Source organism: Chitinophaga ginsengisegetis (genome assembly GCF_900168065.1).
Classification (GTDB): Bacteria; Bacteroidota; Bacteroidia; order Chitinophagales; family Chitinophagaceae; genus Chitinophaga; species Chitinophaga ginsengisegetis.
The window spans coordinates 1,557,127-1,614,797 of the sequence record NZ_FUZZ01000001.1 but is presented as its reverse complement, the minus strand read 5'-3'; the positions used below and the strand labels follow the sequence as shown (position 1 = coordinate 1,614,797).

Genomic DNA, 57,671 nt, shown 5'->3' with positions numbered 1-57,671 from the left:
GGGTAGTCTTTCCCGCAGGAAGCTGTCCAGGTGTGCTTCTACGAGTGGAATAATCTTTTTGATCTTTTCCGGATCCGTCATTTTGGTTTTGATATCCTCAAAAGAAAACTGTTGTGCTACCAGTGCCCCGATGCTGTTGGCCAGGTGTGTTTGTCTTTTTGGGAACAATCCCTGCAGGGTGATAAAGCCTATGTTAACGGGTTTATACGGGCGGAAAAGCAGGGTAACAGCAAGGCTATTGAGTAACCAACCGATGACAGCAGCGATGAGGGGAAGGAAAAAGATCATTGAATGAATTGATTTTCAGATGTTACAAATGTAAAAAATAGGAAGGCAATAAGTAAATGAATTTTTTGGTTAGAGGAGAGAGCTTTGTTGAAAGATGAATTATATAGTAAACTTCGAACAAAGTTTATACAAACAAAAAAGGCTTCCTTTTACAGAAGCCTTTTTTGTTTTTGGGTGATTGAAGGGTTTCGAACCCTCGACCCTCAGAACCACAATCTGATGCTCTAACCAACTGAGCTACAACCACCATGTTCAACGGTTACCCCGTTTTTGGGAGTGCAAATATAAGTGAAACTTTTATCTGGCCAAGAATTTTTTTAGTACTTTCAGAAAATAAAAAAGGCCTCTTTTTACAGAAGCCTTTTTTGTTTTTTGGGTGATTGAAGGGTTTCGAACCCTCGACCCTCAGAACCACAATCTGATGCTCTAACCAACTGAGCTACAACCACCGTTTTATCGTCAATTTCGTGTATTATTTCGTTGTTGGGAGTGCAAAGATAAGCGAAACTATTTTTAAATTCCAAATACTTTGAATAAAAAAAATTCAAGGGATTACGTATAGATCATATTCTGCAAATGAAACCCAATATTAAAATCGTTTTCATTTGTTAAAAAGAACCGCTCCTAACATTAACAAGCGCCTCTATTGGAACTTCCGGAAAAGGTGTATCTTTGCGCACTTTCCCATTCCATTCCCATTTTTATAAGTGATTAATAATCAGTAGGATGTTATTTTATGGCATCAAAGAAATCCCTGATTTCAGGCGATTTAATGCCCTTTAGTCCGGATAAGTTAACCAAGACAGGAAATATTTAACAAAATCCCTTTTTCTACTAACTGAAATAAAAGCAAGTATTTAATATTTAATTGTATATACATTATGGATCAGCTTAAACTGAAGTTGCAGGAGTACTATCAGCGTTACCAGCAAATGGACCAACGGGTGAAGCCTGGAAAGGAGGAGCCTGGTTTTGAGGACGTGCTGGACATGGAAAACGATATTCTTTCACAATTTGGATTGCCTACATCCCGGCGCTTTGTGCAGATACTGCATGATTTCGTGCATCATGGCCATGTGAGTGACCAGTTGCTGGACTATGTAAGTAAAAAATTACGCACGGCCGCACGTAAGTATCTATTGGCGCCTGTTATGTCCGACATTGACCTGCTTGAAAGCGCCCGCGAACAAAAACGCAGTGCTTACGATGTGTTGCCCGAGCTGGGATACCCCGCACAGGAATATGCCCTATTCCTCATTGGAGAGCTTTTTTACCGCCGCAATATGGCCGCCGGGGATATCCTCGACGAATTGAAGAAAATGCAGCATTTCGACAGCTGGAACGACCTGATGCTGCTCAGTAAAATACATAACCATACCACCCACGAACTGTACACCAAACTGAAGAAACATGAACTGCGCTTTATCGACGAGTTCATTCAGTTTACCCGCCGCCAGGAACCGTCCAGGCTGGTGAATAAACGTGCTACACCACTGGAAGATGGTTATACACCCAACTATAAAACCATTACCAAAGTACAGGTGGAAGATATCATCTTTGATGAACAAACCACTCCCAGCCTGTTTGGTAAAATAAAAAGCGGCAGGGGATACGCCCGCATCACTATCAGCCTGGAATTTTCAGAGCTAAACCAGATCCTGATGAGCAGCGATGAACTGGGTGTTGAAATCAGCAATCATATTAAAAAACGCCTGGCTAATCCAGCTGCGGAGAAACCAACGGTAATTGATATACGCGCTGAATTCGGCGATGTGTTGAAACTGGACAACTGCTATCTGGAAGTATATAAACCCCAGCACAGGGAAGGAAATAAATGGGTGGAAGATAAAGATCACTTCTACTTTGTAGATAAAATTCTTACAAAAAAAGAATTTGAAAAAAGAACCAAAGAAGCAGAAGTAAAACGTAAAATACAGGAATGCCTGGAACTGATCGGCGGCTCTTATGTATATTACCAACGCCTTCGCCGTTTAGGTATTACCGACGAGGAAGCCAAACTGCGCGCAGGTTTACAGGATGAGTTGTTGTTTAAGTTATCGTACTTTCTTAACAAGGTAAAGGAATAGCATTTAAATAATTCAGGAGAAGGGGAGATGGAAGCTGCTGATGCTTTCATCTCCCCTTTCCCATTTTCAGAAACTCCCCGGAATTATTTATGTTTACGTAAAAAGAAATGGAAGAACTAACTCTCGGCGTTGGCTCCCGGGTGCAGCACGCACATTTTGGTCAGGGCGTTATTGTGGCTGTTAAATATGCCCAATACCGTGTTACATTTATGGATCATGGTATTAAGATGATTGATAAAACAGACCCGTTGTTTGAAGTACTGGTGGCAGAAAATGTAACCCCGGAAGTGGAAACCGCTTCAGATGTGGAAACGTCGTTGCTGAAGATCCTGCGCCTCTGGGGAGGTATTACGGAAGTAGTGCCGCTGGGCGACCGCTGGAAAGGTGGTACCCTTATTCTTCAACCCGGCGATACCACGCTGAAAGCGAAAGAGCTGCCCATCGATACCTTCTTCCATAAAATAGTGATGCTGCGCGACCGCCTCCGCGTATTGGAGCAAAACATCAACAGCCACAAAGTACTCACCGATGAAGAAAAGGTGAACATGCAGCAGTACATTACCCGCATCTATGGGTCGCTCACTACTTTCAATGTATTATTCAGGGATAAGGAACACTGGTTTACCGGCGAAAAAAGCGGTAATGATTAATGGGCTTCTATATGATAGATCTGTTCCAGTTCCCACCGGTAAGTTTCCGGTAAATGATGAATGAAGATATTTTTTCCGTCGAACGGAAACTTTTCATCGTAACCGTTCACGGGATGTAAGATCACTGGTGTGCCTGCCGGCGTATAATTGTGACTGGCCACGAAATCCGGTTGCTGATACTCCGGCAGTATTTTTTTTACCCGCTTGTAGGCGAAGTTGCCCAATACCCGCTGCATACGCCTGGAAGCCCTTTTGGAAGGACGGTCCAGCCGGCCGTACATATAATTCAACGCACCCCGCACCGGCCATTTCTGCTTTTTTAATGCGCCTTTGATATCAGTAAACGGATTCACGGTATTGAAGTCGCGCGTTGTTTGCAAAGAGAAGGGTGTTTCCGGTACCCAGTCGCGTGCATTCACTACACGCAGTCCCCAGCCATCGCGGCAAATAAAATCGAAGTCGTATGCATAATAGAGGTTACCCGGCTTAGGCGCTGCACTGGCATATGTTTTAAAAACAATGTCCTTCGGCAAACCGGGCGCATATTGAAAATAGGAACGCATTAAAAAAGAAATGGCGCCTCCCTGGCTATGTCCGAAAATGATAAATTCGTGTATGCCTTGATGATAGTACTCATTGATCTTTTGTATCATTTCCGGTCCCATAGCTGCCACCGCCAGCATCCACCCGGCATGTACATACGCCCTGGAATCTTCTGCCACTTTATAGGGTACGGTGGTGCTGTCGTTTAATTTTACGACGCCCTGTGCCGGGACCATACCGGCATAGAAATTCTCCAGCCAGGAAGCAGCTGTGCCATTGGTACCACGGATGGAGATGATGCCTACATTGTCTTTTCTTTTCCAGAGATCCCAGCGGTTTACCAATCCTGTTTCCGGGGAACGGTATACCAGCTCACAATCAACGGGCGGACTGCTTTTTACTTTGGTCCACGGGGTGTCCCTGGAGCGTTCCGCCAACTTCAGCAACTCACCGTATTCGGCGGCATTGAAATTGGGTGACAGGTGCTGCGCAAAACAATTACTTCTTACGGAAAATAAAATTAGAAAAGAGAGCAGAGAAATACGAAACCCCATAGAAAATAACAAATTATGAATGACCAATTACAAATGAATAGTAACAAAAGCGCTGCACTTTAAGATAAAATAAAACAATTGAAATGCTTTCATTGTTCTAAATCCGTTTAACTTTCAGGCCTAAATTACTTTAAATATGGCAAAGAGAATTGAGCACGATTTCCTGGGAGAAAAAGAAATACCGCAGGATGTATACTATGGTATTCAAACCCTTCGTGCAATAGAAAACTTTCATATTACCGGTATTCCACTCAAAGTGGAACCCATGTTTGTGCAGGCCCTGGGCTATGTGAAGAAAGGCGCTGCTATGGCCAACCGCGACCTCGGCGTGCTCGATAAAAATATTGCAGAATACATCATCAAAGCATCCGACCGCGTGATTGCCGGCGAATTTGATGACCAGTTCCTCAGCGATCTGATACAGGGCGGTGCAGGTACTTCTGTAAACATGAATGCCAACGAAGTAATTGCCAATGTAGCGCTTGAAATGATGGGCAAAGAAAAAGGGCAGTATGAATTCTGTCACCCCAATAATCATGTGAACTGCTCACAATCCACCAACGACGCATATCCTACGGCCTTCCGCATTGCACTGATCAATAAACTTACCGGCTACAAATTAACCCTGGGTGAACTGGGAGAGGCTTTCCAGGCAAAAGGAGAGGAGTTTAAAAACGTACTGAAAATGGGCCGTACCCAGTTGCAGGATGCAGTACCCATGAGCATGGGCGATGAGTTCAAGGCTTTCGCTACCAACATCAATGAAGAATTATCCAGGGTGGAAGACAGCAAACGTCTCATCTCTGAAATCAATATGGGGGCTACCGCTATAGGCACCGGCGTAAATGCGCCCAAAGGATATTCAGACCTGGTAACCAAGCACCTGGCGGCTATTACCGGCCTGGATCTCGTGCTGGCGGCAGATCTTATTGAAGCCACCGTGGATACCGGCGCGTATGTACAATTATCCGGTGTGCTGAAACGTACGGCGGTAAAGATCTCTAAAATATGTAACGACCTGAGGCTGCTTTCTTCCGGACCACGGACAGGGCTGAACGAAATTAACCTCCCGCCCATGCAGCCTGGATCGTCTATCATGCCGGGAAAAGTAAACCCGGTAATCCCGGAAGTGGTGAACCAAACTGCTTTCTATGTAATTGGCGCCGACCTTATGGTAACAATGGCGGCGGAAGCAGGTCAGCTGCAACTGAATGTAATGGAGCCTACCATTGCTTTCGCGCTGTTCACCGCTATCACCTATATGAATAACGCATGCAGAGCACTGAAAGATAAATGTGTGGCAGGCATCACTGCCAATGCCGACCGTACCAGGGACATGGTGATGCAAAGTATCGGTATTGTAACACAGCTCAACCCGATCATCGGTTATGAGAAATGTTCCGCTATTGCAAGAGAAGCATTGGAAACGGGTAAGTCGGTGCACGACCTCGCCGTAAAAGAAAAGAAATGGGTGACGCAGGAAAAGTGGGATGAAATTTTCACTTTTGATAACCTTATCAGACCCCAGTTTATACAATAAAACCAACGCGGCTGTTATCTTTTCCCGGTTCGTTTAACCCGGGAAAAGATAACAGCCGCACGGCTAAAACTCCTGTTCCAGTCGGCCTACACTGCCATCTTCACCTATACCTTCCACGACTAAACGAAAACGCTTAGTGAAATCATTGTTGTAGAATTCCACCCTGGCGGTGTGCGTCAGCGTGTCTATGGCTACGTTCGGATTCCAGTAAAGCGTGAGGCGTTTATCAGGTAATGCGTGTACTTCTTTTTTCACGGAGTAGTCCGGTGAATAGAATTGCTTCACGATCTGGTAGCCTGCTTTTTTATACAGTTTAAAGCCCCTGATACTTGGATCATTTTTAGGTGAATTATCGCCGCCTTTTTTGGTGTATACCGCAATAGCGCCATTGGCGCCGCCGAAGCCACCCATAAACGGAGGACGGAATACTTTGATGAGCGCAATATCCTGGATGGAGAGGGTGCTCAGCATACTCACATCCGACTGCATTTCATTGAGATATAATCCCGGTGCACCACCGCGCCAGGAAAGTGTTGGATTGTTATAATCGCCTGTAATCTGCAGCCCTGCTACTTTGGATTGCAGGTACTGGAATACGTTGAGTGCAATGGGTGTTTCTTTTGTTAAATCGAAAGAGTAGCCATCACCACCGGAGAACATACCGGAAGCGTAACGTTTTTCCGTGGTTTCTTCCGGCTTCACTTTTTTCGCATTTACGTTTACTTCCTGCAGGTACACCGTTTTATTATTGATGGAGCGGTTTACCTTGTTGCCTTCCGCCGCATTGGCGAGGAATTGTTTCAGTGCATTATTATCAACCGCAGGCGGTATGCGCAGCGGGTAAGGAATCTTAATTTGTGTAGGACGTTCAAAGAAGTGATTATCGAATTTCACGTTTACATCCACGCCTTTTTTCACCAGGTCGTTGCCCTGGTAGTAGATGTAAGCGGTATCCGGGAATACCATGTTGGCCATCTCAAACTGTCCTTTATCGTTGATGGGAGTAGAGGCAAACATGGAGGAGCTGTCTATCGGGAGACGGATGATCATATCCAGTTTACCGGTAGGCATCGGGCGGCCATTGAGCATGGTGGCTACTCCTTTCATGAGTAATCCCTGTTCGTATGGGAACCTCACTTCGGGGAATTCGTTATTGATGATTTTTTCCCAGCTGAAACGTCTCCAACCGTTGGTCATCATCACCAGGTCCAGGCCTTTCAGGGTAGAGTCGGCATCATTACGGAAATACCACGATGGATTGTAGATATAACCTTTGATATCGGAGGTGAGCAGGAAAGTAGAGATGATATTATTGGAATTTTTATCTACCGGTACCGCGTCTGCATCTGTAATAGCTACAGAGATATTTGTTTGCATGGTATCGGGTAATCTCAGTTCAAAGGCATTCTTTGTTCTGGGCTCCTTATGGGTATCTGCGTCCAGTACATCTATCTGCATCAGGTCATTTTTGCGGACGAAAGCAAGGCGTTCTGCCAGCGGCATGCCTGATTTAGCAAAAAGCGTGATCTGGATAATACCTGATGGAAGATGATCGGCGGGGATAAATCCGCTGATGCGGCCTTCCCCGATATCCAGGTTGGCTTTGTACACCAGCTGGCTACCCATCTGGGCAATGATCACAAGATCGTTGATGGAGGTATCGGTTACGTTGCCGGGTACAGCCTGGTAAAAGATACGGCTGCCCTTATTGAATACTTTCAGGGAGGCGCCGGCAGCTACTGCTGCGGGGAGGGGCACCGTTTTGGTTTGTCCTTTATTGTTTTTTACCGTTGCCTGGAAGATATCCTGTGCATTGGCGGGGGTGATCTCGAAAGATCCCATACCATCGTGCAGGGTTTTGATCACTGCGCTGTTAGCGCCTTTCGCGTCTTTTACGGCGCCGGATACTTCTACCGGGTAACCATTGTTATCGATGGCTTTAAAGGCTACCACGTTAGGCTGACCCACAATCAGGTTACCGCCTTCAGGGAAAAACTGTACAGCAAAATCCGGTGTGGTGGCGCTATCGGCTTCCGGTTGTGTTTTTTTGGAAGGATCAAAGATTTCTATGGTCCGGGTATAACTGAATGCGGGATCAAAGTTGAGCATCCAGGCGGTATAAGCCCTTAGCTGGTATACGCCTGCTTTCTGCGTTTCCGGCAGATCGAAGTTACCGGGTGCGCCGGCGTTGCCAACGGCAAATAGTTTCTTTTGTACAATGTTATTGTTTTTATCCAGCAGCTCCACATACAGGTTGGTGGCGGTGGTGGCAGGCATGCCCTGCAGGGTGAGATAGGCTTTGAACCAGATGGTTTCACCGGCTGCGTAGTAGTCCTTATCAAGATGCAGATATACTTTTTCGGCCGGGTAACGGTTGCCGAAGGTTTGTAATGCCTTTATAATGCGGTCGGACCAGTCAGTAGGGCGCGTTTGTACAGCCAATGCACTCATTACGCCGCCTAACATAACGGCTGGTATTATCCATTTCAGATGTTGTCGCTTTTTCTTCAGGTTCGATTGCATGCAATATAGTTTGAGCGGGTATAATATATGTCAAAAATATAAACTTTGGAAGATTTAATCAGTAAGATTACGGCAGGTTTGTTATTATTGCGTGTTCAACCTACGGTTTTAACAAGATTTTAATGAGTTCAGGAAAGAAACGTTTAGTGATAGCTGGTGGCGGTGCTGCCGGTTTTTTTTGTGCGGTAAATGCGGCCCGCCTATGCCCGCAACTGGAAGTAGTATTGCTGGAAAAAACAGGCAAGCTGTTATCGAAGGTAAAGGTGAGTGGCGGCGGGAGGTGCAATGTAACCCACAATGCGCCTGACATTACGTATATGGCTAAACGCTATCCCCGCGGCCAGAACTTTGTAAAGAAATCGTTTTCCCGGTTCTTTGTGCCCGATACCATCTCCTGGTTTGGGGAAAGAGGGGTAGCGCTGAAGGCGGAAGACGATGGCCGGATGTTCCCGGTAACAGATAACTCCCAAACGATCATCGACTGCCTCCTGCGGGAAGCTGATAAATATCATCTTAACATCCGCACCAATACAGAAGTAACTTCCTTTAAAAAGGGCAGCGACGGGCGCTGGGAGCTGCAATTGCAGCAAGGCCCTGCGCTTACCGCCGACTATTTATGTATTGCTGCCGGAGGCTACGCGCAGGCGGGTAAATTTGCCTGGCTGGAACAAACGGGTCATAGTATTGTGCCACCGGCGCCATCCCTGTTTACCTTTAATATGCCGGGCAACCCCGTTACGGGCCTGATGGGAGTAGCCACCAATGCGCAGGTGAAAGTGGCCGGTACCAAACTGCAGGAACAAGGCCCTTTGCTGATCACCCACTGGGGCATGAGCGGTCCGGCTGTATTGCGGTTGTCGGCCTGGGGCGCCCGGGAACTGCAGCAACTGCAATATACTTTTACCGCTATCGTTAACTGGATTCCTTCCTACAATGAAAATACCCTGCGGGAACACTGGCAGGACCTGCGTTTTGAATTAGGAAAGCAGAAGATATATAATAAAAACCCTTTCAGCTTACCACAGCGTTTATGGCAATTCCTGCTGCAACAGGTAGGTATTTCTGAAGAGATGAGATGGGCGGATGTTCCGGCGAAAGACCAGAACCGTTTAATGAAGCTGCTGGTAAGCATGGAATTCCCGGTGAAAGGTAAAACTACCTTTAAAGAGGAATTTGTTACCTGCGGCGGTATTACGCTCAGTGAAATAGACCCGGCCACCATGGAAAGCCGGCTGGTACCCAACCTGTTCTTCGCCGGTGAGGTAATGGATGTAGATGGCATTACCGGCGGCTTCAACTTCCAGCACGCATGGACAAGCGGCTTTGTGGCCGCCAGCGCCATTGCGCAGCGGATGACAACATCCGCATCATAGTTTAAGATAATGCACTCCCGGCTCGTATTCTTTTTCCAGCGCCAGCAGCAGGTGGTCGAAATCTTCCGGCTGCCGGAGGAAATCCACTTTGGTAGTATCTATCATCAGTGTGCGCACGGGATGTTGCTTGATATACTGCATGTACATATCATGCACATTCAGGAGGTATTCGTCGGGTATTTGCTGCTCGTAGGAGCGGTTGCGGTGACGGATATTTTCCTGCAGCTTTGTAACCGGCGCATTCAGGAAGATGAGCAGCTCCGGCTGCACCAGCTGCGGATTGATGATATCGAAAAGTTTCTGGTAAAGGGAATATTCTTCTTCCGGTAAATTAATCTTTGCAAACAACAGGCTTTTAATGAAGAGGTAATCGGAAATGATCACATCGCTGAAAAGGTCCTGCGACTGCAGCATTTCCTTGAGTTGTTTATACCGTTCTGCCATAAAAAACAGTTCCAGCGGAAAAGCGTATTGCTGCGGGCGTTCATAAAAAAGAGGGAGAAATGGATTGTCTGCAAATTCTTCCAATATCAGTTTTGCAGAGAAATGGGTAGCGAGCATGTTGGCCAGCGTAGTTTTGCCGGCGCCAATATTTCCTTCTACCGTAATAAATCTATAGTGCATGAAAATGGGTTTAAAATTAATCCAGGTAACGGTTTGCAGGTAATGTATCCGGACAGCTGGCTGCCAGCTCCCTCACGGTTTTATGCAGCACGGGGTGCATATAGTCCGGGATAATTTCCATTAAAGGCACCAGCACAAATTGCCGGAGATGCATCCGCGGATGCGGTACTTTCAGATCCGGCAGGGAATGAATGCTGTCGTTGAAAAAGATCAGGTCGATATCAATTACCCTCGATCCCCATTTCTCCTGGCGGATACGGCCGATCTTTCTTTCTATCTCCAAAAGTGTATGCAATAACGTTAGTGCATCCAATGATGTGCGGATCTCCACTCCCTGGTTCAGGTAGTCCGGTTGATCCACGGCTCCCCAGGGAGCGGTCTGGTATAAGGCTGAGGTTTGTACCACCTCTCCGGCTGTTTCAGCAATCAATTGTACCGCCTTTTGCAGGTTCCCGGTACGATCACCTAAATTGCCACCTATAAGTAATATTGCTGTATTCATGTATATTTCAGGACTCAAAAGTAGCCATATTCCTTATTTTTGAAAAAATGTATCTTTCTATCTCAGTTTCATCTTAACAAAAAAGTATGCGTTTCTTTAAAGTTTTCCTGGCCTCATTCCTTGCATTCATAGCATTTACGGCAATATGCTTCTTTATATTGCTGATAATGATAGGTAGGGCTATTACCCCTGAAAAGGTAACAATTTCCCCCAATAGCGTACTGGTGCTCGAAACGGGGCAGTCGTACAACGAGCAGAATGTAGTTAACCCACTCGCCAAACTGATAAACAACGAATCAGCAGAACCCCCTGGGTTGTATCAGCTGGTAAGATTGATAGAGAATGCCGCCAGTGATGACAACATCAAAGGCATTTATCTGAAAGTAAACGGTAACCCCAACGGCTTTGCCAGTACAGAGGAGTTGCGCAATGCGCTCCTCCGTTTCCGGAAGTCCAAAAAATTTGTATACGCATATGGAGAAGTGATGGACCAGAACGCCTATTACCTGGCCAGCGCGGCAGACAAAGTTTACCTGAACCCAAAAGGTGGAGTCGATTTTACCGGTTTTGCCAGCCAGGTGATGTTCCTGAAGGGAACCCTGGATAAACTGGAAATCAAACCGGAAATTTTTTACTGCGGAAAATTCAAAAGCGCTACAGAGCCACTGCGTGAAACACAGATGACAGAGGCCAACCGTATACAAACCACCCAGTTCCTGGGAGAGCTGTATGGCACCTTCCTGAAAGGAATAGGCACTGCGCGTAATATTGATACAGCTACTTTACATGGCTATGCCAATGAGAATCTTATCCAGGAACCGGCCGATGCACTGAAATATAAGCTGGTAGATGGTTTGAAGTATGATGATGAAGTAGTGGCAGAACTGAAAAGCAAAACGGGCATTAAACAGGATGAGGAAGTAAGCCTGGTGACCCTCGGAAAATATAACAGCGGTACTGACCTTTCTTCCGGCAGTGGCGAAGGACGGATAGCGCTGATCTATGCGGAGGGCGATATCATAGGCGGAGAATCAGACCGGGATAAAACCATTGCGAGCGAGGATTATATCCGTGAAATCCGCAAAGCCCGTGAAGATAAAAATATAAAGGCAATCGTGTTCCGGGTGAATTCCGGTGGCGGTAGCGCACTGGCATCTGAAGTGATCTGGCGCGAATTGTCGCTGGCAAAGAAAGTGAAACCGATAGTGGTGTCTATGGGCGACTACGCAGCATCCGGCGGTTACTACATTTCCTGTATGGCTGATAGCATTTTTGCAGAACCTAATACCTTAACCGGTTCTATCGGCGTATTTGGTGTGATGTTTAATATGCAGGACTTCTTCAAAAATAAAGTGGGTGTTACCTTCGACGGCGTTAAAACTGCTCCTTATGCAGATCTTGGTTCTATGGGCCGTCCGCTTACCGAAGCAGAGAAGCGCTTTATCCAGAATGGTGTTGACAGTACCTATGCTTCTTTCAAATCACGGGTGGTAGCCGGCAGGAAGCTGAACCCCGCTATCGTGGACAGTATTGCCCAGGGGCACGTATGGAGTGGCCTGCAGGCAAAGGAACTGGGATTGGTAGACCGTATCGGTGGTATCAACGAAGCGCTGGCCTGTGCCGCAAAACTGGCTAAACTGTCGGAGTACCGCTTACGCGAATATCCGGAGTCAAAAATCTCGATCAGCAGGCTGGTACAAACCTTTAGCGGCAACATGCGCGCGCAGATGGTAAAGCAGGAACTGGGCGCCAACTACGAAATTTACCAGCAGGTAAAGGACGTACAGCAGTTGCATGGCGATATCCAGGCAAGAATGCCGTTTAAATATAATTTCTAAGCGTATTTTGTCTTTCTCAGGATTATGCTGATTACTTTGATTTTACTTTTTGGATTTTATAAATTTTAAAAGATTAGGGGAGATATAAGCGAATCCGCTTATATCTCCCCTAATCTTTTAAAATCAAAAGTGATCAAATCCCTAAATCAGCATAATCACAGTTAATCGGGAGAAAGACAACCTCCGCTGCATTTTTTACTAAAAGCTGGAAAAACGTTGTAGTTTTACCGCCGGTTTTTAAAATAGCAGAATCAGATGAATGGAGCTAAGTACAGTCAGTTGAGGGCCATGCTGGCCATTACGAAAGGAAGTTTAAGAGGTATTTTCCGTAGTCCTTCCGCAGTAGTGTTCAGTTTGGGTTTTCCGCTGGTATTTATCCTGGTGTTTGGGTTTATTGGTAAAAGTACTGTTTCCGTTAAAGTGGGAGTGGACCGGCGGACTGATATTACCAGCAGGTATTACCAGGAATTGTCGCATGCCGGTACGCTGAAACTGGTCGCCGATCAGCCCGAAGCGGAAATGGAAGATGATCTGAAGAAAGGCCGCCTGGTGGCCATTCTGAACATTGTGCCAAAAGAGGGGGCTGATCATGTAACTGCTTATGATATTAATATCCGGACCTCTACCGCCTCCGATGCCGCAAAAAAAGTAACCCTGTTATCGGTGCTGAAAAGCATCGCCGGCAAACTGGATGATGAAACGTATAAACGCCCTACGGTAGCCACTTTTACACAAACAGAGGTACCGGGGCGTGAATTTAAGACCATCGACTTTATTTTACCTGGTCAGCTGGGCTTTGCCCTGATGAGTGCCGCTGTTTTTGGTACGGCCTTCCTGTTTTATAATATGCGCCAAACGCTGGTACTCAAGCGTTTCTTTGCCACGCCCATCAAACGCACTTATATTGTACTGGCAGAAGCGCTGAGCCGGATGATCTTCCAGCTCATCAGCTCCGTGGTGATTATTGCGCTGGGGCATTTTGCCTTTGGTTTTACGCTGGTACATGGCTTTGCCACCTTCCTGGAAATGCTGGTATTATCCGTATTCGGGCTGCTGGTATTTATGGGTTTTGGTTTTGTGGTGAGCAGCCTGGCAAAAAACGAAAGTACTATTCCGCCGCTGGCCAATATTGTTACCCTGCCGCAATTCCTGCTGGCGGGCACCTTTTTCCCGATAGATTCCTTCCCGGGCTGGCTGCAGCCGATCTGTAAGATCATGCCGCTCACTTACCTGATAGACGCCCTTAGAAAAGTGGCTTTTGAAGGGCTGCATCTCTGGCATGTTGGCTGGGATATTGCCATCCTTACTTTATGGGGTGTTGTCGTATATGCGGTAGCCGTGAAAGTATTCAAGTGGGAATAAGGCGATTTCGTTAGCTTTGTGATACCTAAATCCAGTCACATGCAAGCCTTTTTCATTATCCTGGGTGCGTTCATTGTCCTTGTGCTGGGGCTTTTCATTTTCAGTTTATTCCTGTCTTCTGCCATCAAGGTAGAGCGTTCGCTGGTAATAACGGCTGCGCCGGGAGATATTTTCCCGCTGGTGAACGTAGCCCGTAACTGGGAGCTATGGTCGCCCTGGAAAGAACAGGACCCCAACGTTAAAATTACTTACGGGGAAAAGGAAAGTGGCGTGGGCGCCGGTTATAGCTGGGAAAGCCGCAACCGGAACGTAGGGAAGGGGCATATGACCATCACGGAATCCAAACCCGATCAGCAGGTGGCCACCCACATCGATTTTATGGGTATGGGCGTTACCAAAGGCTATTTCAGGCTGGATCCTGTAAATGGCGGCACCCTGGTTACCTGGGGAATGGTGTGCGATATGGGGCAACACCCCATCCGGAAAGTGATGGGGCTGATGATGGACAAATGGGTAGGAAAGGACTTTGAAAAAGGACTGGCAAACATAAAGCGGCTCCTTAAAGGATAATATATTTTTTCTATGCGGTTTATTAAGTTGTTACTGATCAGTGTGATCATTTTAGGCGTGGTGATTTTCGGGCTGTCGCTGGCATTTCCTTCTACAGCAGTGGTAGAGCGTACAGGTGTTATCCGGGCGCCTGTTGATACGGTATATGCACATATCAGTAACCTGAAAGCCTGGGATGCCTGGAACCCCTGGACCCGCCCCGATACTACCGCCACCCTGGTATACTCCGATCCGCCGTCCGGACCCGGCGCCTGGTACAGCTGGGATGGAAAACTCAACAGCGGTAAGGTAACGGTACTGGACAGCGATCCGGCCAAAGGAATTCATTACCTGCTCGATATTAAAAGCGTGCGTCCTGTAAACGGAGGCATAGAATTGAAGCCAACGCCGGATGGCAAAGCCACCGCCATTTTCTGGCATATGGAAATTAAACTGGGCATGCTGCCGTGGTGGAAATTAAGGGGATTTGTAGCCGACAGAGTATACGGCCCGGCCATGAACGACGGATTGACGAAGCTGAGCCGGATCTGTGAAGGAAAATAATATGGAGTTATTTTACCATTGATCCAATAGTTTTGTTTACGATGGTTTTTATGATTTAAATTGTTGTCGTATCTCAACAACTTCTTACAGAAAAAACTAAAAAAATGAAACATTTCTTTTTGGCAACCTTATTTCTGGCCTTTACCAGCCTCGTTTTTGCTCAGGAGAAGGCACGTAAAAGCCCCCACGTTACAGTAGAAGCCAACGGTATTAAAGTAGTATACGGCCAGCCCTCCAAGAAAGGCCGCGAAATTTTTGGCAAACTGGAACCTTTTGGTAAAGTATGGCGCACCGGTGCTGATGAAGCCACCCTGATCACTTTCAGCAAAGACGTGGTATTTGGCGGCAAACCTGTAAAAGCAGGTACTTACACTTTCTTCTCTATTCCTGATCCTAAAACCTGGACCGTTATCCTGAATGGTAAACTGGGTCAATGGGGCGCTTATGATTACGACAAGAACAAAGGCGAAGACGTAGTATCCGTGAAAGTACCACGCGAAAAACTGTCTACACCAGCAGAAAAACTCACCTTCACTTTACCCGGTAATGCCGTGGTATTTGAATGGGATGACACTAAAGTATCTGTACCGGTTAAATAATATTACCGGGAAAAATATCAGGGCACAGACACCGCGTCTGTGCCCTTTTTTATGATAAGGTAGCCACCAGTTCCCGGATACTGTTGTACACTTCCTCCAATTGTTCGTTGGTGATGCAGTAGGGCGGCAGTATATAAAGGGTATTGCCCAGCGGGCGCAGCATCACTCTTTTGGCCCGGAAGAAGCGGTGCAGTTCATCCGCCAACGCATTCGTGTAACCGTCGGCGTTAGCCGTTACTATTTCAAACGCCAGGATGGTACCCAGCAATCTTGGGTTTTTTATAACGGTATAAGTAAACAACTCTTTCAGAAAGGCTGCATGCTTTTCGTGTATGCGTTCCCGGTTGGCGGCGCAGGCGGGATCCGTAAAGAGGTCCAGGCTGGCCAATGCGGCCGTGCAGGCCAGCGGGTTGGCGGTGAAAGAATGCCCGTGGAATAATGTTTTCAACTTATCTGTGGAAAGAAAGGCTTCATATATCGCTGCAGTGCTGGTAGTTACGCCCAGCGCCATTGTGCCGCCGGTAAGCCCTTTGGAAAGACAAACAATATCCGGTGGCGTTTGCAGGTATTCCATCGCAAAATTTTTACCGGTTCTGCCAAAGCCGGTCATCACTTCATCTGCAATCAGCAGTATATTTTTAGCGGCGCAAAACTGCAGCAGCTGTTCAAAGGCGGCCGCATCATACATCACCATGCCACCGGAGCCCTGGAGCAGCGGTTCAAAAACAAAGGCGGCAATATCTTCCGGTTGCAGTGCAATGATGTTGTTTATTATTTGGGAGATGTTTTCCGCAGTGGGCACTTCAATGAACTGAACATCAAACAGGCGGTCATCAAAAACGCGGGTGAACACACTTCTGCCACTCACGCTCATGGCGCCGAAAGTATCACCGTGATAGGCGTTGTGAAAAGCCAGGATCTTATGTTTGGGTGTGCCTTTGTTATCCCAGTACTGGATCGCCATTTTCAGGGCTACTTCTATGGCAGTAGAGCCATTGTCTGAATAAAAAACGCGGCGTTGATTGGCGGGAAGCAGCGGTAGTAATCGCTCCGCAAGATGAACCGCCGGCGGATGGGTGTACCCGGCAAAAATGCAGTGTTCCAGTTGCAGCGCCTGGGCGGCCAGCTGCTGCGCAATATGCGGATGCGCGTGACCATGAATATTCACCCACCAGCTGGAGGTGGCATCTATATAGCTGTTATTGTTTTCGTCGAAAAGCAAAGCCCCCTCACCGCGTACAATGCCTATTGGTGCAGGCGCGGTTTGCATTTGGGTGTAAGGGTGCCAGATCACGTCCAGATCACGGGCCGACAAAGAAGATGTTTGCATAATTGCTGGCTGTTGGTGCAGGCGCGAAGGTACTATAAAAGGAGGTTATGTTTTCCGGTGCCGCTCCAGTATCTCCAGCAGATCCTCTGCTGCGTAAGGTTTGGGCAGCATGTCTTTTACATGCAAACGGGCCAGTCGTTCGGTTACTTCCGGCATAATGTCGGCCGTTAATACAATGATAAAAGCATCCGGCTGTAGCTGTTGAATGTGCGGAATCGTTTCGTAGCCATTCATCTCCGGCATATGCAGATCGAGTATAATACCGTCAAAAGATTGCTGCTGTATTTTTTGTAGCGCCAGTTTGCCATTACTGGCTGTTTCAATCTGTGCGCCTGAATTTTTCAGCTGCAATTCAAGGATACGGATATTGATGGAATTATCTTCTACTACGAGTAGCTTCATATTTTTCAGATAACCTTCCCGGTGTTTATTTTTCTTGTGCATAGGACCGCGCGCTGTTTCAGGTATTGTAAAGCTGATATCAAAACGGAAGGTGGTACCTTCATTTTTTTTACTTTCCAGGATGATGTTGCTGTTGTGGAGCGCCACCAGTTTTTTGGTGATGGCGAGTCCAAGCCCTGTGCCGCCATGATGGCGGGTAGTGGCTGAATCTTCCTGTACAAACGTATCAAATATTTTAGCCTGCATTTCAGGGACAATGCCCACGCCGGTATCTTTTACGGCAAAGCAAAGGGTACAGGCGCCGGCGGAGGCATTTCTCCGGCGTACATCCAGTGTAACTGATCCCGCGCTGGTAAATTTGATGGCGTTGTTCAACAGGTTATTGAGTACCTGCGATAATCTTACCGGATCGCCCTTCAGGGTGGCCGGCAAATGATCAAGCCGGGAAATCAGTTCAATGCCCTTGCCGGCCGCCATTGGCTGGTAGTTACGCATAAGGCCCGTGAGCAGGGCTTCCGGATCAAACGGAATATTTTCCAGTTCAATTTTCCCTGCCTCCATTTTGCTGAAGTCGAGGATATCATTGATCAGTCCAAGCAGGTGGTGGGCAGAGAATTCCAGGCTGCGCACCACTTCCGCCTGTTCTGCTGCCGGGTTTTCCCCCAGGATACCGGCGATGCCGATAATGGCATTGAGGGGCGTACGGATTTCGTGGCTCATTACGGATAAGAAATCACTTCTCGACTGCGCAGCTTTCTGTGCGTTGTCCCGGGCAGTGGTGAGCGCCAGTTCTGTATCTTTCTTATCAGTAATATCCATGATAATGCCCCTGAAGTGCGTAAGTTGCCCCTGGTTGTCAAATACCGCCCTGCCAATGGTACGCATCCAGGTGAGTTTGCCTTTGGCAGAAAGGTGCCGCAGTTCCAGGTCGAACGGCTTCTTATGTTGGATCAGCGCTTCCCTGGCGGCAATGAAAACGGACCGGTCGTCCGGATGATAAAACTCAACGGACGAATGAAAGGTGAGGGGGTAGTCGTGCGGTACCTCTCTCAGTTCATACACTTCGCGGGTCCAGTAGGTTTCGCCGGTGGCTACATTGAATTCCCATCCCCCCATTTTACCCATCTGCTGGCAAATACCAAGCAGCTGGTTACTCCGGTGGAGTTCAGATTGTGCCTGCAGGTAGCTGTTGTTCTTTTTTTCAATTTCCGAGATATTCCGGATCATCAGCAGGATGCGCCGTGGGGCGGGCGACTTATCTTTGATGAGCCGCAACTTCAGCTGGTACCAGTTTTGCAGCCCCTGCCTGATATCCGGGTACACAAATTCCTGGTTTTCTCCTGTTTCCAGCAATTTATCTGTCAGCCGGTCGAAAGTGCCGGCATGTTCGCCCAGTGCTTCCTTAATGGTTTTGCCGATCACTTCTTCCCTGGGCCGGAACAACAGGCTGTCGTTGCTGCACCATATCCCGGTGAAGATCTTCTGGTCATTCATCTCAAATAAAATATCATCCAGGGTAAGCATCAGCAAATCCCACTCTGATTTTAACCGGATAAAATCGGTTTGCAGCTGTCTGGTTTCCCTTTCCCGGAGGGCGTGAAAATGAAGATGCCCTAAAATTTGCAACAGTGGTTGCAGGAAAGTAACGGTATCTGCAGAGTAGCCGCTGGTGTTGCCTGCCAGTCCTATTATGGCCAGCACCTGCTGCTGGCAGGCAACCGGTAACCCGATAAATGCGGGCGTGCTATCTCCTGCCGGCACTATCAGCGGTTGCCCGTTGGAGGCCACCTCCTGCAGGGCAGGCGTGAAGTTCCAGCTGTGTTCCGGCGCATGATTAATGATCGTAATGGTATGCAGTTGTGAAGGCGTATCGCTTTTCTTCAATTCTCCCACAAAACCGTAAGTGCTGCCTGTGAGTTCCATCAGTTGTCCTAACAGTTGCTGAACGGCATTAACGGGATGTTCCTGCGCTGTATAATCTGCAGGAATACTACCAATGATGTCCAGTAACTTTTGTTGACGCAGCGCTGCAGTAGCCAGCATGAGCGATGTTGGTTTTAATATTCAGGATTAAAAAAAAAGGCCAGATTATGAATACCGGTGTGGTTACATCGTTAAGATAATACCGTGGAAATAAATTTAGGGAATTAACCGGAGAAACGAACAAGGAATTATTATCACCAGCGGAGGGAACGTTTTTTAGTCGTTCTCTCCGCTGATGGATGTGTTATTTTGCCATACCGCCGTTCTTAAACAGGGAATAGGCAGTTTGATAGGTGGCAATACTGTTTTTCAGGAGCGTGCTGTCCATCGCCGTAGCGCGTTGTTCATTGCGTTCTTTGTTCCAGCTGAAGCATTGCGCTTTTTGCTGCGGACTCAGGATGAGCAGTTTACCCGGCTCCAGGTAGCCCAGCTTTTGATAGGTGCTTACCATTGCGCGGGGCTGGTACCCGGGCTCCAGCACGTTTTTGCCATAAAACTTACTGTTGTAAGTCCAGTGCAGCATACCCAGCAGGGTTGGGTAAATATCTATCTGGGAGCACATGGTGCTGATTTCCTGCGGCGCTGCACCCGGAACATTGTACAGGATACAGGGGATATGATATTTACTGATTTCTATTTCATTTTTACCGGCGCTGCTGGCGCAGTGGTCGGCTACAAAAATGATCACGGTGTTTTTAAACCAGGGTTTGGTGCGGATCTTTTTCAGGAACTGCCCGATGGCGTAGTCGGTATACTTTACAGCGCCTTCGCGGCTGCTGCCGGAAGGGATGTCTATTTTGCCGGAAGGATAGGTGAATGGCCGGTGGTTGGAGGTGGTCATCACAAAATCGTAGAACGGTTTCCCGGCAGCATATTTCTGATCGGCGCTTTTAATAGCGGCGGCATAAATATCCTCATCGCATACGCCCCACGCATTTTCGAACTGTACGGCGCTGTCCGGGATGTTGGTGCGGGTGGTGGTGATATGATCATCCACCAGTTTATGACGGAGCCGGTCGGTGATATCATAGCCATTATTCCCAAAGTATTTGTTCATGTTATCGAAGTAGCCATCGCCGCCATAAAAGAACGTACTCTCATAGCCTTGCTGCTCAAACAACTGCCCCACAGAAAAGAGATTTTCATTCTTTTTCCGGCGAACAATGCTTTGTCCGGGTGTGGGCGGTACCGCCAGTGTCAGCGCTTCCATACCTCTTACGGTGCGGGTGCCGGTAGCGTACATGTTGGTGAACAGGATGCCTTCTTTGGCGATACTGTCCAGTACCGGGGTGATATGCCCGGTGTTGCCAAAGCGGTCCATGAAATCAGCGCTGAAGCTTTCAATGGTGACCATAATCACGTTGGGCGTAACACGTGTAGCCGTATCCGTTATACTCCTGTAAATAGTGTTACCGGCGGCCAGGTAATGGCTGTCGGGCGATTGTAACAGGGTACGCAGGCGGCTGAAGGCGCTGTTATCATCTTCCAGCAAATAATATTTATCATACGCCAGCTCATTGTTCAGGTAGGCAGATATAAACGAATACACACCCGCTTTGGATAACTCCTGCGCATACCGGTTTTTGCTTTTTTCTGCCCAGGTATTATTGATCAGGAAAATATGAAGGAACATCAGGCCGGCCAGGACTGCAAAGATGAGCAGCCGTTTCCCGAACGGCGTGTTCGACTGGAAACTGTTCCGGAAAACTCCCCTGCGCGCCAAAGCCCAGGTAATAAGGGCGGTGAATAATAATACGCCGCCAATCAGTAATGGCAATGGGTACGACTGGTTTATATTACTGATTACTTCATACGTGTAAATGAGGTAGTCTACCGCAATAAAATCAAACCGGCCGGAATATTCTCCCCAGAAGGTAAACTCCGCAAAAAAGGAAAATACGAGGATCACCATGGCCAGGAAGAAACCGGTGTAGGTGAATACCCGGTTAAACAGGGTGTTGTTGAGCCGTTGTGGCAGCAGCAACAGGTAAAGCGCGTAAGCGATGGTAAAGAATAAGGCTACCCCGGCATCGTAAATAAGACCTTTGCCATAAATAGCCGGTAAATGGGACAGGCGCAGCCCGGATTGTGGGAAAGCCCATACCAGTAAGACAGTTCTAACGAGGAACGACAGGATCAGGAGTACGGCGCCAAAGCCCAGGAGCACCGAATACCTGTTTTTTACAAATTTCATGGTGTATAGAATAGAAAATTAAGACCGCGAAGGTACATCGTTCCTAATAAATTTAACTATAAATTAACTTTCAATGACATATTGATGATTCTTCCATCAACAGGCCCCCATAATTGTGCAAATTCCGGGTGTGTAATAGTACCGGTATAAAGGGGTGTATGCTTGCCCTGTCTTGCATCAAAAAGGTTCTCCCCGTTGAGTACCAGGGTAACATGCTCTCCAAATTGCCGGGATATCATGGCTGCCCAGAACCAGTAGTTGGGCGTTTGTTGATTGTTATCGTCGTACTGATGGCCTACGCGGCTGTTTTCAATGCCAAAGCGCCACTTGCCTTCAATACTGTACGCCAGCGTGCCGGCAAACTTATCCTGTGGTGCAAATGCTATGTTGGTACGGGCGGGATCATTGTACCGGGACACGGTATGATTATATCCCAGGTACAGTTCCAGGTGATCCAGTTCAAAACGGAGGTAGGTATCTGTACCGAGACTGTTTACGGCATAAGGCATATTCTGCAGCAGGTACATCCCCTGGTTACCGGGTTGCCGCACCGGCAGGATGGGATCTTTGATATGGGTGTAGTAGAACGCCTGGTTCAGGGTCATGTCTATCTTACCAAAAATGGTGTGGTAGTTCCCGTCAAAGTTAATCCCCTGGCTTCTTTCGGATTTTATACCTGCGCTGAGCGGCAGCAGGTACCGGTAGCCGATGGTTTGGGTTTGGGTGGTGAAAACAGCGGGCGATTTATAACCGGTACCCGCGCTCAGGCGGATGGACAGGTCACTCACCGGTTTGTACACAAATGCCAGTCGTGGTAAAATGTACCAGCCGAACTTATTGTGATGATCTGCACGCAGTCCGGCTTCTGCCATCAGCTGATCCGTGATCCGGAGGCCATCCTGTACAAAAGCGCCCACCGTGTTGTACTGGTAGTTGCCCAGCAACGTGCTGTCGCCTTTGGCGCGGTGATATATTTCGCCGGTGTTGTTGATGCCGGCTACCCAGTCGTGGCGGCCGGCAGTTTTATGATAGGCAGCCTCCGCGTAGGTACTGGTTTGATTTCCCAGCAGTGCAAATGTTTCCACGTTATTTTCCAGGTGAAAGAAGCTCCCGGCTCCTTTCACAGACAATGTGCCGCCGGCCAGGTTTTTCCGGGTAAACTGCAGCTCTGCGCTGTGTCTTTCGCTGTTATTGACTTCTGTATACTGATGGATGCCGCCGGCAGCATGATCCAGCACCTGCATATCGCCGCCTTCGCGCTTTTCGATGGTGCCGGTATAACCCGCCACGAAAGTGGTTTGGGGATTGATGTACCAGAAGAAGCGGGGGTGGAGCAGGTATTGGCGCAGGCGTGGTACATCGCTGAAGCCATCTTTATTTACGTCGGTGGCGTTTTGAGTAGTAACGCCGGCAAAAAGAGTCATGCCGGTTTTGCCGTATTTTTCTGCGTAGTACGCGTTCACATTGGTTTCTTTCAGCGTACTACGATTAACCAGCACCGTTAGTTCGGGTTTGCTGCCGGGCGTTTTGGCGATGAAGTTGATAATACCGGCAATAGCGCCACCGCCAAAGAGTGTGGAAACAGATCCTTTTATAATTTCCACCTGTTTAAGATCCAGCGGCGGAATGGACAGTACGCCGAAATTGCCGCTCAGCCCTTCGTAAACAGGCACGCCATCACGAAGCAGCTGGGTGTATTTACCATCCAGCCCCTGCATGCGGATGGCGTTGTTACCGCTCACCGCGGAGGTGTTTTGAATATGGATTACCGACAGGTCGCCGAGGATACTGGTCACGTTACCGGGTTTTATGCCGCTTTCTTCCATCATATCTTCTTTTCCCAGTACTTCTACTTTCATGGGGAGGTCTTCGATACGGCGGTTATTCCGGGTGGAAGAAATTACTACTTCTTCCAGGTCCGATACTTTGCTGATGGTGGTATCTTTAAGCGGTTGCTGTGTAGTGTCTTTAACGGGAACGGGCACACGATTTTGTGCGGTTACAATTTCCACCGTGCTCAATAAAATGACAGCCAGTACTATGTGTTTCATATGCTCCTTTATATGGCAAAGAAAAACACTGAATCTGGAGCAAATCTGAACGGTAGGCTATAGGGTTATCTTGAAGGTATGCTGGCCGTTTGTATAATAATAGGTAAGATGAAAATGATAGGAGTCTGCCATTTTTTTAACGATGGCCAGTCCCAGGCCATTGGAATTGGTGTAGCCGTTGTTGTGTTTTTTAAAGCGCTGAAACAACACATTGGCGGGTATTTCGGGTAGATGGCTGGTATTGGAAATGGTAAAAGTGTCGGATGTTAACCGGATGGAGATATTACCTTGTGGATAATTGTATTTAATAGCATTCCCGAGCAGGTTGCTGACCAGTATATCGGTGAGTGCCGGATGCAGCGGCCACGGCGCGGTGGCGGTTATTTCTTTATGAATATGCAGCTCTTTTTCTTTGATAAGCTCCTCAAAAAGCAGCAGGTATTTTTCAACAACGGTGCAAAGGTCCGGCTGTTCCGTTACCGGGTACTGCTGGTTTTCTATTTTAGCCAGCAGTAACAGGTTGTGATTGAGGCGCGACAGGCGTTGCAGCTCATCATAACCGGCGAGGATGCTGTTCTGTTGTGTTTCCGAGAGGGTGTCGTCCTGCAGCAATAATTCCAGTTTGCTCTGGGCAATAGCGAGGGGTGTTTGCATTTCATGGGCTGCATCTTCCGTTAATTCTTTCATACTGGTATAATCCCCGTGAATGCGGGTAGTCATGGCGCTGAGGGCGGTATTCAACCTGTTAAATTCAAGCGTGGCGGTATGTTCAAAAACGATGCTTTCCAGTTTGTTCAGTTGCAGCTGTTGTATTTTGTCGAGCGACCGGTAAAATGGTTTCCATACACTTTTGCTGATCAGCCAGTTGGAAAGCAATACAAACAGGAGCAGGCCGCCAAAGGCCACCAGCATTACATGGATAATGTTATTTACCAGGTCATCTTTTTCTATCAGCGATTTACGGAGTACCAGTTCATAATTTTTATTATTCACACGGATTACCTGGGTTAGTTGCCGGAAGGGGGCATAGGTGTTTTCCGGTTCCTGGTAAATGTTTACGCCTTTCAGGTTATGTTTTGATTGCACCGGATTTGTAGTGGGATGCAGGTTAAATTCCGGCGTTTTAATACTGAAAACAGGGTTGTTCACACTGGCGGTATCGAGGTACCGCATCCACTGGAGCTTGTCATTCACCAGTTCTTCATCTGTTTCATATTTTATCTCCGTATTGAATTTTGCGTACAGGTAAAAAGCGCCTGCTGTAAAAACAGGTAGCATGATCAATAAAAAGTACAGGGTTGTTTTTGTCAGCAGTTTCATGTGCGCGCTGTTTTTTAGTAGATGTTATCCGAAACGGTAACCGGTTCCGTATACTGTTTTGATATAATCTTCGCCACCGGCTTCCAGCATTTTTTTCCGGAGATTTTTAATGTGGGTATAAATAAAATCATAGGAGCCGGCCTGGTCGTATTCATCGCCCCAGAGGTGGCCTGCCAGTGCGGATTTGGTGACTACCCGGTGTTGGTTGGCAATGAAATACAGCAGCAGCTGGTATTCTTTCCCGGTGAGGGTAATCGGTTTATTATGTACCAGCACCGTTTTGGAGGCGGGTTTTATTGTGATTTCGCTGAAGTTGACAGTAGTATTACCATCAAAGTTTTTCCGGCGTAAAATGGCATTTATCCGGGCATTGAGTTCTGAAAGGTGAAATGGTTTGGTGAGATAATCATCTGCACCGAGTTCTAGGCCGCTCAATTTGTCTTCCAGTGAGTCTTTGGCAGAAATGATAATGATACCGGCCCTGGATTCCAGCAGTTTCAGCTCTTTTACAACATCGAGGCCATTGCCTTTTGGCAGGCCGATGTCTGCCACTATGCAGTCGTAGTCAAATTCATTGACCTTGTCAATGGCCTGTGGAAAATCTGCAGCCAGTTCACAAATATAGCCCTGGTGTTCCAGGTATTCCTGTATGCTTGCCCGGAGAGCTGGTTCATCTTCTATAATCAGCACTTTCATGGGCTAAAAGTAGGGATAATTCCTAAAGGAATTCTGTAGCAGTGGTTTGAGATGGTATGCCTGTTGGAAACGTTGCAGTGGTGGGTTTTGACTGCCTTTATGGTTAGGTATCCATATTATGAAAACCGGAAATATCAGGGGCTGGGGAGAAAAATCCCCGTCCTTATTTTTCATCATTTTTTGGCCGGAATGAAAACTATGTACTCCTGTATCTCGTAGATACAATACCGATATCAAACCATTCATTCAGGCATTCTTATGAGTACTTATTTTAAAATGATGGCAGATAGGCTATTACTGAAAAAGTTACCGGAAGCAGCCATCACACAGCGAAAGGCATCAGATGATGATACGAGGGAATTGTGCGCATTGATGGATAATATCCCTAATGCCAAATCAGTTGCGGCCATGTATCAACAGCTGATAAGAACGGGCAGGCTCACAGAACGTTATACAGGTGGTGATCCTGGCAGAAGGTGGCTCGAAGTGGAGCAGATAGTGCTGGACCGGAACGAGAGAAAGAAAGGAAACAAGCGCAGAATTATATGGATGGTGGTGGTTTTCATCACCGTGGGAATTGCTTCCTATTTCGGAGGCGTTTATCTCATGACCAAAGGAAAACACCTGGCCATGCAGGTAGTAAAATAAGCGTACTTTGTACACCTTTAAAATAATACGTCCAGGTAACGGTCCGTTGCCTGGACGTATTATTTTAACTATTTCTGATGTTATTTTCTTTCGGGCATCTTTACCGTCAGTGGTTTTTCATTACGCAACATTCTGGCGGCTTCCCCGGTAAGCCAGAGATAATGATCTGAGGGCTTCCCATCTAAATTAATAAACGGTGTGGTGGCGCTCACTGGTGGCTGGTCGCTTCCCTTAAAAATAGCCGTGGCTTCATTTACTTCATCAAACATGGCTACATACAGCATAGTGGCGCCGGCGGTGAGTGCGGTGGAAATCTGCTGCCAGTAAAACCGTCCACCCTGGCGGGGAATGGAGCCCACTGGTTTTACGTCGTCCGGGAATTCATAGCGACTGAGGTTATGCCAGCTGAAGCCGGGATAGATGCAGGGCACATATTCCAGGTGATTGGCGCGGCACCAGGCCAGGTCGTCGATAAGGTTATCGCGGTAGCGGTCCATATCGTTGTGCAGCAGCGGGGAATACCGTTGTACGGTCCAGGGCAGCACAATGTCCGCCTGTTTAATGATGGTATGCAGGTAAGGATCGGGCAGGCAGTCGGCGTTCAAGGAGCGCCAGGCCGTGGGTACGCCCAGCATCACGGCGCAGCCGCCATAAACAGGATCATTTTTGAGAAAATCGATGAGCCTTTCGAGCCCAATATTCCGGAGGTTATAGGGGCGATCAGGAAAACCGATCCCCCAGATAGCCACTACGGGTTTGCCATTTTGCTGCAGGTAAGTTTTGGCGCCGGGCTGGTTGGTTACTTTCAGCTGATCTACCAGGTATTTCCAATCTTCAATAATAGCGGAACAATCTTCTCCCGAAGCGCTTAACCCGGAAAGGTCGTACATCACGGCAATAGCCCTTTTATATTTTGATGCCGCCGCAAACGCATTTTTCAGCACAACAGAGGAGGCGCTGTCGTGGCGTTTGGCATTATTAAAAAAACGTTGCATAAAAACGCCGTCCACTCCATACTGCTGCATCCATTTGAAGTGAATGTCCACGGTGCTTTTGTCGTACGAACTGAAGAAACGGGCGGGCTGTCCGTTGGCGAGCTTAAAAGGAGTGGCGTATGTTTTCTCATATTCACTCACATCGGGCCACATATCTATTCCACTGCGGGTTTCATCGCCATAGGAAAAACGCCGGGCGCCGGAGCCATCGCCTTCGGCCCGGAACCATCCCTGGTAGCCGGCCATCACCAAGCCATGATAAGTAGGGTACTGCGATTCCCTGCTGTGTTTCAATTGTGCCGCGGCGGATAAGCTCAGCAGGAGGAGGAAAGCTGTTAAAATACGCTTCATATGTATACTGTTTGTTATTAACGTGGAACTTGCTTTTAAAAAGAGGAGAACCCGGCTTGCCCGGATTCTCCAAAGGTTTTGCATTCACCTTAGTTGTGTATTCCGGTTTGTAGCCGGAATAAGGTGCAAGTAAAGCGGGGAGACCTAACAAAAGCGTTAACAAAGCATTAATTGGCCGTATTAATGGCATATTTCAGCAATTAATTTTCAGGAATGGGACGTGTTGTTACTCTTCATGCAGTAACTGCACGGCAGAATAATATTATCTTCCCGTATACAACCAAAATATTTATGCCCGAAAAAAGAAACAGGTTACTATCCATTTTAATGCTGCTACTCCCGGTTTTACTTAGCGCCACTCCGCAGGTATCCACCGCACAGGCTAAGCCGGTGATCATTGGCTATGTGGGCGGATTCAGGGGATTGGTGAATACAGACGGGATTGCACCGCGGAAGCTTACGCACATCAATTACGCTTTTGTAAATGTGCAGCACAACCGCGCAGTGCTGACCAACGAAAAAACAGATACGGTAAACCTGCGTCGCATCAATGAACTGAAAGCCATCAACCCGGAGCTGAAGATCCTGATTTCTATCGGCGGCTGGGCATGGAGTGAAAATTTCTCTGACGCCGTGTTAACGGATACTTCGCGCAAAGCTTTTGCGGTAAGTGCCGTGGATATTATCCGTAAATACAAACTGGATGGCGTGGATATCGACTGGGAATATCCCGGTCGTGCGGGGGAAGAAGGCAATATATACCGTCCGGAAGACAAACAAAACTTCACCCTTATGTTTGCCGCGCTGCGGAAGGAGCTGGATAAGTTGCAAAAGGAAACACATCAGAAAAAGCTGCTCACTACGGCAGTAGGTGGTTTTGCCGCTTTCCTGGAAACATCGGAAATGGGTAAGGCCGCCAGATACCTGGATTATATCAACCTGATGACCTATGATTTTTATTCAGATAAAAATGCCGGTCATCATACCAACCTCTTCACACCGGCCGATAACCCCGGCGCGCTGTCGGGCGATAAAGCGGTGAAAGCCTATGTGGCCGCCGGCGTACCTGTGCAAAAGCTGGTAATGGGCATTGCTTTTTATGGTCGTCGCTTCCAACTGGCCGACAGCACCGGCACCGGGCTGGGAGGGAAGATCGTATCACAGTCTTTCGGTAAAGGCTATACGTTTACAAAGGATAGCCTTGTTAATAAAAACGGCTTTCATGCCTACCGCGATGAAAGCGCCAAAGCGCCCTACCTGTTCAACCCCGCCACACGTGAATTCATCACCTACGATGATGAATGGTCCGTACAAAATAAATGCAACTATGTGACCGCGAATAAAATGGGTGGCGTCATGTTCTGGGAATATTCTTCCGACGAAAAAGAATACCTGCTGGATGAGATCAACGCTACTTTATATCCTAACCGCAGCAAGCCTTTGTTTTCAGCGCTGGTGCTGTATGAAGGTGGCGGCCACCACGTGGCTTTTTCAAAAGCGGCTAAAGCGTGGCTGGATAGTGTTGCTGCAAAGAAATATTTTGCAGTTACCTATATCAATAATACGGATGCGATTAACGATGACTATTTAAAGCAATACCAGCTTTTTATCCAGCTCGACTATCCTCCTTATGGCTGGAAACCTGCAGCAGCGGCGGCGTTTGAGCGATATATCAATGAAGGCCGTGGTGGCTGGATCGGGTTTCACCATGCCACCCTGCTCGGTGAATTCGATGGATTCCCCATGTGGAACTGGTTTTCCATCTTTATGGGTGGCATCCGTTTCACCAACTATATCCCAGATTTTGCCGATGGAAAGGTAACGGTGGAAGATAAAAACCACCCGGTGATGAAGGGCATTACATCTCCCTTTACTATTAACAAAGAAGAATGGTATACCTACGATAAAAGCCCACGCCCGCAAGTGCATGTGCTGGCCAGCGTGGATGAAAGTTCCTATGTGCCCGCTTCCAACAGGAAGATGGGGGATCACCCCGTGGTATGGACCAACGAACATTATAAAGCGAGGAACGTCTATATTTTCATGGGGCACTGCCCTGCGTTGCTGAATAACCCGGCATATACGCAACTGTTTCAGAACGCTGTTTTCTGGGCAGCCGGTAAATGAATGTGGAAGTTTTTAGTAACTTTAAATACCGCCAAACACCCGCCCGGAAAAAGAACCTGTTGACCTACGGCAATATGGACCAATATACTGTACGCAAGCAAGGAAAAATAAACCATCTAAAATGGAAAAGAAATTTCTTATCAGCAGTATGCTGTATTGTTTCCTCCTGCTGCCGTTGCTTTCAAAGGCGCAGCAATTGCCCATTGGTGCGGCTGCACCGGATTTTACCCTGCCGGCTACCGACGGGAAAAATTATTCTCTGTCCTCTTTTTCCGACGCAAAGGTACTGGCGGTGGTTTTTACCTGTAATCATTGTCCTACTGCGCAGGCGTATGAAGACAGGATAAAGCAGCTCACTTCCGATTATGCCGGCAAAGGAGTAAAGCTGGTGGCGATTATGCCCAACAACGCCGAGGGGTTGCGTTATGATGAGCTGGGATATACCGACCTGGGCGATTCTTTCGACGATATGAAACAGCGCGCAAAAGATAAACAGTTCAACTTCCCTTATTTGTACGACGGCGACAGTGAAATAGTTTCACGGGCATATGGGCCTGTTGCCACACCGCATATTTTTATTTTTGATAAAGACAGGAAGCTGCGTTACCAGGGAAGGATTGATGACATGGAAAATCCTGCAAAGAAGCCCGGGTCAAAGGATGCGCAGAATGCCATTGAAGCATTGTTGCACCAGCGGGAAGTGCCGGTGGCCACTACGAAAGTATTTGGTTGTTCAGTGAAATGGAAAGATAAAAGCGGCAGCGTGGAAAAAGCAACACAGGCATGGGCAAAGGAGCCGGTAACGCTGGACACGGTGTTGGTAGGCGGCATTAAGGAGTTGTTGAAAAACACTTCCGCCAATCTGCGGTTGATTAATATCTGGGCTACCTGGTGTGTGCCTTGCGTGGCAGAGTTCCCGGAGTTTATTATACTGGCTAAAACATTCAGTGAGCGTGATTTTGAGTTTGTAAGTGTTAGTGCAGATGAACCGGAGAAGAAAGATAAAGTATTACAGTTTTTACAGAAGAAGCATTCGTCCGGGAAGAATTATCTTTTCACCGGGAAAGACAAGTATGAGTTGATTGAAGCCGTGGATCCTAAATGGCAGGGCGCATTGCCGTATACTATTTTAGTGGAGCCGGGTGGAAAAATCGTATATGCGCAACAGGGAGAAATAGACCCGGTGGCGCTCCGGAAATTAATTTTTCATAACCGCATGATCGGTCCCATGTATAAATAGATTGATGTCCGGCCACTTTGTGGTGGGATCATTTACTGCTTTCCACAGCAACCCATCCAGGTCGTTGAAGAAGCTGCTGTCGGTGCGGGTGTTACACAACATTACCCAGTTGAATCCTTTATGGGCGCGTATTATTTCGCTGGCCGTGCCGGGCAGGGAACCGGAGTGCCACCAGTTGTGATAGGGATTCACCGCCCATCCCAGGGCATAACCCGGATTCGCTTCCGAGCCGGTAGTCATAGCCGTGACAGATTTTGCATTCAGTATATCAGGGGGTAACGGGAACCCATCTACGTAAACCAGCAGGCGGGCGAGGTCGGTGGCGCTGGCTATCCATCCTCCATGTGCATCCATGCGGGTAATGTTATAGATATAAGGTTGTTCGCCATGTTGGCCATAGTACACTACTTCATGTGGTTTTTGTTGGGCCAGGGTGTTGCCGCCTATCTGCATATCAGTGATGCCACAGGGGAGCAGCACTGCTTTTTTTACATAATCTTCATACGGCATACCGGATACTTTTTCAATTACGCGTCCGAGAATACAATATCCAAAATTAGAATAGGCGTAAACTGTTCCGGGAATATTATCCAATGGCTGATGATCGATTGTCCATGAAATCAGTTGGCCGGCGTTCATATGCGGATGGCTGAACATAGGATCGGCGCCGTTGTTGGTCCAGCCACCGGAGGTATGTTCAAGCAGTTGCCGGATGGTGATCTTTTTCAGATCTTCCCGGTAGGGTGGTGTGCCATAAAGGGTACCCAATATAGCGTTGGGGCCAAATACCCGGTCGTTCAGCGATAACTTTTTTGCTTCCACTAATTTTAATATAGCCGTGGCCGTTATACACTTGGATACGCTGGCAATGCGGAACAGATGCTGGGTATTTACGGGAATATGTTGGCTGGTATCTGCATAGCCATAGTTGCCGGTATATACAAGTTTACCTTTGTACGTTACTGCGATGGCCATTCCCGGTACGTGGTAGCGATCCATGAAAGCATGTACGGTGCTGTCTATCTGCGGCAGGGATTGTGCGGTAGTGATGTTAACTGCCAGCAGGCATAAGAGCAGTAAACGGGTATATCTCATAAAATTAAGGTACAAAAATATTTCCTTCCAGGTAGGTCTTACAGGTACCGCCTATCAGTACGCGGTCGCCGGCGTCCACGCAGTAGAGCTTTCCTGTTCTGGGAGATACCTGCAGGGCGATCATTTCTTTCTTATCCAGTTGCTGGCTCCAGAAGGGGATAAGTGAGCAATGTGCAGAGCCGGTAACAGGATCTTCGAAGATGCTGGCCTGTGGAGTGAAGAAGCGTGATACAAAATCTACGTGCTTTCCTTTGGCGGTAACAATAATGCCGCCGGGGTCCAGGTTGATCTGGTCAAGGATCGCTTTATCCGGTTGCAGGTTGCGTACTATTTCTTCATCATGATACACGAGGATATAATCCCTTGCTTTCAGTACTTCCATCGGGTATACGCCTATTCCCTTGAGTATTTCTGTTGGAAGGGAAGCGGGTACTGCTGGTCGTGATGGAAAGTTAAGCGTGAGCAGGTCATTGTTTTTAGAAACGGTAAGCGCTCCGCTTTGCGTGTGAAAAGTGATCTGGTGCATATCCCATCCGAGATGATTGAACAGCACGTGTGCGCTGGCCAGTGTGGCATGTCCGCAGAGGTCCATTTCTATTTCGGGCGTAAACCACCGGAGTTCATAGTGTCCTTGGTGACCGGAGGGAATAAAGAAGGCAGTTTCGGGCAGGAAATTTTCCGCGGCAATTTTCCGGAGAATATCTGTTGGCAGCCATGCTTCCAGGAGGCATACTGCTGCAGGGTTTCCGCCGAACAGCTCATGTGTGAAAGCATCTACCTGGTAAATGGGTATATGTGGCATGAGGATTAGTTTTGGTGCTGTACCGTAAAGATATTGCTTTTTTGAGCGTGTACCTTCCGGGGAAGGGTGCATGCCCAGAAAAGCAGTCCTGCGGCGCTGATGACGGCGCCGAGTATGCATACGGCGGTCCATCCGGCGAGGGCATATACCGTGGTGGCGGCAATGCTCCCTAATCCGCTGCCGATGGAATAAAAAAGCATGTACCCGGCCACCATGCGGTTGCGTGATTCGGGTCTGATGGTATACAGCATGCTCTGGTTGGTAACATGCACCGCCTGGATGGCCAGGTCCAGCAGGATGATACCGGCAATAAGCGCCGTTAGTGAATGCGTGGCAAAGCCCAGTGGCAGCCATGAAATGAGTAGTAACAAGAGCGCAATACCGGTGGTGCGCTGGCCGTGGCCGCGGTCTGCCAGCTTCCCGGCACGGGCGGCGCCTAAGGCTCCTGCCACCCCGATTAAACCAAACATGCCAATTACAGATGCCGGAAAGGAATACGGCGGCGCGCTAAGCGGCAGCACCAGCGACGACCACAACACGCTGAAGGCCGCGAAAATGAAGAAGGCAATGATCGCGCGTACCCTTAGCACAGGTTCCTGCAGGAATAACCGGAATACGGACAACAACAACTGCGGGTAAGTGGTAATGGTTTTCTGCGGATCATGAACGGGCAACACCCGGTAGAGGATACCGGCAGTGAGCAGCATCAATGCAGCAGAGAAAAAATATACCGCCCGCCACCCGGCTATATCTGCCAGGGTGCCGGATACGGTGCGTGCCAGCAGGATGCCCAGCACTACGCCGCTGGTTACCAGGCCCACAATGCGCCCCCGTTCTGCCGGGGCGGCCAGTGTAGCGGCATAGGCCACCAGTGTTTGCGTAACTACCGCCAGTAATCCAACCGTCGCAATGCCGGCCAGGAAAGGCAGTTTGGCCGGCGACCATGCTACTGTGAGCAGTGCCGCTACCGCCAGTAACAGCTGCGTTACAATCAGCTTGCGGCGGTTGAATAAATCGCCCAGCGGCAGCAATAACAGGAGGCCGAGTGCATACCCTGTTTGCGTAATGGTAACAATGATCCCCAATGAGCGGGACGGAATATGAAGATCGCTTCCCATTGTGTTCAGCAACGGCTGCGCATAATAAACATTGGCTACTGCAAGGCCGCACGCAATTGCAAAAAGCAGTGCGGTGGACCTGGTGAATTTTTCCATGAGTGAAGTAAATGTTTTGTACTATATGGTACAAAATAGATGATAAAAAAAGGAACTACGAAGTCCCTTGATTAACCGAGAATTTTTAATTGTGTTTCTATCAGTTCGGAGAGGGCTTCATTATCCTGGTAAATGCGCCGGGTAATACCAAGACCGTTCCAGTTATTGAGCAGCAGGCGCGCCAGCAGTGCCGGTTCCAGTTTGGAATGCAGCGTGCCCTTTTGTTTCCCACGCAGTAATGCATCCAGGAATAACCCTTCCAGCCCCTGCAGGTGAGTGGCAGCTCTTTTCATCATCGGGTTTTCGACATTGGAAAGCTCTGCTACTGCGTTGCCAAAGATGCAGCCTTTCTGGTGCCTGGTTTTGGTGCTGTGCGCTATCCTGCGGAAAAATTCCCGGATGTATTCCACCGGGTCTTCTGCAGCATCGAGTTCTCTTCTGAACTGTGCAATCGCCTGATCGCTGTGTTGCCCCAGCGCCTTTTCATACAGCTCTTTTTTACCACCTTTAAAAGCCAGGTAAAAGCTGCCCTTACCTATGCCCATGGCAGCGAGAAGGTCTTCCGTGGAAGTAGCCTCATATCCCTGCCGCCAGAAGACTTCAGCCGCTTTGCTGAGTACTTCCCCGTCGTCAAATATTTTCGGTCTGCCTGACATAACGCACTCTTTTGTCACCCAAAGATATATTCTTTACCAAATAGTACAAAATTTTTCCGGCACAAAAAAACCTGCGGTATACGCAGGTTAATCTTTTGTGTGGAAAATATGCTGACTAGTGATGCGGGGTTTGCGGATGAAGCAGTTGAAACAATTCTCTTTGCAGATCATCATTATGAAGATTGTTTAACTGCTCCGTTGAAATTTCGTAAAAGGCAGTTTTTTTGCCTAATACGCCTATCACAAACGTGTGTCCGGCCTGCACCGGTTCAGCGGTTTGGGGGTGTTTTTTTGATAGTGTTACCACTACATCTTTGAATTTTGACATGTAGTGAATATAACAAAAATTCCGGATTTTGGGTAAAATCACGGATCAGCTCATTCTCACCCCATGCAGTAATTTCTCCATCGCATTTTGTAAAGACCCTGCCCGTGTGACTTCTCCCGAATTCACAAAAAATATCTCATCGGCATTTTCAATCGTATTCAACCGGTGCGCAATGATCACCCGGGTGGTATTTTCCGGCAGTTTTTCCAGGATTTCTCCCAGCAATTGCTCGGTAACGGTATCAATATTGGCAGTAGCCTCATCGAGAATCAGCAGGTCAGGTTTACGCAGTACTGCCCGCATAAAAGCAATCAGCTGTTTTTGTCCGAGGCTCACGCCATCTCCGCCGGAAAGCACTTTTGTTTCCAGCCCGTTTTCAAAAATAGCCAGCAACTTTTCCAGGTTAGCTTCCTTGATCACTGCTGTCAGCTGTTCGTTGGAAAAATCTTTATACGCCGGGTTGCCGTACAGGATGTTTTCTTTTACGGTTCCGGTAAACAGGAAAGGTTCCTGCAAAATGAAACCTATCTTCCGGGAACGTTCATCGGCATCATAACTGCGGATATCCCTTCCATTCAGTAATACAATGCCCTGTGTAGGATCATACAAACGTGCCATCAGCGAAGCCGTGGTGGTTTTACCGCCACCGGTAGGACCCACCAGTGCATAGGTTTTTCCTTTTTCCAGCGACAGGCTGATGTTATGCAGTATTTCCCTTCCTTCCGGATATCCAAAATGCACATTCCGGAATTCCAGCAATGCCGGGGAAGGACCGTAAGCCGTGGTGGCGTTCAGTGTAATGAGATCCGTTTCCAGTCCGAGTATTTCAGAGATCCGGTCCCAGCCTGCCATCGCCACCTGGAAGTTGGCCCACAACGTAGCCAGTTGTCTTAGTGGATTATAGAAATAAGTAGCATACGCGAGATAACTAACGAGTAAGCCTATACTAAATTCGCCTTGTGTGATCAGGTAGATGCCACCGGTTAGTACCAGCAACTGTGCGATACTGGCGCACATGGCATAAAAAGGCAGGAACACGTTGTTGGCAAGCCCCGTACCAATGGCGCTTTCGTAGTTTTTTTCATTGGCATCCTGGAAGCGCTGCCGGAAATAATCGCGGCGGTTGAAGGCCACAATTACTTTGAAGTTGCTCAGGCTTTCCTGTATTTCCGCGCTCATGTTACCTACCGTTTTCAGGTTGGCAGCATTTTTTCTTTTTACCCAGGGAGATAATATCCTTGTAAAGATGAGTATCGCCAAAGCGGGTGCCAGTGCGGCAATCCCGATCTTGTAATTGATGATCAGCAGGAAAACACCGGCACCGATCATGGTGGAAATATTACCGACAAACTGCATCAGCGATTGTGAAAAAAACTGGTTGAGTTTATCCGTATCATTATTTACGCGGGAAATAAGGTCTCCTGCTTTATTCTGATTAAAGAAGGCCACCGGCAGCTGCTGTATCTTACTAAAAATAGCATTCCGGAGGGTAAACAATGTACGCTGACCAACACCACCCATCAGCTTTGTCTGGAAGTAACTGGTGAACAACGCTGTGAGATAAATGCCCAGCAGGATCCCGGAAAAGATCAGTACGCCGTGATATTGCTTATGCTGTACATAATGATCGATGGTATAACCTATTAAAAAGGGGCCGAGCAGGTTAAGTATAGAATTCAGCAGGATGGCTGTTAAAGCCACCGCCAGGTTTCTTCTTTCGTGGGAAATCAGCTTCAGCAAATTCCTGAATGCGGAGTAGTTGGATATCTTCTGCTCCTTCTCCGTAAACTTATTAAGATTGTAATTCATAGTTGCTGGTGCTTTGTTGGGAATTAAAGATCTGAACGTACTCGGGACAGGTATGCAGGAGTTCTTCGTGTCCGCCGGAAGCAATAATCTCGCCCTGCATGAGCAGGATGATCTGATCGTAATGCGCCACCGAAGCAATTTTCTGCGTTACAGACAGGAGTGTGATCCCGGGGTATTCCACCTGTACGTTTGCCAGGATTTTCTTTTCCGTATTGGTATCTACACGGGCTGTGAAATCATCCAGCAGCAGGATCTTCGGGTTAATAGCCAGCGCACGCGCCAGCATGATCCGTTGTTTTTGTCCGCCGGAAAGACTGGCCCCTCTTTCAGAAACGATGGTATCCAGTTTTTCGGGAAGCGCGTCGGTAAATTCCTTCAGCTCCGCGGTGTGCAACGCTTTTTCCATCGCCGCTTCGGTAACGGTTTCGTTGAACGCAATATTTTCGCGGACACTCATATTAAAAATGATGCTGTCCTGGAACACAAAGCCCACCTGGCTGTGAAAGGATTCACTGTTATAATCCACTACCGGGCGCCCGTCTACCAGCACTACGCCGGAAGTGGGTTTGATTAAGCCGGTGAGCAGGTAAAGCAGCTGCGTTTTACCGGCAGCAGTGGGTCCGATAATAGCTACTTTTGATCCTGCTTTTATGGAGAAGGAGATATCTTTCAGCACTGGTTTCTGACCGTAGTTTACGTTTACATGCTGAAACTCAATATCTCCCTTAACAGGAGTAGTAAGCGAACCAGCGGGCATAATGTCGGGCATATTGATCACGGCGCTGATTCGTTGATAGGAAGCAGTGGCCTGCGCAATAATATTGCTCATAAAACCGATCACCAGTATCGGGAAGATCAGTAACGCGAGGTAACTGCTGAAGGCAGCAAAATCGCCCAGGCTCATACTGTCGGTGATCACGAAATGACCGCCCAGCGCCAGGATGATGAGGTTGGCAATGCCGGCGGTAAATGTAATAACAGGGATCAGTCCTGCGAAAAGTTTCACAATGGATAACCCGAAATCCATCGCTTTACCATTGGCATCCAGAAATTTCTGATACTCCAGTTGCTGCGAATTGATTACCCGGATCAGTGCTGCACCCAGTATACTTTCGTTAATTACTTTATTCAGCCAGTCCATTACTTCCCGGCTTTTGATGAACAGTGATCTTACTTTACGCAATACCAGGAAAAAGGTGATCCCGATTACAGGTAACGTAGCAATCACTGCCAGTGCGAGTTTCCAGTTAATGGTAAGCAACAGGATGCTGGCGCCTATAATAATAAACAGGGAAGATACCAGCGAAACGATGGCTTGCGAAACAAACAGTTTGATGGAATCCACGTCGGCAATCAGGTTGGTGAGCAACCGGGAAGGATTGGCCTGTTCCACCCAGGCATAGCTCTGACCGGATATTTTATCCGATATTTTGGTGCGCAGGTTGCGCGCCACTTTTTCAGACACATATGTTTGTATGATGTTCTGCAGATAGGTAAACACCAGGATGATGATCACCGCCACTGTGAATTTTATCACCAGCGCATTCAGCTGGAAGGTGCCATGCTCATAGCTGTCGATACCGTTTCCGATAATTTTGGGCAACCAGAGGTTGAGGCCATTGCTCAGCAATGTAAACAGGATCAGCAGGCTAACCATACCCATATATGGTTGCAGGAGACTGAATATGCCGGCTTCTTTCTTTTTACTACCCTCTTCTTGTTTCATTTTTAACTGGATGTTTAGCAGGACGCGGCTTTTAAAGGTTTCCACATGAAGACGGATCCGCTCTGCAAATATTGTATAATATCGCAACAAGATATTGATTTTTTAGCGGTTCAGGGAATGGATTTCGATGCGATACCGGGAGTGGAAGGAGGGGAAGCGCCGGAGGAAAGGCCGGTGAAAAGAAGAACCAGCGCAGGTCCCTGCCCGTTGGGAGATGCGCTGGCCACTGACTTAAATACTAACAGCCGCCTTCTTTTTTTCGTAGATGGCGCTGGCTAGCCAATAAAATTCGTCTATAAACCTGGTGGCTGATTTGGCCGTGTGCTCGCTGGTAAGTTCCTGCGTATCACTGAATGCGCCGTATACTTCCGGTACCAGGAGTTTTACCGGCAGTGCATAAGCGCCAACGCTGAGGATTACCTGCTGCAGCTGTGTAGCTGCGTTGACGCCGCCCAGTTTTCCTGCACTCACCGTAACAATACCGATGGCTTTCCTGGAAAATTCGCTGTAAAAATAATCCAGGGCATTTTTCAGTACGCCGGAGAAGCTGCCGTGGTATTCAGGCGTAACAAATATCATGGCATCTGCAGCATGCAGGCGCTGGCTCAGTTCTTTTACCGCCTGTGGCAGTTGCGGGTGCATACCCACCCGTTCTTCCAGCATGGGAAGCGGGTTTTCGGCCAGGTCTATGAGATCAGTCTCCAGTCCTTTGCCCTGTAATTGTTTTTGCAGGTAATGGGCAATTTTGTGTGATTGCCTGCCCTGCCGGATACTTCCGATTAATATGGCTATTCTCATTGTTTTTTATTTTTTGTGAAGACATGCAGCTACCTGTACTGAAAGTGATGTTTCAGCAGGAACTGGTTATTCGCATTGTTTGGTTGCTACCAGCCGGAGGGCCCTGCCGGCGGTATATGGGAGCGCAGTTTGAAAATACGTATGCCTGCGCGTGGCATGCGTATGAGATCCGCCGGATAAGCGTGCCCGTGTTGCATATCCCGGCAAATCGTTTTCTTTATGGAACAAAGATAGTATCTTTGCTGAATAAACCAAATAAACACTTTGTTTATTATGAATAATAACTTTGCCGATAATGAGCGGGCTGTATGGATACTGAAAACACAGGGGCCGCAACCCTTGTGTAAGTTGGCAGAGGAGCTGAAAGTAACGATGGAAGGTGCGCGGTTTCAGTTGCTCAAACTGGCAAATGAAGGATTGGTGCAGGCTACTACCGAAGCCAAAGGCAGGGGCAGACCTAAACAAATCTGGGCACTCACGGAAGCGGGCAACGCGCGTTTCCCCGACCGGCACCAGGACCTGGCATTGCGTCTGCTGTGCAACATGAATAAAACACTCCCTACAGATACGATGAACGAAGTGCTGGACGCCACGGCTCAAAGCACCCTCGAAAAATACCAGGAAGAGCTGAAAGGCATCACCGGACTGGAAAACCGTGTGAGCACATTAGCGGATATCCGTAACCGTGAAGGATACATGGCGGAGTATATCAACGAAGGAAAGAGTTATCTTCTTATAGAAAATCATTGTCCCATACAGGCGGCGGCCAGCTGCTGCAGCCGCTTCTGCCGGTCGGAGCAGGAGATGTTTTCCGCTATACTGGGAAAGCAAGCGAAAGTGGAACGGGTGGAACATATACTGGATGGACAGCGGAGATGCGTATACAGGATCACGGGGAAATGACGCTATATTTTCCCCTCATCTATAAATAAATCAGCTTTTATCGGTATTTTTATACCGATAAATCATCGTTTATATTGTCAGGAGGGTGTTTCCAGGGATGATAGAGGAGTATTCAAACAAGGAGCATATTTTACTGCAAAAGTTCGCTGGTGGAGAACAATCCGCTTTCCAATTCATATTTAACCAGCATTACAAAGCATTATGTTATTTTGCCTTTACCATTGTCGCTGACGAACAGGAGGCGGAAGACCTCGTGCAGGAAACCTTTTCAAAGCTCTGGAATAAACGGGGCGACTTTAAATCCGCCACCAACATAAAAGCCTTTCTTTTTATTGCTACCAAAAATGCCTGCCTCAATTTTTTGAAAAGCAGGGAACGGCTCCATATCAAAGAAAAAGAATTCTCTTATTTACAGGAAGAACAGGTAACTACAGAAATAGCCGGCTTCGATCCGGTGCTTACGGAAACAGAAATTATTCAGCAGCTGTACCTGGAAATAGAGCATCTGCCCACCCAATGCCGGCGGATCTTTAAAATGAGCTATCTCGAAGGAAGAAAAAATGAAGAGATAGCCACCTCCCTGCAGATCTCCTACAATACCGTCAGGGCGCAGAAACTACGGGCGCTTAAACTTATCAGGAGCAGTCTCATTAAAAAGAACATCCTACCATTACTGGGTATCTATATTACCCTTCTCAAATATTATCATCATTATTACTGATCCCGTTAGCCGGTAATTTTTTTTTGATTTATTTAATCGAAAGCAGTTTTTTATTGTTTCTATAGTAAAAGAGGTGAGTTGGAAGCAGATCAAAACAGTGAAACAAATCCGTTATTGCAGCGAATTGCTTACCTGGTAAGCCGTTATCAGCAGGATATATTAACAGCAGCAGAAGAGGAAGAGCTGCGGGCCTGGCGTGATGCCTCCGCAGACAACCGTCTTTTTTTTGAACAGATGACAGATCCGGATATCCTCCGTGATAAGCTGTTGCAATATGAAAAATTTGATGTTGCCGCCGGTTGGGATACTTTCAGTGCAAAGCATTTCCCGGCAAAAGATAACGTGCCGGTACGCCCGGTGTACCGCTGGTGGAGTGCTGCTGCGGCTGTTTTGCTGTTATTGGGGGCAGGCATATATTTTCTTCGCCCTTCCGCCCCGCCTGCCCCGGTAGCGGCCCTTTCCACCACGCCTATACTGCCCGGAACCAGCAAAGCCACTTTAACGCTGGCAGATGGTTCGGTCATACCGCTGGATAGCAACGGTAACCGCGTGATCACGCAGCAGGGCGCCCTTATTCATTTGAATAACGGCCAGCTGCAATACAACACACAGGATTATACTGCACAAACCACCCTGAACACGCTGGCTACTCCGAGAGGCGGGCAGTTCCGGCTCACCCTGCCGGATGGAACCAGGGTATGGCTGAATGCAGCTTCCGCTATTACCTTCCCCACCGCATTCGGGCAAGGGAAACGGGAAGTGGAGATAAAAGGAGAAGTTTATTTTGAAGTGGCGGCAATGGCAAAAATGCCTTTCCAGGTAAAGGTCAGCCACCAAACCAATATAGAAGTATTAGGCACCAGTTTTAATATCAACGCCTATACAGATGAACCAGGCATCAAAACGACCCTTATACAAGGAGCCGTGAAAGTCAATGCAGGCAACAGCTCCAGGGTATTATTACCCGGTCAGCAGGCATTGGTAAAAAGTCCCGGGAATATCGATATCGTAGCGCACGCAGATACTGCGGCAATACTGGCCTGGAAGAAGGAGGAATTTAATTTCCGCGACGCAGACATCCCCACCGTGATGCGTCAGCTGGCCAGATGGTATGATGTAACAATTGTTTATGCAGGTAACATCCCTGCCCGCCGGTTCCAGGGAGAAATTCAACGTAATCTGCCACTGTCGGATGTGCTGGAAGGACTGAAAAGTACCGGTATCCATTTCCGCCTGCAGGGACGCAGCATCATCGTGGAACCATAATGGGTTTATTTTTTAGCTATTGTCAACTGAACATTTATGCACGACCAACTTCAGAGATTGTAATGCCGCTATACGGATAAAAAAACCGGAGGTGATTGGACCCACCCCCGGCGAATATGTCCGGATGATAGTAGCACTAAGCTTGTACATACTTGAATACTGATTATCCATCCTAACAAATGCAAATCTATGCAATTGAATTATTATGGTAAAGTCCTTTCTATGCCCGGACTTTCCCCAACCAAAATTGCACTTACTATGAGATTAACGATTGTTCTCATGATTGTGGCGACATTGAAAGTATCTGCGGGTGCCTTCGGTCAAACGGTGTCTGTATCGGTGAAAAATGCACCGATGGAAGAGGTGTTTACCTCTGTAAAGCAGCAAACCGGCTACCTGTTCTTTTACGACCGGGACCTGCTGCGCACCGTTAAACCGGTAACCATCAAAGCAGAAAACACCCGGCTCGCGGATTTTCTCGCGGAAATCTTTAAAGGCCAGCCACTGGATTACACGATCAAAGACAAAACCATTTTCATCAAAAAGAAAGCGCTGCCCGCAGGCAGCAACAACATCAGCACCTCACCGGAAGCCATCCAGCAACCGGTGACAGGTGTGGTGAAAGATGCTGCAGGCGCCCTCCTCATCGGGGTAACCGTTAAAGTGAAAGGCACCAACATTGGTACCATCACAGATGAAAACGGACATTTCTCCCTTGCAGCAGGTCCTGGTGATGAACTGGTGGTAACCTACGTAGGCTACGAACCCTATACGGTTCGTATCGGCAACTACGGACCGTTGCAGCTGTTTCTCCGCCAACGCACCAGCAGCCTCGATGAAACCGTGGTGATCGGCTACGGTACCACCAGCAAACGTAACAACACCGGCTCGGTATCCAGCATCAAGGCGGAAGACATTGCCTCACAGCCGGTAATGGACCCGCTGTCTGCCATGCAGGGCAGAATGGCCGGCCTGTTCATTACTTCTTCCAACGGTTTACCCGGTTCCAGTTTTAAAGTAGTGATAAGAGGACAAAGCTCTATCGATCATACAAACGATCCCCTGTACATCATTGATGGCGTACCTTTTTATTCCGATCCGCTGAATCAGTTTACTTCTGCCAACGGCAATCAAAGCCCGCTGGCAACGATCAATCCTTCTGATATTGAACGTATCGATGTATTGAAAGATGCCGACGCTACAGCTATCTACGGCTCCAGGGGCGGCAATGGCGTGGTGCTCATCACTACCAAAAGAGGCAAATCAGGTAAAACACAGGCTAACTTCAACGTATACACGGGCGCAAGCAAAGTAGTTAATACGGTGAAAATGCTCAATACGCCTGAGTACATTGCCATGCGTAAAGAAGCTTTCAAAAATGACAATAAACCATACGACGAAGAGAGTGCACCAGACCTCACCCTGTGGGATCAGCAACACACCACCGACTGGCAAAAGTTCATGATCGGCGGTACGGGTCATACTACGGAAGCACAGGGTTCTGTATCCGGTGGCAATGAACAAACACAGTTTATATTAAGCGGCACGTATCACAAGGAATCAACGGTAATGCCCGGAAGCCTCGGCTACCAGAGAGGTGCAGGCCATTTTAATTTAAACCATAACAGCGCCGATGGCAAATTTAACATCAGCACTTCTGTGAATTATACTGCCAATAAAGATAATTCGCTGGCAAGCGATCTTACTACTTTCTTCAACATGCCGCCGAATTATCCGCTGTATGATTCTACCGGTAAATACTACTGGTTTTCAACCGCACAAAATCCACAGGCATACCTGTTGCGCCGGTCTGAAATAAATACCAATACCCTTGTGGCTAACAGTACTATCAGGTATACCATCCTGCCGGGATTGAATCTGAAAACCAGCCTTGGATATAATAAGTCCAATATGAAGCAGTTACAGGTATACCCGAATGCTACCTTTAACCCGATTACTTCCACTGGGAGTATGTCTTATTTCGGTAATGCCGATGTTGGATCTTACATCATTGAGCCACAGATCGATTATAACAAAACCATCGCAAAAGGCGATCTGCAGGTAATGGTAGGTGGTACCTGGCAGCAAACCATCAGCCAGGGCCAATCAGTAAAAGCAACGGGTTTCTCCAGCGATGCGCTGCTGGAAGATCAGCAGGCCGCCGGCCTCATCACCCCCAATCCATCGCAGTACGCCTTTTACCGTTACACCTCAGTATTTGGAAGGGTCAACTATAACTGGGATGGAAAATACTTAGTGAATGCCACTTATCGCCGCGATGGTTCCACCCGTTTCGGCCCCGGCAACCGCTTCGGTAACTTCGGCGCTATAGGAGCCGCCTGGATATTTACCAAAGAAGGTTTTATGAAAGAGGTGAGTTTCCTCAGCTTTGGTAAACTCCGTGCAAGTATCGGCATAACGGGTAATGATAAAGTAGGCGACTATCAATACCTTGATAGCTGGAACTCTAATCCATATCCTTATAATGGCTTACCCGGACTAACACCAACCCGCCTGGCCAACCCATTGTATAAATGGGAAGAGAACCGTAAGAAGGAAATCGGACTGGAACTGGGATTCCTGAAAGACAGGATCCTGTTTAATACCAATTATTATCATAACATTTCCAGCAATCAACTGGTGCAGTATCAGCTATCACCACAGGTAGGCTTCCCGTCTATCACCGCCAACTTCCCGGCAGAAGTGCTTAACAGCGGATGGGAATTTGAAGTGAATACTATCAATATCCAGCAGGCTAACTTTACCTGGAAATCATCTTTAAACCTGACGGTGAGTAAAAATGAACTGAAATCGTTCCCGGGGATTGAAGGCTCTGCTTACAAAGACATATACGTAGTAGGACAATCATTAACCATTGTAAGAGGATACAAGTTTATAGGCATCGATCCGGAAACCGGATTGGCACAGTTCTACAGCAACAGCGGCACTACTACCGATCCGGCAGAATACGACGACTATGTAACGCTTGGCAAAACCATGCCGGCATACTACGGCGGGTTACAAAACAGCTTTACTTATAAAGGTTTCAGCCTTGATTTCCTCCTGCAGTTTGTAAAACAGGAAGGCCCGCAAATTGGCTACGGATACGGCAGCCCGGCGATCGGCACCTTCGCCAACCAGGATCTGCGCGCGCTGGACCGCTGGAAAAACAAAGGTGACAACACCACTGTGCCCGGGGCTACTACCTCCGCAGGAACGGCTAACTACAGGAGCTATAGCCTTTCTACTGCCAACTGGGGCGACGCTTCATACATCCGTCTGAAAAATGTATCTGTGAGATATGATCTGTCGAAATATACCAAACGCTGGAAAGTCAATAATATCAGCGTTTACGCATTAGCGCAAAACCTGCTCACCTTTACCAACTATAAAGGTCTTGATCCTGAAACCCAGGGTATGGTAATGCCGCCGTTAAAAGCATATACCATCGGTTTACAGTTTGCTTTATAAAGAAATATTCCTGTTTTGCAGATAATAAAAAGATTTACCATGAAACGAATTCATATATTTTTAATCGGCGTTCTCCTCTTCAGCAGCAGTTCCTGCAGCAAGTATGTGGATACGCCGTTACCAAAGAATGAGCTGGTATCCGGACTGGTGTTTACAGATGATAAAACGGCTACCGCCGCAGTTACCGGTTTATATGGCAGCATGTACTCATTCAACTACCAGTTTGCGAATGTGCTTATCAACTACCTCACCGCAATGCAGGCAGATGATATGGCCTATTACTCGTCTTTCGCCAACTATGATGTTTTTAAAGAGAACAGGTTATTGCCCAGCAGCCAGTATGTGCAAAGTATGTTTGCTGATCTTTACAGTTATATCTACCAGACAAACGCCTGCGTAGAAGGGCTTTCCACAGCCACTGCATTAACGCCTGCTGTAAAAAACCAGCTAATGGGAGAGTCCCTGTTCATGCGTGCTTTCTGTTATTTTTACCTGGTAAATATGTATGGAGATGTACCCCTGATCACCGGCACCGACTATAAAGCAAATGGTGTGAAACCACGCGCGCCACGTGCAGAAGTGTATAACACCATCATCACAGATCTTAAAGCAGCCGTAGAATTAATGGGAGATGAATATCCTACGGGGCAGCATATACGCCCCGATAAGTCCGTGGCTAACGCTTTGCTGGCAAGGGTTTATCTTTATAATCAGAACTGGGCACTGGCAGAAACCACTGCATCGCTGGTGATCGACAATGGTCGGTATTCATTGGTAACGGATCTGAATAAAGTGTTCCTGGCTAACAGCAATGAAGCTATCTGGCAGCTGCAGCCGCTCAATGTAGTGGGTGGCCGCAACACCTGGGAAGGATTTACTTCTACCCCGGCTATTAACCCCACCACGGGACTCTTTGGTACAGCGGTATTCCGGCTGGATACCATCAACCTGATCAGAAAATATGAACCGAATGATCAGCGGTTTACCAAATGGATAGCCTTCTACAAAACCACTGCCGGCGTTAGTGTTTACTTCCCTTATAAATACAAAGTAAGAACGAGTACCAGCGCCGTTACCGAATACTCAATGGTAATGCGTCTCGCAGAACAATATCTTATCCGCGCGGAAGCCCGTATTCAGCAAGGAAAGCTCAACGATGGCCGCGCCGACCTGGACGCTATCCGCCAACGCGCGGGCTTACCCGGTTTGTCCGCTTCTCTTACACAACCAGCCTTACTGCTGGCGGTGGAACAGGAACGCAAAGTGGAGCTGTTCGCAGAGTGGGGCCACCGCTGGTTTGACCTGAAACGTACCAAAAGATCAGACGCCGTGTTAGGCCCTATTAAAGGCGCCAACTGGCAGTCTACGGATACCCTGTACCCGATTCCTTCTGATGCCATCAGAACCAATGTTAACCTTACCCAGAACGAAGGGTACAAATAACTATCGCTGATATGAAGAAGTTAACCATCATATTTTTACTGGCTGCCCTGGCAGCCGGTAAAATATATGCACAACAACGGGTGGTGATTAGCCCGGAATACCCGGAACGTGGTCAAACGGTTACCGTCACCTACGATCCCACCGTGCCGGGAGCAGGGATTCCGGCCACAGCCGCCCCGGTAACACTCGTGTTTTCTTATTCCAATTTTTATAACCTCGCATGGCGTATGAACATGCAGCGCACCGGGAATAAATGGACAACCTCCTTTGTGCTGGCCGATTACACCACCTTCGCCACCTTTTACCTGGAGAGCGGCGAGGCTACCGATAAACCGGCAAAAGACCGGCACTACGAAGTAGCTGTGTATAAAAACAAAGTACCGGTAAAAGATCTGGCCCTGTACAAAGCCTACAGCCTCAGCGCACAAATGGGTAAGTCTCCTTTGCTGGCAGATAAACAGGCCGCCCTTTATAAAGAAGAACTGAAACGCTACCCGGATAACTACGAAGCAAAACTGCGCCTGCTGACCTACGAAATGAACAAGGCAACCACCACCAAAGAAAAAGAAAGGTTCAGAGCAGAAGCACACCAGGTGATTGCTGATAAATTTAACAGCGCACCCACCACTCCGGGCAATATGAACAAGGTAACCATGGGCTACCTGATCATTGGTGAAAACACCCGGCTGGATTCCATCCGGCGCGTAGTCATGGAACGTTACCCGGAATCAGGATTGGGCCGGGATATCATGACAGGCGTAGTAGCCAAAGGGAAAGACACCGCCCGGCAAATCACCTTTTTTGAAAACGAACTGAAAAAGGAAACCCCGGAAAACAGGGAATCCTTCATGGAAATGCACGAGGTATTGTTCCGGTACTATGCGGTGAAAAAAGATAGCAGCAAGGCATTGTATCATGCCCGTTTTATGACCACCGAAAAGGAAAACCCTTACAAGGTGATTACCTGGCAACAGGTGGCGCAAACACTGCTGGATAACACCCTCGCTCTGGATACCGCACGCAGTTATGCACAACGTGCGTTAGACAGCGTACGCAGTTACCCGGTAGGCGTGATCCGCCATTTCCCGGAAACAGGATACATTTATCCATATGCGGACGACAGCACGCGCAACGCCGTGTATAATAAGGCCAGCCGGCACCTGGCATCTTTACTTGGCCTCATCGATCTGAAACAGGGACTCCTGGCTGCGGCAGACAAACACATGGAACAAGCCGTGGATTACTATGCAGATAAAGAAACACTCGACAACGCGGAAGCATATTACCAGCAAACCAATAATACCGCAAAGCTGAACCAGCTGCAGGAGTTCCGGAAAAAAATACTAATAGAGAAAGTAAAGAAACAACGGATCAACCGCCCCGCACCGTTGCTGAACACCTTTGTGGATATGAAAGGCCAGCCGGTGTCAGCAGCTTCATTGAAAGGTAAAATTATACTGATCGATTTCTGGGCTACCTGGTGCGTACCCTGTATGCAGGAAATGCCCTATCTCCAACGGTTATACGAACAATATAAACAACACCCGGATGTTGTTTTTATGATTGCCAACAGCGGCGCCAGGAATACCCTGGCCGATGCGCAGGGCTGGAGCGGTAACAAGAAATATACCTTCCCGGTGTATTATAACACAGACCCCGCTATAGGAGATAAATTCAAATTCAATATCATTCCCGCTTCCTATCTCATCAACAAAGAAGGAAACATCATTTTCAGTAACATCGGCTTTGAAGGTCCGGAGGTGGAAGAAAAGCTAAAACAACAGCTGGAAATCCTGTTACACGACTAAATACTTAAACAGTCACCATTAAATACTTAAGTAGTCACCATAACCAGCCGGAAATATTCCCGGAAATTTGTCTTATCAAAAAAATAAAACAAAATGGCAACAAAAAACAAAATAGCCCTGGTTACTGGTGGCAGTCGCGGATTAGGTAAGAATATGTCTTTACAACTCGCCAAAAGCGGACACGATATCATCCTTACTTATAAAAGCAACCAGGCAGAAGCCGATAAAGTAGTGGCAGAAATACAGGCCATCGGACAAAAGGCCATCGCTTACCAGCTGGATACCGGCGATACAAAAGCATTCGACGGGTTTCTCGCAGAAGTAGCAGCACATCTGCAGGAAAATACCGGCGAAGGCAAATTTGATTTCCTGGTAAACAATGCGGGCATCGACAGAAGTTCCCTTATCCCCAACACTACGGAAGAGGATTTTGATGAACTGTATCAGGTGCATTTAAAAGGCGTATACTTCCTCACGCAGAAAGCCTTGCCTTTTATTAATAACAATGGCCGCATTATTAACCTGTCGACCGGACTGGCACGGTTTGCCACACCCGGATATGCCGCCTATGCTTCCATGAAAGGAGCCATAGAAGTATTCACCAGGTATCTCGCCAAAGAAGTGGGCGCACGCGGCATCACGGCCAACGTAGTAGCCCCGGGCATTATTGAAACAGATTTTACAAAAGCCACCTTTGAACATGCACCGCAGGCAATTGAATACATCGCTGCCCATACCGCCCTCGGACGCACCGGTGTACCAGACGATATTGGCGGCATTGTAGCCTTCCTTTGCACCGAAGAAGCCCGCTGGATCACAGCACAACGTATTGAAGCTTCCGGAGGCATGTTCCTCTAAGGGACGCAAACAAATTGTGCAGCACGGCAGACTTCCTGCCGTGCTTTTTTATGGCAGGTGTTTAAAATGCCCTATTTTTAAAATAAAAAGATGTCTGCCGAAGTAGTACGGAAGAAATTATACTTTCATAAAGCAGGCAGCGCACTGATCATAAATGCGACTGCTGAATACATCAGCCTCATAGGGAACATTGATTATGACACGGCGGCCGCTTTCAGAGCAGTGGGATTAGACGCTGTATCCAGCATTGCTATTGATGATACCTGGACCGCCCTGAGAGTCCGGCCCCTAAATAAACCATGACCGTAATCGGACACCCCCTGTATTAAAACCGGGCATCCGGTGATCGTTTATGGATACTAAAGCGCTGATTATCATATCTCCTGATTTCCGGCATCGAATTAGAACGCCCGTATATTATGTTTAAGAATTACTTCAGCATCGCACTCAGGAACCTTTGGAGAAATAAAGGTTTTTCAGCCATCACTATATTCGGGCTTGCCATTGGCATGACCACCTGTTTGCTCATCACCTTATTTGTAACAGATGAACTGAGCTACGACCGGTTCAATAAAAAAGCCGACAGGATTTATCGCATCAACGCCGACTTTTTTGTAAACGGCAACGCTTTTAAAGAAAGATATACCCCCAGCCAGCTTGGCCCCGTATTACAACAGGAATACCCCAACGTAGAAAACTATGTCAGGTTTATCCGCCAGGGAAATATCCTGGTGAAAAAAGGAACCACCACCCTGGTAGAAAAAAATGCCTGCTTTGCAGATTCCACTCTCTTCGACGTATTCAGCTTACAGATGATCAGCGGCGACCCTAAAACCGCGCTCACCCAGCCTCATACAATGGTCATCTCCGAAAGGATGGCTCTCAAATATTTCAACAGCACCGATGTAGTAGGGAAAACACTGCAAACAGATAATGTCGCCACTTACCAGATCAGCGGCGTGATAAAAGATGTACCGGACCAGTCGCACCTGCACTTTGATTTTGTGCGGGCCCTGTCCGAATTGCCCGAAAGCCGGGAAAACGGCGGCTGGATGTCAGACAACTATGCCACCTACGTATTAATGCGGGAAGGAGCCACCGGCGCACAACTGCAAAGCTATGTGAATGCTGTTACCAAAAAATATATGGAAGCCCCGCTGCAGAAGATGACGGGCAGCAACTTTGCAGATCTCGAAAAATCAGGCGGGCATTTCGGGTATAACGTCCTGCCGCTGACAAAGATCCATTTGTATTCCCCGCTTGCAGATGAAGCAGAGCCTTCGGGCAATATCCAATACGTGTACATCTTTATTGCGGTGGCTGTCATCATCCTGCTGATCGCCTGCGTGAACTTCATGAATCTCTCTACCGCCCGGTCTGCGGGTCGCGCCAAAGAAGTAGGGGTGCGGAAGGTGCTGGGCTCCCAGCGTTCTTCCCTGATCTTCCAGTTCCTTACGGAGTCTACGCTGACCAGCTTCTTTGCCCTGTTACTGGCAGTGGCCCTGGCCATTTTACTGCTCCCGTATCTCAACCAGTTATCAGGTAAACACATTACACTGGAGGCCGGGTATTTCCTGTGGCTGCTGCCTTTCCTGCTGGTAACGGCCGGTGTGATAGGGTTGCTGGCAGGCAGTTATCCCGCCTTTTTCCTGTCGGGCTTTGAGCCTATCAAAGTGCTGAAAGGCAGGTTGAACAGCGGTTTCAAAAATGGCTGGTTGCGAAACAGCCTCGTGGTTTTCCAGTTTGCTTCTGCCATCCTGTTGATTGTAGGCACCCTGGTGATCAACAGTCAGCTGAATTATATCCGGAGTAAAAAGCTGGGATACAACCGGGAACAGGTGCTGATCCTGGGCAATACACAATCGTTGTGGATTCATGCCCGCAACTTTAAAAACGAGGTGCTGAGTATGCCGGGGGTGGAATCAGGTACCATGACGGCCTCTTTGCCTACCGATATGAGCCTCAACACCAACATCTATTCAAAAGATGCGGCCCGTAGCGCCGGGCAGGTAACCGGAGTACCGGAATGGTATGTGGATGCAGACTACATCCATACAATGGGTATGCAAATGGCCAGTGGCCGGAACTTTTCGCCCACCATGCCTTCGGATACTTTCGCCATATTGCTCAATGAAACTGCTGCCCGGTTATTTGGCTTTAATGACCTGAATGAAAAATATCTCTATGCAGATGGAAGCAGGCCGCTGAAAGTGATAGGGGTGGTAAAGGATTTTAACGCCGGTAGCTTAAGAAATAAAATACCGCCAATGGTGTTCCGGCTAAGGGAGAATCCCCGCGTAATGGCATTCCGTATTCATACCGGTAATATCCAGGGGCTGATGGCAAAAATCAAAAGTGCCTATGAAGCGCAGCCTGGTATGAGCGGGCAACCATTCGTGTATTCTTTTCTTGATGACGATTTTAACCGCCTGTATATTGCGGAACAACGCACGGGTAAGATCTTTATTTCCTTTGCCGTACTGGCCGTATTGATTGCGTCCCTGGGCGTATTCGGGTTAATCACCTATGCAGCGGAACAACGTACCCGGGAAATAGGTATCCGCAAAGTGCTGGGCGCTTCGGTAACGGGGATTGTGGCCATGTTGTCAAAAGACTTCCTGAAACTGGTGCTGGTGGCTATTGTTATTGCCAGCCCCCTCGCCTGGTATATGATGAGCCGGTGGTTGCAGAATTTTGCCTACCAGGTAAAAATGAACTGGACGATCTTTGTACTGGCGGCGTTTATTGCCATCGCCATAACCATTTTAACGGTTAGCTACCGGGCTATCAGGGCGGCCACGGCCAACCCGGTGAACAGTCTTAAAGCGGAATAATCAGTTGGCCAGCGGGAGTTCCAGGTAGAAGGAGCTTCCGCCTTCGCGGTTGTTCTCAAACCAGATCTGTCCCTGTTGCGCGGTAGTATATTCCTTACAGAGGAATAACCCGAGGCCAATGCCCTTTTCATTATCCGTTCCAAAGGTGGAACGTACTTTCAGGGAGAAAATATCGGGTTGCCTGGACAGATCAATACCCATCCCGCTGTCTCTTACTTCAATTAAACATTTATTGCCGGCCCTGCTGGTTTTGATGAAGATAGTTCCCCCGGAAGGCGTGAACTTGGCGGCATTACCAAGCAGGTTGCGTACAATCAGCTGCAGCATATTGATGTCGGCCATCACTTTTATAGAAGCGTCTATATTGGTATCCAGGCTGATCCTTTTTTTGGATACGGCCATTTTGTTGATCTTCAGAATGGGGTGTATGGCGGATGCAACGTCCACGGGGGTGAGATTTACATTTAGCCCGTCCATTTGCGTTTTAGACCATACCAATATATTATACAGCATTTCCTGGGTGCTGTTTACTACATACAGCAGCTCGGTTTCTATCTGGGTTTTGTTTTCCGGGTCCAGTTCTATTTCACGCATCAGCTGCAGGTACGACTGTATTGCCGCCAAAGGATTACGCAGGTCATGGGAGATGAGTGAAAAGAGTTTACTCTTTTCTGTATTCATGATTTCGAGGGAGCGTGTCTTTTCTTCCCCTCTCTGTTTCTCTTTGTTATACGCATTTTTCAGGTAAACAGTTCCCACGAAAATTACGCCCACGCTGATAATATAGGTAGGAGTCATGTCCGCGAAAATGTCTTTCCTCGTTTTATAAACGGTATCTACCGACGCCGGGTAATAATACTCCCATATGATCAGTCCAAGTACGGTGAACAGGTTCAGCGCCAGCCACCAGTAGTATTGGTTCCGCGGGGAAATCAGCATGCCCAGGAAAAACGCCAGGGTAAACGACAGGAGGGAAGCGCCCTGTATCCCCCCGCTGTAGAAATAGTTAATAGCGAAGCTCACGTTGATCATGATCACGGCAAGGGCTATACTGATATTTACCTTCTTTCGGTATCTTGAAAGAAAATAAATAAAGGAAAATACAGGCACCAGTAAGGCAAAGATGAGAGAGGTAACAGTTAGGCCGGTAACATAATTGTACGGGACGTTAATGGCAATAATAAAGAGGGAGATAGCGCATATGGCATTGAATATACGGTTTTCCAGAGAGAACTGTTGGGGGTCTCCGATCAGGAAATGAGAGAACTGTTTCAATCGTTGGGATATCGTTATGGTTCCGGATGTTGACATGTTACTAATTTAAGCAAAAACAACTGCTGTCGGCAGTGAAAATGCCGGGCTCAGGATAATCATATAATTGTAATGTCATAATTTTTTTTCGCTTTTCTACATACCATCTCATTAATTTTTAAAAAAAGAAGCAGCTCAGCCAAAAGAAACGCGGACCGCCATGAGAAGCAATATCCGGGCCATTATCTGTAAGAGGGGATAATATTCCCCCAACGCGAAGGGGTATACGTAAAAGGTTGTAAAGGGGAAATAGCTCTCCCTGTGGGGGCAGCCGGGGATGCGGAGTAAATAATTTTTTAACCTGTTAGAGGAACGGCGTCGCTATCCTTTCCGGCGGTATTTTGCTAAATGCATTTTACAAAACGCAGCATGTGTGAATGAAGCCAATCCGGCCGGCAAATCAATAACACGGCATCGTTTTCATGAGGTAAAACGCTATTTTTGCGTTTCAATTAATATACCTCATGAAAACGATGTTGTTTTTTACGCTGACTTGTTTGTTTACTTCTTTTGCAGCTCCTCTTTTTGCCCAGGACCAGGAACCTGAATTCATCTTTAATACCTGGGAGTTAAATAAAGATGACAGCCGGTATATTTTTGCAGATACCGCATTGGTACGTATCAGCCCCGATACCAAACAGGCCGCCATCGACACCCTGCTGGCCGGCGACGATATTACCGCTATCGATATACTGGCCGGCAAACTGCTCACCCTGAAAGGTCTTACCCTTCCCTGGGTACAGATTAAATACAAAAAAGATGGCGTGGAAAAACAAGGCTACGTATGGGAAGGACTGATCTCCTTTTCTCCTATGCGCAGAGGCGATATGAAATTTGTATTTGCCTACGACCGCCGCGTGGATACGCTGATCGACAATGAAAAACGCCCGCAGTATATTGTGAAACTAAAAGCAGTGCAGGCCCGTAAAATCCTCGCTGCCACCGCATTCCGGATAATGGACGATGAATCCGCCGGTTTTTCCAATGCGAAGGTGATGCCCGGTCTCGGCCTTACCAACGTGCAAAATATTATCTCTGTTGGCTTTGGTGGAGCAGCCTGTGGTGTTCCCACAAACTATTATTATTTCGCCTGGATGAAGGATGGACGGATCGCCTTACTGCCGGAAAGAATGGATGTAGGCGATGCAGGGGTATATTATCACAGCGAGTCCTTTATTTTCCCCGGAGAAAAAGGTGGTATGCCCGATACCATCATCCTGAAAATGCATGAGGAAGAAGAAACTGATAAGCTGGATAAGAACGGAGAACCGGTGATGTCAGTAAAAGAAGAATCCACTAAATATAGTTGGGATGGTATGAATGGGGCGTTTAAAAAACTGGGGAAGTAAGTAAGCGCCTTCTTTTATTTTATCCCCGGCAGTGATCACATGATTTGCGTTCTTTGTATCTTAGGTAAATGTTAGCTGTCATGGGAAAATGGATCCTGAAAACAATAGGCGTGCTGCTGCTCCTGTATGCAGCTGTTTGTGTCCTCGTTTACTTTATCCAGGAGCGTTTGCTTTTTTTTCCGGAGAGATTACCACCCGGGTATGTCTTTCAGTTCCCGGAGCCCTTCGAAGAACGCACTATCACCACTGCGGATGGCACACAACTAAGCGGACTGTTATTTAAATCCCGCGGCGACAAAGGACTTATCTTTTACCTGCACGGTAATGCAGGCTCTCTCCGCTCATGGGGAGAAGCTGCCGGGGTATATACCCACCTCGGTTATGATGTATTTATGCTGGACTATCGCGGATACGGAAAAAGTAAAGGAAAGATTCATAGCGAACGACAGTTTTATGCCGATGCACAAACAGCCTACGACAGTGTAAAAACAGTTTACCCCGAGAGTACAATTACCATTCTCGGCTATTCCGTAGGTACTGGCACTGCGGCACGTCTGGCGGCCGATAATCATCCGAGGCAGCTCATTCTGCAGGCGCCGTATTTCAGCATGAAAGATATGGCCAGGTATTATTATCCCATCCTGCCTTCCTTTCTATTGAAGTATACATTTCCTACCTACAAGAATATACAACGTACTACCGTACCCGTTACCATCTTTCATGGCGACCTCGATGAAGTGATTTACTATGGCTCTTCCGAAAAACTGAAAGCATATTTTAAGCCCGGAGATACGCTGATAACGCTGAAAGGGCAGGGGCATAGTGGTATGACGGATAACCCGGAATACCAGGAGCGGCTGAAGGAGGTGTTGGAATAAACTCATACGCCCATCACCGTCACTCCCTTCTTCTTACAATACTTCAGCTCCGCCGGATCGCCATCCGTAATAATCGCATCCACTAACTCCAACCCCGCAAAATTCAAATAGGAGGTTTTCCCGATTTTCCCCGCATCACATAACAGGTAGGTATAGCTACTTTGCGTAGCCAGTGCAGTGGCAATAGCCGCTTCCTTTTCGCTGTGTGCAAATAATCCCTGCGCCGAGAGGCCATCTACGCCAATAAATGCTTTCCCGGCTTTATACCGTTGGATGTGTTCTGTGGCCATAGTGCCGTGTATAGCTTGCCGGGCGGCGTCGTATTCACCGCCGATAATATTGAGCGATACTGCGGAATGTTGCAGTTCAAATATCACCGGGAGAGAGTTGGTGATCACTTTAATCTTTCTGTTTTTTATAAACTGGCATAGGCGGAAAACAGTGCTGCCACAGTCCATGAAAATAATATCGCCGTCGTTGATCTGTGCGGCCGCTTTTCTGCAGATCTTATCTTTTGCCGCCTGGTTGGCGGCTGCTTTGTTCACAAATTCGAAAGGCGAATCCGGCTCACTCACCGGAATGGCCCCGCCGTGGGTGCGGTACAGGAGCCCATCGTCCGATAGTTGATTGAGATCCCGCCGGATAGTGATTTCTGAAATACCCAATGCCCGCGCCAGTTCAGCGGTTTCTACTTCTCCTTTCTCGGTTAACAGCGACAGTATTTTTTGTTTTCTTAGCTGGAAATTCATTTTAAATAATTAACTTGATCAAAAATAATCAAAAACGATCATAAACGATCATTTAATATGAAAACAATCAATATTCTGGAAACGGCCATCCTGTCGGACAACTGGTATACGCTGAAGAAAATTACGTATGAAGTGAAGGGTAGCGATGGAGTAGTGGTACAGCAGGAGCGTGAAGCATACGATCGCGGCAATGGAGCTACTATTTTGTTATATAATAAGGAACATGGCACCGTAGTGTTAACCCGGCAGTTCCGCATGCCTACCTATATTAATGGCAATGAAACCGGTTTGCTGATAGAATGTTGCGCCGGTTTACTGGATGAAGATAATGCGGAAGAATGCATCCGCCGCGAAACGATAGAGGAAACCGGGTACGAGGTAACCAATGTGGAAAAAGTGTTTGAAGCGTATATGTCGCCCGGCTCTGTTACCGAGATCCTGTATTTCTTTGTGGCAGCGTACTCTAAAGAGCAGAAAGTACACGAGGGCGGCGGACTGGAAGCCGAACAGGAAAATATAGAAGTATTGGAACTCCCGTTTGTACAGGCAATGGATATGATCCGTACGGGGGAAATTAAAGACGGGAAAACAATTATGCTGCTGCAGTATGCAGCGCTTCATCACCTGTGCGGCTAAACGAAACCGCACGGGCTTATCCGGCTAACACGGCATTGCGCTCATCTTTCACCAGCAAAGCCTGTTTCTCTTTGCCCCATTGA

At 47.7% G+C, this 57,671-nt stretch carries 48 protein-coding genes and 2 tRNA genes (2 of these 50 only partly in view); 25 read left to right on the top strand and 25 right to left on the bottom strand.

The window, feature by feature from the left end; translation table 11 throughout:
• The 3 genes from B5Z18_RS06380 to B5Z18_RS06370 all read right to left on the bottom strand — a co-directional run.
• Positions 1 to 288, bottom strand: the start of a protein-coding gene (locus B5Z18_RS06380; protein WP_079468540.1) for a DUF445 domain-containing protein. The gene continues 300 nt to the left of window position 1, outside the view; the window shows 288 of its 588 coding nt (coding positions 1–288); the start codon lies at positions 286 to 288; its stop codon lies beyond the left edge, outside the window.
• Between the two features lie 173 nt (positions 289 to 461).
• Positions 462 to 535, bottom strand: a tRNA-His gene (locus B5Z18_RS06375).
• Between the two features lie 128 nt (positions 536 to 663).
• Positions 664 to 737, bottom strand: a tRNA-His gene (locus B5Z18_RS06370).
• 432 nt (positions 738 to 1,169) lie between these two features.
• Between B5Z18_RS06370 and B5Z18_RS06365 the strand changes: the two genes are divergently transcribed.
• On the top strand, positions 1,170 to 2,375 hold the full coding sequence (locus B5Z18_RS06365) for a hypothetical protein (protein ID WP_079468539.1): 1,206 nt from the start codon (positions 1,170 to 1,172) through the stop codon (positions 2,373 to 2,375).
• Positions 2,376 to 2,482: 107 nt separating this feature from the next.
• The gene (locus B5Z18_RS06360; RefSeq protein ID WP_079468538.1) at positions 2,483 to 3,025 is read left to right on the top strand and encodes a hypothetical protein; all 543 of its coding nucleotides are present in this window, start codon (positions 2,483 to 2,485) and stop codon (positions 3,023 to 3,025) included.
• Here B5Z18_RS06360 and B5Z18_RS06355 read toward each other — a convergent pair.
• Positions 3,022 to 4,122: a lipase family protein gene (locus B5Z18_RS06355; protein ID WP_079468537.1), complete on the bottom strand. Its 1,101-nt coding sequence runs from the start codon at positions 4,120 to 4,122 to the stop codon at positions 3,022 to 3,024. The two genes, B5Z18_RS06360 and B5Z18_RS06355, sit on opposite strands and share 4 nt — an antisense overlap.
• A gap of 136 nt (positions 4,123 to 4,258) precedes the next feature.
• Here B5Z18_RS06355 and aspA point away from each other — a divergent pair, with 136 nt between their 5' ends.
• Entirely contained in the window at positions 4,259 to 5,662 is a 1,404-nt protein-coding gene (aspA, locus tag B5Z18_RS06350; protein ID WP_079468536.1) for an aspartate ammonia-lyase, read from the top strand.
• A gap of 63 nt (positions 5,663 to 5,725) precedes the next feature.
• On the opposite strand, the gene B5Z18_RS06345 is transcribed toward aspA, so the two are convergent.
• Positions 5,726 to 8,185 (bottom strand): MG2 domain-containing protein, encoded by a 2,460-nt coding sequence (locus B5Z18_RS06345; protein ID WP_079468535.1) that lies wholly within the window; start codon positions 8,183 to 8,185, stop codon positions 5,726 to 5,728.
• A gap of 122 nt (positions 8,186 to 8,307) precedes the next feature.
• Between B5Z18_RS06345 and B5Z18_RS06340 the strand changes: the two genes are divergently transcribed.
• Positions 8,308 to 9,558, top strand: a complete 1,251-nt coding sequence (locus B5Z18_RS06340; RefSeq protein WP_079468534.1) for a BaiN/RdsA family NAD(P)/FAD-dependent oxidoreductase — start codon at positions 8,308 to 8,310, stop codon at positions 9,556 to 9,558.
• Here the strand turns inward: B5Z18_RS06340 and B5Z18_RS06335 are convergent.
• Both B5Z18_RS06335 and folK read right to left on the bottom strand, forming a co-directional pair.
• Entirely contained in the window at positions 9,553 to 10,182 is a 630-nt protein-coding gene (locus B5Z18_RS06335) for a deoxynucleoside kinase (protein WP_079468533.1), read from the bottom strand. The two genes, B5Z18_RS06340 and B5Z18_RS06335, sit on opposite strands and share 6 nt — an antisense overlap.
• Before the next feature lie 16 nt (positions 10,183 to 10,198).
• Positions 10,199 to 10,684, bottom strand: coding sequence for a 2-amino-4-hydroxy-6-hydroxymethyldihydropteridine diphosphokinase (folK, locus tag B5Z18_RS06330; protein WP_079468532.1), 486 nt, complete (start codon positions 10,682 to 10,684; stop codon positions 10,199 to 10,201).
• A gap of 86 nt (positions 10,685 to 10,770) precedes the next feature.
• On the opposite strand from folK, the gene sppA reads away from it, so the two are divergent.
• The 5 genes from sppA to B5Z18_RS06305 all read left to right on the top strand — a co-directional run bounded on the left by sppA (position 10,771) and on the right by B5Z18_RS06305 (position 15,596).
• Positions 10,771 to 12,522 carry a signal peptide peptidase SppA gene (gene sppA / locus B5Z18_RS06325; protein WP_079468531.1) on the top strand — a complete coding sequence of 584 codons (1,752 nt, stop codon included), beginning with the start codon at positions 10,771 to 10,773 and terminating at the stop codon, positions 12,520 to 12,522.
• Positions 12,523 to 12,777: 255 nt separating this feature from the next.
• On the top strand, positions 12,778 to 13,884 hold the full coding sequence (locus B5Z18_RS06320; protein ID WP_079468530.1) for an ABC transporter permease: 1,107 nt from the start codon (positions 12,778 to 12,780) through the stop codon (positions 13,882 to 13,884).
• A gap of 39 nt (positions 13,885 to 13,923) precedes the next feature.
• A complete protein-coding gene (locus B5Z18_RS06315; RefSeq protein WP_079468529.1) occupies positions 13,924 to 14,454 on the top strand; it encodes an SRPBCC family protein in 531 nt (176 codons plus the stop codon).
• Positions 14,455 to 14,466: 12 nt separating this feature from the next.
• Positions 14,467 to 14,997, top strand: a complete 531-nt coding sequence (locus B5Z18_RS06310) for an SRPBCC family protein (RefSeq protein ID WP_079468528.1) — start codon at positions 14,467 to 14,469, stop codon at positions 14,995 to 14,997.
• 104 nt (positions 14,998 to 15,101) lie between these two features.
• Entirely contained in the window at positions 15,102 to 15,596 is a 495-nt protein-coding gene (locus tag B5Z18_RS06305; RefSeq protein WP_079468527.1) for a DUF2911 domain-containing protein, read from the top strand.
• A gap of 49 nt (positions 15,597 to 15,645) precedes the next feature.
• Here B5Z18_RS06305 and bioA read toward each other — a convergent pair whose 3' ends face one another.
• From bioA to B5Z18_RS06275, 6 genes are all read right to left on the bottom strand, one after another.
• Positions 15,646 to 16,926, bottom strand: a complete 1,281-nt coding sequence (gene bioA / locus B5Z18_RS06300; RefSeq protein ID WP_079468526.1) for an adenosylmethionine--8-amino-7-oxononanoate transaminase — start codon at positions 16,924 to 16,926, stop codon at positions 15,646 to 15,648.
• 45 nt (positions 16,927 to 16,971) lie between these two features.
• Positions 16,972 to 19,371, bottom strand: a complete 2,400-nt coding sequence (locus B5Z18_RS06295) for an ATP-binding protein (RefSeq protein ID WP_079468525.1) — start codon at positions 19,369 to 19,371, stop codon at positions 16,972 to 16,974.
• 184 nt (positions 19,372 to 19,555) lie between these two features.
• Positions 19,556 to 21,505 (bottom strand): LTA synthase family protein, encoded by a 1,950-nt coding sequence (locus B5Z18_RS06290; RefSeq protein WP_079468524.1) that lies wholly within the window; start codon positions 21,503 to 21,505, stop codon positions 19,556 to 19,558.
• Between the two features lie 56 nt (positions 21,506 to 21,561).
• The gene (locus B5Z18_RS06285; RefSeq protein WP_079468523.1) at positions 21,562 to 23,556 is read right to left on the bottom strand and encodes a TonB-dependent receptor plug domain-containing protein; all 1,995 of its coding nucleotides are present in this window, start codon (positions 23,554 to 23,556) and stop codon (positions 21,562 to 21,564) included.
• A 57-nt stretch (positions 23,557 to 23,613) separates the two neighbouring features.
• Positions 23,614 to 24,876, bottom strand: a complete 1,263-nt coding sequence (locus B5Z18_RS06280) for a sensor histidine kinase (protein ID WP_079468522.1) — start codon at positions 24,874 to 24,876, stop codon at positions 23,614 to 23,616.
• Positions 24,877 to 24,900: 24 nt separating this feature from the next.
• Positions 24,901 to 25,572 carry a response regulator transcription factor gene (locus B5Z18_RS06275; protein WP_079468521.1) on the bottom strand — a complete coding sequence of 224 codons (672 nt, stop codon included), beginning with the start codon at positions 25,570 to 25,572 and terminating at the stop codon, positions 24,901 to 24,903.
• Positions 25,573 to 25,851: 279 nt separating this feature from the next.
• On the opposite strand from B5Z18_RS06275, the gene B5Z18_RS06270 reads away from it, so the two are divergent.
• The gene (locus B5Z18_RS06270) at positions 25,852 to 26,220 is read left to right on the top strand and encodes a hypothetical protein (protein WP_143313507.1); all 369 of its coding nucleotides are present in this window, start codon (positions 25,852 to 25,854) and stop codon (positions 26,218 to 26,220) included.
• Between the two features lie 80 nt (positions 26,221 to 26,300).
• On the opposite strand, the gene B5Z18_RS06265 is transcribed toward B5Z18_RS06270, so the two are convergent.
• A complete protein-coding gene (locus B5Z18_RS06265) occupies positions 26,301 to 27,566 on the bottom strand; it encodes a glycoside hydrolase family 99 protein (RefSeq protein ID WP_079468519.1) in 1,266 nt (421 codons plus the stop codon).
• A gap of 291 nt (positions 27,567 to 27,857) precedes the next feature.
• Between B5Z18_RS06265 and B5Z18_RS32670 the strand changes: the two genes are divergently transcribed.
• Together B5Z18_RS32670 and B5Z18_RS06255 are read left to right on the top strand one after the other, a co-directional pair.
• Entirely contained in the window at positions 27,858 to 29,693 is a 1,836-nt protein-coding gene (locus tag B5Z18_RS32670) for a glycosyl hydrolase family 18 protein (protein ID WP_200817207.1), read from the top strand.
• 121 nt (positions 29,694 to 29,814) lie between these two features.
• Complete coding sequence (locus B5Z18_RS06255; RefSeq protein ID WP_079468518.1) at positions 29,815 to 30,933, top strand: redoxin family protein; 1,119 nt, start codon at positions 29,815 to 29,817, stop codon at positions 30,931 to 30,933.
• Here B5Z18_RS06255 and B5Z18_RS06250 read toward each other — a convergent pair.
• The 7 genes from B5Z18_RS06250 to B5Z18_RS06220 form a co-directional block, all read right to left on the bottom strand.
• Positions 30,892 to 32,028 carry a serine hydrolase domain-containing protein gene (locus tag B5Z18_RS06250; protein ID WP_079468517.1) on the bottom strand — a complete coding sequence of 379 codons (1,137 nt, stop codon included), beginning with the start codon at positions 32,026 to 32,028 and terminating at the stop codon, positions 30,892 to 30,894. The genes B5Z18_RS06255 and B5Z18_RS06250 overlap by 42 nt on opposite strands.
• A 4-nt stretch (positions 32,029 to 32,032) precedes the next feature.
• Positions 32,033 to 32,830: a PhzF family phenazine biosynthesis protein gene (locus B5Z18_RS06245; RefSeq protein WP_079468516.1), complete on the bottom strand. Its 798-nt coding sequence runs from the start codon at positions 32,828 to 32,830 to the stop codon at positions 32,033 to 32,035.
• Positions 32,831 to 32,835: 5 nt separating this feature from the next.
• Entirely contained in the window at positions 32,836 to 34,044 is a 1,209-nt protein-coding gene (locus B5Z18_RS06240; RefSeq protein WP_079468515.1) for an MFS transporter, read from the bottom strand.
• A 71-nt stretch (positions 34,045 to 34,115) separates the two neighbouring features.
• The gene (locus tag B5Z18_RS06235) at positions 34,116 to 34,700 is read right to left on the bottom strand and encodes a TetR/AcrR family transcriptional regulator (RefSeq protein ID WP_079468514.1); all 585 of its coding nucleotides are present in this window, start codon (positions 34,698 to 34,700) and stop codon (positions 34,116 to 34,118) included.
• Between the two features lie 115 nt (positions 34,701 to 34,815).
• Positions 34,816 to 35,028, bottom strand: a complete 213-nt coding sequence (locus tag B5Z18_RS06230) for a hypothetical protein (RefSeq protein ID WP_079468513.1) — start codon at positions 35,026 to 35,028, stop codon at positions 34,816 to 34,818.
• 45 nt (positions 35,029 to 35,073) lie between these two features.
• On the bottom strand, positions 35,074 to 36,837 hold the full coding sequence (locus B5Z18_RS06225; RefSeq protein WP_079468512.1) for an ABC transporter ATP-binding protein: 1,764 nt from the start codon (positions 36,835 to 36,837) through the stop codon (positions 35,074 to 35,076).
• Complete coding sequence (locus B5Z18_RS06220) at positions 36,821 to 38,563, bottom strand: ABC transporter ATP-binding protein (RefSeq protein WP_079468511.1); 1,743 nt, start codon at positions 38,561 to 38,563, stop codon at positions 36,821 to 36,823. The genes B5Z18_RS06225 and B5Z18_RS06220 overlap by 17 nt, the downstream gene beginning before the upstream one ends.
• 45 nt (positions 38,564 to 38,608) lie before the next feature.
• On the opposite strand from B5Z18_RS06220, the gene B5Z18_RS32240 reads away from it, so the two are divergent.
• Positions 38,609 to 38,842, top strand: a complete 234-nt coding sequence (locus B5Z18_RS32240) for a hypothetical protein (protein ID WP_143313506.1) — start codon at positions 38,609 to 38,611, stop codon at positions 38,840 to 38,842.
• On the opposite strand, the gene B5Z18_RS06215 is transcribed toward B5Z18_RS32240, so the two are convergent.
• On the bottom strand, positions 38,795 to 39,361 hold the full coding sequence (locus B5Z18_RS06215) for an NADPH-dependent FMN reductase (protein WP_079468510.1): 567 nt from the start codon (positions 39,359 to 39,361) through the stop codon (positions 38,795 to 38,797). The two genes, B5Z18_RS32240 and B5Z18_RS06215, sit on opposite strands and share 48 nt — an antisense overlap.
• 273 nt (positions 39,362 to 39,634) lie before the next feature.
• Here B5Z18_RS06215 and B5Z18_RS06205 point away from each other — a divergent pair, with 273 nt between their 5' ends.
• The 9 genes from B5Z18_RS06205 to B5Z18_RS06165 all read left to right on the top strand — a co-directional run bounded on the left by B5Z18_RS06205 (position 39,635) and on the right by B5Z18_RS06165 (position 52,665).
• Entirely contained in the window at positions 39,635 to 40,264 is a 630-nt protein-coding gene (locus B5Z18_RS06205) for a helix-turn-helix transcriptional regulator (RefSeq protein WP_079468508.1), read from the top strand.
• Positions 40,265 to 40,349: 85 nt separating this feature from the next.
• Positions 40,350 to 40,985: an RNA polymerase sigma factor gene (locus tag B5Z18_RS06200; RefSeq protein ID WP_133256273.1), complete on the top strand. Its 636-nt coding sequence runs from the start codon at positions 40,350 to 40,352 to the stop codon at positions 40,983 to 40,985.
• 78 nt (positions 40,986 to 41,063) lie between these two features.
• A complete protein-coding gene (locus B5Z18_RS06195; protein WP_079468506.1) occupies positions 41,064 to 42,251 on the top strand; it encodes a FecR family protein in 1,188 nt (395 codons plus the stop codon).
• Positions 42,252 to 42,509: 258 nt separating this feature from the next.
• The gene (locus B5Z18_RS06190) at positions 42,510 to 45,722 is read left to right on the top strand and encodes a TonB-dependent receptor (protein WP_159454210.1); all 3,213 of its coding nucleotides are present in this window, start codon (positions 42,510 to 42,512) and stop codon (positions 45,720 to 45,722) included.
• Positions 45,723 to 45,761: 39 nt separating this feature from the next.
• A complete protein-coding gene (locus tag B5Z18_RS06185; protein ID WP_079468504.1) occupies positions 45,762 to 47,165 on the top strand; it encodes a RagB/SusD family nutrient uptake outer membrane protein in 1,404 nt (467 codons plus the stop codon).
• 11 nt (positions 47,166 to 47,176) lie between these two features.
• Positions 47,177 to 48,973: a TlpA family protein disulfide reductase gene (locus B5Z18_RS06180; protein WP_079468503.1), complete on the top strand. Its 1,797-nt coding sequence runs from the start codon at positions 47,177 to 47,179 to the stop codon at positions 48,971 to 48,973.
• A gap of 93 nt (positions 48,974 to 49,066) precedes the next feature.
• Positions 49,067 to 49,831: an SDR family NAD(P)-dependent oxidoreductase gene (locus B5Z18_RS06175; protein ID WP_079468502.1), complete on the top strand. Its 765-nt coding sequence runs from the start codon at positions 49,067 to 49,069 to the stop codon at positions 49,829 to 49,831.
• A 90-nt stretch (positions 49,832 to 49,921) separates the two neighbouring features.
• Positions 49,922 to 50,134 (top strand): hypothetical protein, encoded by a 213-nt coding sequence (locus B5Z18_RS06170; protein ID WP_079468501.1) that lies wholly within the window; start codon positions 49,922 to 49,924, stop codon positions 50,132 to 50,134.
• A 116-nt stretch (positions 50,135 to 50,250) separates the two neighbouring features.
• Complete coding sequence (locus tag B5Z18_RS06165) at positions 50,251 to 52,665, top strand: ABC transporter permease (RefSeq protein WP_079468500.1); 2,415 nt, start codon at positions 50,251 to 50,253, stop codon at positions 52,663 to 52,665.
• Here the strand turns inward: B5Z18_RS06165 and B5Z18_RS06160 are convergent, their stop codons facing one another.
• On the bottom strand, positions 52,666 to 53,976 hold the full coding sequence (locus tag B5Z18_RS06160) for a sensor histidine kinase (RefSeq protein WP_079468499.1): 1,311 nt from the start codon (positions 53,974 to 53,976) through the stop codon (positions 52,666 to 52,668).
• A 464-nt stretch (positions 53,977 to 54,440) separates the two neighbouring features.
• Between B5Z18_RS06160 and B5Z18_RS06155 the strand changes: the two genes are divergently transcribed.
• A complete protein-coding gene (locus tag B5Z18_RS06155) occupies positions 54,441 to 55,325 on the top strand; it encodes a hypothetical protein (protein ID WP_079468498.1) in 885 nt (294 codons plus the stop codon).
• An 80-nt stretch (positions 55,326 to 55,405) separates the two neighbouring features.
• Positions 55,406 to 56,203: an alpha/beta hydrolase gene (locus B5Z18_RS06150; RefSeq protein ID WP_079468497.1), complete on the top strand. Its 798-nt coding sequence runs from the start codon at positions 55,406 to 55,408 to the stop codon at positions 56,201 to 56,203.
• A gap of 2 nt (positions 56,204 to 56,205) precedes the next feature.
• Here B5Z18_RS06150 and B5Z18_RS06145 read toward each other — a convergent pair whose 3' ends face one another.
• Entirely contained in the window at positions 56,206 to 56,952 is a 747-nt protein-coding gene (locus tag B5Z18_RS06145) for a DeoR/GlpR family DNA-binding transcription regulator (protein WP_079468496.1), read from the bottom strand.
• A gap of 57 nt (positions 56,953 to 57,009) precedes the next feature.
• Between B5Z18_RS06145 and nudK the strand changes: the two genes are divergently transcribed.
• Positions 57,010 to 57,588: a GDP-mannose pyrophosphatase NudK gene (gene nudK, locus B5Z18_RS06140; protein ID WP_079468495.1), complete on the top strand. Its 579-nt coding sequence runs from the start codon at positions 57,010 to 57,012 to the stop codon at positions 57,586 to 57,588.
• A 16-nt stretch (positions 57,589 to 57,604) separates the two neighbouring features.
• Here the strand turns inward: nudK and B5Z18_RS06135 are convergent, their stop codons facing one another.
• On the bottom strand, positions 57,605 to 57,671 hold the 3' portion of the coding sequence (locus tag B5Z18_RS06135) for a winged helix-turn-helix transcriptional regulator (RefSeq protein ID WP_079468494.1). It continues 299 nt past the right edge of the window; the window shows 67 of its 366 coding nt (coding positions 300–366); its start codon lies off the right edge, out of view; its stop codon occupies positions 57,605 to 57,607.

Coding starts and splice junctions, on each gene's coding strand:
- B5Z18_RS06365 (WP_079468539.1), top strand. CDS start 1,170: ATGGATCAGCTTAAACTGAAGTTGCAGGAGTACTATCAGCGTTACCAG.
- B5Z18_RS06360 (WP_079468538.1), top strand. CDS start 2,483: ATGGAAGAACTAACTCTCGGCGTTGGCTCCCGGGTGCAGCACGCACAT.
- B5Z18_RS06355 (WP_079468537.1), bottom strand. CDS start 4,122: ATGGGGTTTCGTATTTCTCTGCTCTCTTTTCTAATTTTATTTTCCGTA.
- aspA (WP_079468536.1), top strand. CDS start 4,259: ATGGCAAAGAGAATTGAGCACGATTTCCTGGGAGAAAAAGAAATACCG.
- B5Z18_RS06345 (WP_079468535.1), bottom strand. CDS start 8,185: ATGCAATCGAACCTGAAGAAAAAGCGACAACATCTGAAATGGATAATA.
- B5Z18_RS06340 (WP_079468534.1), top strand. CDS start 8,308: ATGAGTTCAGGAAAGAAACGTTTAGTGATAGCTGGTGGCGGTGCTGCC.
- B5Z18_RS06335 (WP_079468533.1), bottom strand. CDS start 10,182: ATGCACTATAGATTTATTACGGTAGAAGGAAATATTGGCGCCGGCAAA.
- folK (WP_079468532.1), bottom strand. CDS start 10,684: ATGAATACAGCAATATTACTTATAGGTGGCAATTTAGGTGATCGTACC.
- sppA (WP_079468531.1), top strand. CDS start 10,771: ATGCGTTTCTTTAAAGTTTTCCTGGCCTCATTCCTTGCATTCATAGCA.
- B5Z18_RS06320 (WP_079468530.1), top strand. CDS start 12,778: ATGAATGGAGCTAAGTACAGTCAGTTGAGGGCCATGCTGGCCATTACG.
- B5Z18_RS06315 (WP_079468529.1), top strand. CDS start 13,924: ATGCAAGCCTTTTTCATTATCCTGGGTGCGTTCATTGTCCTTGTGCTG.
- B5Z18_RS06310 (WP_079468528.1), top strand. CDS start 14,467: ATGCGGTTTATTAAGTTGTTACTGATCAGTGTGATCATTTTAGGCGTG.
- B5Z18_RS06305 (WP_079468527.1), top strand. CDS start 15,102: ATGAAACATTTCTTTTTGGCAACCTTATTTCTGGCCTTTACCAGCCTC.
- bioA (WP_079468526.1), bottom strand. CDS start 16,926: ATGCAAACATCTTCTTTGTCGGCCCGTGATCTGGACGTGATCTGGCAC.
- B5Z18_RS06295 (WP_079468525.1), bottom strand. CDS start 19,371: ATGCTGGCTACTGCAGCGCTGCGTCAACAAAAGTTACTGGACATCATT.
- B5Z18_RS06290 (WP_079468524.1), bottom strand. CDS start 21,505: ATGAAATTTGTAAAAAACAGGTATTCGGTGCTCCTGGGCTTTGGCGCC.
- B5Z18_RS06285 (WP_079468523.1), bottom strand. CDS start 23,556: ATGAAACACATAGTACTGGCTGTCATTTTATTGAGCACGGTGGAAATT.
- B5Z18_RS06280 (WP_079468522.1), bottom strand. CDS start 24,876: ATGAAACTGCTGACAAAAACAACCCTGTACTTTTTATTGATCATGCTA.
- B5Z18_RS06275 (WP_079468521.1), bottom strand. CDS start 25,572: ATGAAAGTGCTGATTATAGAAGATGAACCAGCTCTCCGGGCAAGCATA.
- B5Z18_RS06270 (WP_143313507.1), top strand. CDS start 25,852: ATGGCAGATAGGCTATTACTGAAAAAGTTACCGGAAGCAGCCATCACA.
- B5Z18_RS06265 (WP_079468519.1), bottom strand. CDS start 27,566: ATGAAGCGTATTTTAACAGCTTTCCTCCTCCTGCTGAGCTTATCCGCC.
- B5Z18_RS32670 (WP_200817207.1), top strand. CDS start 27,858: ATGCCCGAAAAAAGAAACAGGTTACTATCCATTTTAATGCTGCTACTC.
- B5Z18_RS06255 (WP_079468518.1), top strand. CDS start 29,815: ATGGAAAAGAAATTTCTTATCAGCAGTATGCTGTATTGTTTCCTCCTG.
- B5Z18_RS06250 (WP_079468517.1), bottom strand. CDS start 32,028: ATGAGATATACCCGTTTACTGCTCTTATGCCTGCTGGCAGTTAACATC.
- B5Z18_RS06245 (WP_079468516.1), bottom strand. CDS start 32,830: ATGCCACATATACCCATTTACCAGGTAGATGCTTTCACACATGAGCTG.
- B5Z18_RS06240 (WP_079468515.1), bottom strand. CDS start 34,044: ATGGAAAAATTCACCAGGTCCACCGCACTGCTTTTTGCAATTGCGTGC.
- B5Z18_RS06235 (WP_079468514.1), bottom strand. CDS start 34,700: ATGTCAGGCAGACCGAAAATATTTGACGACGGGGAAGTACTCAGCAAA.
- B5Z18_RS06230 (WP_079468513.1), bottom strand. CDS start 35,028: ATGTCAAAATTCAAAGATGTAGTGGTAACACTATCAAAAAAACACCCC.
- B5Z18_RS06225 (WP_079468512.1), bottom strand. CDS start 36,837: ATGAATTACAATCTTAATAAGTTTACGGAGAAGGAGCAGAAGATATCC.
- B5Z18_RS06220 (WP_079468511.1), bottom strand. CDS start 38,563: ATGAAACAAGAAGAGGGTAGTAAAAAGAAAGAAGCCGGCATATTCAGT.
- B5Z18_RS32240 (WP_143313506.1), top strand. CDS start 38,609: ATGAAGACGGATCCGCTCTGCAAATATTGTATAATATCGCAACAAGAT.
- B5Z18_RS06215 (WP_079468510.1), bottom strand. CDS start 39,361: ATGAGAATAGCCATATTAATCGGAAGTATCCGGCAGGGCAGGCAATCA.
- B5Z18_RS06205 (WP_079468508.1), top strand. CDS start 39,635: ATGAATAATAACTTTGCCGATAATGAGCGGGCTGTATGGATACTGAAA.
- B5Z18_RS06190 (WP_159454210.1), top strand. CDS start 42,510: ATGAGATTAACGATTGTTCTCATGATTGTGGCGACATTGAAAGTATCT.
- B5Z18_RS06185 (WP_079468504.1), top strand. CDS start 45,762: ATGAAACGAATTCATATATTTTTAATCGGCGTTCTCCTCTTCAGCAGC.
- B5Z18_RS06180 (WP_079468503.1), top strand. CDS start 47,177: ATGAAGAAGTTAACCATCATATTTTTACTGGCTGCCCTGGCAGCCGGT.
- B5Z18_RS06175 (WP_079468502.1), top strand. CDS start 49,067: ATGGCAACAAAAAACAAAATAGCCCTGGTTACTGGTGGCAGTCGCGGA.
- B5Z18_RS06170 (WP_079468501.1), top strand. CDS start 49,922: ATGTCTGCCGAAGTAGTACGGAAGAAATTATACTTTCATAAAGCAGGC.
- B5Z18_RS06165 (WP_079468500.1), top strand. CDS start 50,251: ATGTTTAAGAATTACTTCAGCATCGCACTCAGGAACCTTTGGAGAAAT.
- B5Z18_RS06160 (WP_079468499.1), bottom strand. CDS start 53,976: ATGTCAACATCCGGAACCATAACGATATCCCAACGATTGAAACAGTTC.
- B5Z18_RS06155 (WP_079468498.1), top strand. CDS start 54,441: ATGAAAACGATGTTGTTTTTTACGCTGACTTGTTTGTTTACTTCTTTT.
- B5Z18_RS06150 (WP_079468497.1), top strand. CDS start 55,406: ATGGGAAAATGGATCCTGAAAACAATAGGCGTGCTGCTGCTCCTGTAT.
- B5Z18_RS06145 (WP_079468496.1), bottom strand. CDS start 56,952: ATGAATTTCCAGCTAAGAAAACAAAAAATACTGTCGCTGTTAACCGAG.
- nudK (WP_079468495.1), top strand. CDS start 57,010: ATGAAAACAATCAATATTCTGGAAACGGCCATCCTGTCGGACAACTGG.